The organism is Winogradskyella pacifica, assembly GCF_003386275.1.
In the GTDB taxonomy this organism is placed as follows: domain Bacteria; phylum Bacteroidota; class Bacteroidia; order Flavobacteriales; family Flavobacteriaceae; genus Winogradskyella; species Winogradskyella pacifica.
Genome location: NZ_QREI01000001.1, coordinates 403,700 through 461,370 on the forward strand (window position 1 = coordinate 403,700; position 57,671 = coordinate 461,370).

The 57,671-nt window shown below is 34.7% G+C and carries 38 protein-coding genes (2 of these 38 running past the window's edge); 18 read left to right on the forward strand and 20 right to left on the reverse strand.

The features are described from left to right. The 5 genes from bglX (DFQ09_RS01815) to DFQ09_RS01835 all read right to left on the reverse strand — a co-directional run. Positions 1–2,138, reverse strand: the 5' portion of a protein-coding gene (gene bglX, locus DFQ09_RS01815; RefSeq protein ID WP_115807880.1) for a beta-glucosidase BglX. 148 nt of this gene lie to the left of the window's left edge; the window shows 2,138 of its 2,286 coding nt (coding positions 1–2,138); it begins with the start codon at positions 2,136–2,138; its stop codon lies off the left edge, out of view. Then, entirely contained in the window at positions 2,125–2,574 is a 450-nt protein-coding gene (locus tag DFQ09_RS01820; protein ID WP_115807881.1) for a hypothetical protein, read from the reverse strand. Before DFQ09_RS01820 ends, bglX (DFQ09_RS01815) begins: the two co-directional genes overlap by 14 nt. Position 2,575: 1 nt before the next feature. Next, on the reverse strand, positions 2,576–3,673 hold the full coding sequence (locus DFQ09_RS01825; RefSeq protein ID WP_115807882.1) for an SGNH/GDSL hydrolase family protein: 1,098 nt from the start codon (positions 3,671–3,673) through the stop codon (positions 2,576–2,578). Between the two features lie 108 nt (positions 3,674–3,781). Continuing rightward, a complete protein-coding gene (locus DFQ09_RS01830) occupies positions 3,782–4,663 on the reverse strand; it encodes an AraC family transcriptional regulator (RefSeq protein WP_092466544.1) in 882 nt (293 codons plus the stop codon). A 17-nt stretch (positions 4,664–4,680) separates the two neighbouring features. Continuing rightward, complete coding sequence (locus tag DFQ09_RS01835; RefSeq protein ID WP_220347448.1) at positions 4,681–5,694, reverse strand: glycoside hydrolase family 5 protein; 1,014 nt, start codon at positions 5,692–5,694, stop codon at positions 4,681–4,683. A gap of 484 nt (positions 5,695–6,178) precedes the next feature. Here DFQ09_RS01835 and DFQ09_RS01840 point away from each other — a divergent pair, with 484 nt between their 5' ends. Next, positions 6,179–7,009: a universal stress protein gene (locus tag DFQ09_RS01840; protein ID WP_115807883.1), complete on the forward strand. Its 831-nt coding sequence runs from the start codon at positions 6,179–6,181 to the stop codon at positions 7,007–7,009. A 57-nt stretch (positions 7,010–7,066) separates the two neighbouring features. Continuing rightward, entirely contained in the window at positions 7,067–7,903 is an 837-nt protein-coding gene (locus DFQ09_RS01845; RefSeq protein WP_115807884.1) for a universal stress protein, read from the forward strand. Between the two features lie 105 nt (positions 7,904–8,008). Here DFQ09_RS01845 and DFQ09_RS01850 read toward each other — a convergent pair whose 3' ends face one another. The 13 genes from DFQ09_RS01850 to DFQ09_RS01910 all read right to left on the reverse strand — a co-directional run bounded on the left by DFQ09_RS01850 (position 8,009) and on the right by DFQ09_RS01910 (position 30,767). Continuing rightward, positions 8,009–9,385, reverse strand: coding sequence for a sugar porter family MFS transporter (locus DFQ09_RS01850; RefSeq protein WP_115807885.1), 1,377 nt, complete (start codon positions 9,383–9,385; stop codon positions 8,009–8,011). A 127-nt stretch (positions 9,386–9,512) separates the two neighbouring features. Further along, on the reverse strand, positions 9,513–11,360 hold the full coding sequence (locus DFQ09_RS01855; RefSeq protein WP_115807886.1) for a family 43 glycosylhydrolase: 1,848 nt from the start codon (positions 11,358–11,360) through the stop codon (positions 9,513–9,515). A 2-nt stretch (positions 11,361–11,362) separates the two neighbouring features. After that, positions 11,363–12,247 (reverse strand): alpha/beta hydrolase, encoded by an 885-nt coding sequence (locus DFQ09_RS01860; RefSeq protein WP_115807887.1) that lies wholly within the window; start codon positions 12,245–12,247, stop codon positions 11,363–11,365. Between the two features lie 138 nt (positions 12,248–12,385). Next, positions 12,386–14,602 (reverse strand): glycoside hydrolase family 3 N-terminal domain-containing protein, encoded by a 2,217-nt coding sequence (locus tag DFQ09_RS01865; RefSeq protein WP_115807888.1) that lies wholly within the window; start codon positions 14,600–14,602, stop codon positions 12,386–12,388. 7 nt (positions 14,603–14,609) lie between these two features. Next, on the reverse strand, positions 14,610–16,949 hold the full coding sequence (gene bglX, locus DFQ09_RS01870; protein WP_115807889.1) for a beta-glucosidase BglX: 2,340 nt from the start codon (positions 16,947–16,949) through the stop codon (positions 14,610–14,612). A gap of 4 nt (positions 16,950–16,953) precedes the next feature. Next, positions 16,954–17,754 (reverse strand): carboxylesterase family protein, encoded by an 801-nt coding sequence (locus DFQ09_RS01875; RefSeq protein WP_115807890.1) that lies wholly within the window; start codon positions 17,752–17,754, stop codon positions 16,954–16,956. Positions 17,755–17,773: 19 nt separating this feature from the next. After that, on the reverse strand, positions 17,774–19,132 hold the full coding sequence (locus DFQ09_RS01880) for a glucoamylase family protein (protein WP_115807891.1): 1,359 nt from the start codon (positions 19,130–19,132) through the stop codon (positions 17,774–17,776). Then, positions 19,119–20,516, reverse strand: a complete 1,398-nt coding sequence (locus DFQ09_RS01885; protein WP_115807892.1) for a glucoamylase family protein — start codon at positions 20,514–20,516, stop codon at positions 19,119–19,121. The genes DFQ09_RS01880 and DFQ09_RS01885 overlap by 14 nt, the downstream gene beginning before the upstream one ends. A 111-nt stretch (positions 20,517–20,627) precedes the next feature. Beyond that, complete coding sequence (locus DFQ09_RS01890; RefSeq protein ID WP_115807893.1) at positions 20,628–22,340, reverse strand: LamG-like jellyroll fold domain-containing protein; 1,713 nt, start codon at positions 22,338–22,340, stop codon at positions 20,628–20,630. Between the two features lie 11 nt (positions 22,341–22,351). Continuing rightward, complete coding sequence (locus DFQ09_RS01895; RefSeq protein ID WP_115807894.1) at positions 22,352–23,890, reverse strand: RagB/SusD family nutrient uptake outer membrane protein; 1,539 nt, start codon at positions 23,888–23,890, stop codon at positions 22,352–22,354. 11 nt (positions 23,891–23,901) lie between these two features. Next, positions 23,902–26,934 (reverse strand): SusC/RagA family TonB-linked outer membrane protein, encoded by a 3,033-nt coding sequence (locus DFQ09_RS01900; RefSeq protein ID WP_115807895.1) that lies wholly within the window; start codon positions 26,932–26,934, stop codon positions 23,902–23,904. 252 nt (positions 26,935–27,186) lie between these two features. Next, entirely contained in the window at positions 27,187–29,994 is a 2,808-nt protein-coding gene (locus tag DFQ09_RS01905) for a LuxR C-terminal-related transcriptional regulator (RefSeq protein WP_115807896.1), read from the reverse strand. Between the two features lie 143 nt (positions 29,995–30,137). Then, on the reverse strand, positions 30,138–30,767 hold the full coding sequence (locus DFQ09_RS01910) for a fasciclin domain-containing protein (protein WP_245940292.1): 630 nt from the start codon (positions 30,765–30,767) through the stop codon (positions 30,138–30,140). A 499-nt stretch (positions 30,768–31,266) separates the two neighbouring features. Between DFQ09_RS01910 and ilvD the strand changes: the two genes are divergently transcribed. The 15 genes from ilvD to argH all read left to right on the forward strand — a co-directional run bounded on the left by ilvD (position 31,267) and on the right by argH (position 49,927). After that, positions 31,267–32,946, forward strand: coding sequence for a dihydroxy-acid dehydratase (ilvD, locus tag DFQ09_RS01915; protein WP_115807898.1), 1,680 nt, complete (start codon positions 31,267–31,269; stop codon positions 32,944–32,946). Positions 32,947–33,098: 152 nt separating this feature from the next. After that, complete coding sequence (gene ilvB / locus DFQ09_RS01920) at positions 33,099–34,835, forward strand: biosynthetic-type acetolactate synthase large subunit (protein WP_115807899.1); 1,737 nt, start codon at positions 33,099–33,101, stop codon at positions 34,833–34,835. 112 nt (positions 34,836–34,947) lie between these two features. After that, complete coding sequence (gene ilvN, locus DFQ09_RS01925) at positions 34,948–35,478, forward strand: acetolactate synthase small subunit (protein ID WP_115807900.1); 531 nt, start codon at positions 34,948–34,950, stop codon at positions 35,476–35,478. A gap of 112 nt (positions 35,479–35,590) precedes the next feature. Further along, entirely contained in the window at positions 35,591–37,090 is a 1,500-nt protein-coding gene (ilvC, locus tag DFQ09_RS01930) for a ketol-acid reductoisomerase (protein WP_115807901.1), read from the forward strand. Positions 37,091–37,193: 103 nt separating this feature from the next. Further along, the gene (ilvA, locus tag DFQ09_RS01935; protein WP_115807902.1) at positions 37,194–38,462 is read left to right on the forward strand and encodes a threonine ammonia-lyase IlvA; all 1,269 of its coding nucleotides are present in this window, start codon (positions 37,194–37,196) and stop codon (positions 38,460–38,462) included. Between the two features lie 80 nt (positions 38,463–38,542). After that, on the forward strand, positions 38,543–40,135 hold the full coding sequence (locus DFQ09_RS01940; RefSeq protein WP_115807903.1) for an NADP-dependent glyceraldehyde-3-phosphate dehydrogenase: 1,593 nt from the start codon (positions 38,543–38,545) through the stop codon (positions 40,133–40,135). Positions 40,136–40,567: 432 nt separating this feature from the next. Beyond that, positions 40,568–41,197 carry a GNAT family N-acetyltransferase gene (locus DFQ09_RS01945; RefSeq protein ID WP_092466520.1) on the forward strand — a complete coding sequence of 210 codons (630 nt, stop codon included), beginning with the start codon at positions 40,568–40,570 and terminating at the stop codon, positions 41,195–41,197. Continuing rightward, entirely contained in the window at positions 41,190–42,377 is a 1,188-nt protein-coding gene (locus DFQ09_RS01950) for an argininosuccinate synthase (protein ID WP_115807904.1), read from the forward strand. Before DFQ09_RS01945 ends, DFQ09_RS01950 begins: the two co-directional genes overlap by 8 nt. Further along, the gene (gene argC / locus DFQ09_RS01955) at positions 42,374–43,351 is read left to right on the forward strand and encodes an N-acetyl-gamma-glutamyl-phosphate reductase (RefSeq protein WP_115807905.1); all 978 of its coding nucleotides are present in this window, start codon (positions 42,374–42,376) and stop codon (positions 43,349–43,351) included. Before DFQ09_RS01950 ends, argC begins: the two co-directional genes overlap by 4 nt. A 211-nt stretch (positions 43,352–43,562) precedes the next feature. Further along, positions 43,563–44,363, forward strand: coding sequence for a pyrroline-5-carboxylate reductase (gene proC, locus DFQ09_RS01960; RefSeq protein WP_115807906.1), 801 nt, complete (start codon positions 43,563–43,565; stop codon positions 44,361–44,363). Positions 44,364–44,477: 114 nt separating this feature from the next. After that, the gene (locus DFQ09_RS01965) at positions 44,478–45,620 is read left to right on the forward strand and encodes an aspartate aminotransferase family protein (protein WP_115807907.1); all 1,143 of its coding nucleotides are present in this window, start codon (positions 44,478–44,480) and stop codon (positions 45,618–45,620) included. Positions 45,621–45,680: 60 nt separating this feature from the next. Continuing rightward, positions 45,681–46,616, forward strand: a complete 936-nt coding sequence (locus tag DFQ09_RS01970; RefSeq protein WP_115807908.1) for a Rossmann-fold NAD(P)-binding domain-containing protein — start codon at positions 45,681–45,683, stop codon at positions 46,614–46,616. 70 nt (positions 46,617–46,686) lie between these two features. Further along, on the forward strand, positions 46,687–47,463 hold the full coding sequence (gene argB, locus DFQ09_RS01975) for an acetylglutamate kinase (protein WP_115807909.1): 777 nt from the start codon (positions 46,687–46,689) through the stop codon (positions 47,461–47,463). Beyond that, positions 47,460–48,521 (forward strand): M20 family metallo-hydrolase, encoded by a 1,062-nt coding sequence (locus tag DFQ09_RS01980; RefSeq protein ID WP_115807910.1) that lies wholly within the window; start codon positions 47,460–47,462, stop codon positions 48,519–48,521. The genes argB and DFQ09_RS01980 overlap by 4 nt, the downstream gene beginning before the upstream one ends. A gap of 131 nt (positions 48,522–48,652) precedes the next feature. Next, positions 48,653–49,927: an argininosuccinate lyase gene (gene argH / locus DFQ09_RS01985; RefSeq protein WP_115807911.1), complete on the forward strand. Its 1,275-nt coding sequence runs from the start codon at positions 48,653–48,655 to the stop codon at positions 49,925–49,927. 205 nt (positions 49,928–50,132) lie between these two features. On the opposite strand, the gene DFQ09_RS01990 is transcribed toward argH, so the two are convergent. Then, positions 50,133–51,596, reverse strand: coding sequence for a glutamate synthase subunit beta (locus DFQ09_RS01990; RefSeq protein ID WP_115807912.1), 1,464 nt, complete (start codon positions 51,594–51,596; stop codon positions 50,133–50,135). Between the two features lie 91 nt (positions 51,597–51,687). Next, positions 51,688–56,202 carry a glutamate synthase large subunit gene (gene gltB, locus DFQ09_RS01995; protein WP_115807913.1) on the reverse strand — a complete coding sequence of 1,505 codons (4,515 nt, stop codon included), beginning with the start codon at positions 56,200–56,202 and terminating at the stop codon, positions 51,688–51,690. 440 nt (positions 56,203–56,642) lie between these two features. Between gltB and DFQ09_RS02000 the strand changes: the two genes are divergently transcribed. Next, a protein-coding gene (locus DFQ09_RS02000) for an outer membrane beta-barrel protein (RefSeq protein WP_115807914.1) crosses the window boundary here: on the forward strand, positions 56,643–57,671 show its 5' portion. Its footprint extends 9 nt past the window's final position; 1,029 of the gene's 1,038 nt are visible here — the first part of the coding sequence; its start codon is at positions 56,643–56,645; its stop codon lies off the right edge, out of view.

The following is a 57,671-nucleotide window of genomic DNA, read 5'->3' on the forward strand; positions in this document are numbered from 1 at the left end:
TCACCAGCTTTAATTTCCACTAATTCAAATCCTTTGAGCTCTTTAACAGGACGTGTTACACTGCCTACTAAATCTCTAATATATAATTGAACCACTTCTTTTCCATCTAACTCCCCAGCATTAGTCACATTAACACTCACCTTTACGTCATCTTCTAAAGTGAACGTATTACCGTTTAGTTCTAAATCCGAATAGCTGAAACTCGTATAACTTAAACCATGTCCAAAAGGATATAGTGGAGTTTTTTCAACATCAGAATAGTGTGACCAAAATACGTTATCATCCTTATCTACTGGACGGCCTGTGTTTTTATGGTTGTAATAAATTGGCACCTGACCAACATTGCGAGGAAAGGTCATTGGTAATTTTCCGCTAGGATTATAGTCACCATATAAAACTTGTGCGACAGCGTTTCCGGTTTGTGTTCCTAACTGCCATGCTTCAACAATTGTTGGAATATGCTCGTCTGCCCAAGAAATTGCTAAAGGACGTCCATTATTTAAAACCAAAACTATATTCTGATTAACCTCATAAACAGCTTCCAATAATTGTTGCTGAACTCCAGGTAATTGTAAATCCGTACGACTTCGTCCTTCACCACTTTGAAATCCATATTCACCTAAAACCATAACCACAACATCCACGGTTTTTGCGACCGCTATAGCTTCAGCAAAACCACTCGTATCTGTTGTATTGAATTGAATTTCTTTAAGGAATGTCGTTTTTTCAGTAGCCACCTCAGCACCTCTCACATAGGTTAATGTGTTACCGGTATACTTTTCCATTCCTTCTAATACAGACACTCCGGTTTCATCGTCTGAAGCGATTCTCCAACTTCCCAAAGGACTCGATTTATCATTAGCTAAATCGCCCATTAAAGCGATTTTTTGATCTTCTTTTTTTAAGGGTAACAGTTGATTTTCATTCTTTAATAAAACAATCGACTTTTTCGCCATATCCAAAACAGCTTCATGATGTGCCGGATTTCCTATAGTTTCTTTCTCTCTTGTTTCATCGCAATATCTGTAAGGATCTTCAAATAAACCTAATTCAAATTTCACACGTAAAATACGTCTTACAGCATCGTCTACTATAGATTCTTTAACGACACCATCTTTAACAAGCTGTGCTAATTCCTGTACATAAACATTACCTTCCATATCCATATCAGAACCAGCAATTGCTGCAATTTTAGCCGCTTCTCGCTTGTCTTTAGCATGTCCCCAACTTATCATTTCAAAAATTGAAGCCCAATCTGAAATAACATAACCATCAAAACCCCATTTACCTTTTAAAATATCGCGTTGCAAATACGAACTTCCAGTTACTGGCACTCCATTTATTTCGTTAAATGAATTCATCAAAGTACGTACACCAGCATCTACAGCAGCTTTAAAAGGTGGAAAAACCATATTGTGCAACGTTGATGTTCCTATATCTACCGTATTATATTCTTTACCCGCTTCTGCAAATCCGTAAGCTGCAAAATGCTTAGCACAAGCGGCAATAGTATTCGTTGCAGACAAATCATCTCCCTGAAACCCATGCACTCTAGCCACAGCAATTTTACTTCCTAAAAACGGATCTTCACCTGCTCCTTCCATAACGCGTCCCCAACGTGCATCTCTTCCGACATCTACCATTGGTCCAAATGTCCAGTTAATGCCAGATGCTGCCGCTTCTGCAGCCGCTACACTTGCCGATTTTTTAATCGCTTCCATATCCCAACTCGCCGCTTCTGCTAAAGGAATTGGACTTAAGGTTTTATAGCCATGAATAACATCAAAACCAATAATTAAAGGAATTCCTAATCGGGTTTCCTCTACTGCTATTTTTTGAACAGCTCTCACCTCTTTCACGCCTCTTACAGACAACATAGATCCGACCCAACCTTTTCGTAAATGTTCATATTTTTGTTCGGCGCTACCTCCTTCTGGAGCAGGACCTGTAACATCCCAAAAACCATTATATTGATTCATCTGACCTACCTTTTCTTCGATAGTCATGATTTTTAATAGTGAATCTATTTTGTTTTCTATAGTTGTATTTTTTGTCATCTTCATATTATTTTGGGCCTTACAATTTGCGAATACAAATAGCGTTAAAGCAAAAATTATCGTGTGTTTAGTCGTGTTCATGGTTTAAAATTTGTTTTTCAGTAGCAAAACTAGATGCTGGCAATCCTGCCTCATTAAATACATTAGACTGCAAGGCGTTTCCCCATGCAAACCTCACTTTTTGAGGCTGTTTCACTTGGTTAGAATATACTATTATCGTACTCCCTTTTAATTTGGTTTTTGCAGGATAAAACACATTATCTTCTCCTGCTATCTCGAACAAAGAGGCTGTTCCTTTTATAAAAAGACCATCTGCATTTTTAAAATGAATAACTGCATTTTCTTTATTATAAACAACGTGTTCTAACTCCGGATGTTCAACAAGACTATCTATGGCTTGATACTGTTTCTTCAAAGCTATATTTGCTAATCTTTGTCCTACTGATTTTTTATTTTTTGGTTGAATATCATTTGTAGGAGATATATCCTCATATCTATTTACTGAAGCTGAATACATACTATTCCTTAACTAATACTGATTTAAAAAATGGTTCTAACACATTAGCTATAGTTTTATGCTCTTCTATACTTGGATGCGCATTACAACCGTTTGGATATATCTCTTCAAACTGAAATAATGCTATATCCTTATCGCTTTTTATTTTAAAATGCTCCTGCACGTCCTTTAAGCATGACACTAATAATAGCTGTTTCTCACCGTTGAGCATAGGACTACTTAATAAAGCAACTTGTGTTTTGGGATAGCGCTTATAAATGCTTTCTATAAATTTGATATAGTTATTCGTGAATTTTTCATTATTGAATGGCAGCCGATCTTTAACACCATCGCCATCAGACATATCATTTGTACCTAAACAAATGCTTACTACATCTGGCTTAAATTCTAAATTGAAAGGCTTTGAATTGTCTTTATTTAAATACAAATTATCATAAACCTCAGGCATTATAGCTTCATCAATATTTTCATCATTCCAATTGCGGTACATCCCTATTCCAGAAACAGAACTCACCATAAAATCCGCATTTAGTTGTTTTGCTACTTGTGGCCCATAAGCCAAATAGGCATTGTGTTGATCTTGATATTCACCTTCGTTGCATGGCATATCAGAATCATCAGAAAGTGCTCCGCAGGTTATGGAGTCGCCTATAAATTCAATCTTAAACTGTTTTTCTTCAATTGGTAATAACGCTACTGCATCTACACCATGAAATATAATCTTATCATTAAAAGCTTCTGTAGCTTTATAAATTCCGATTGTATTTTGCTCAAGGTTAGGTAATTTTAAAGCTATTTTTTGAATAGAATCACCTTCAATTTTATAACGTTTTTTATACGTATCATTTACAGAAACAACATAATAATTACGGTTTGAAGATTCTGTTTGAAGATATATATTTACGGAATCTCCTTTTACATTAAATTCAACAGAAGCTGCTGAACCTATTAAGGCTATTGATTGATCTGCCAACACTTCACTTCGACCTGAATGTTTAATCAATTCATTTGAAAACTGATATTTAAGCATTTGTGTTTTTGCTTCTTTACAAGAAAAAAGCACAATTAAAACAACAGAATACAAACCGAATTTAAGCACTAGAATACATTTATTAATACATGTAAAAATAAAGTAAACATACTTTTTTTTCTAAGCGTAAATTTTCAAATCCTAATACTATTTACTATTAAGACGCAGGAAATAATACTAAGAGATTTTGCTAAACCGCTGAACCGATTTAAATTCTGATTTAAACTTACTCGGCGTTACATTTTTAGATTTTTTAAAAAATCTATTAAAATTAGCGATACTATTAAATCCACATTTATACGCGATTTCTCCAACAGACATATCGGTTTCAATCAGTAGTTTTATGGCATGACTAATTCTTTTGTCGTTCATATATTCAATAAACGTTTTTCCAGTGCGTTTTTTAATAAATCTATTAAACGAACTCTGACTCATATTCACCAAAGTAGATATTTCTTTCAGTGAAATTTTACGCGAATAATTTTGTCTTATAAATTCCTGAACTTTTTTAATCCGATCGCTATTGTCATACTCACTATCTCGTACCACATTAGATGACAACAACCTTTGGCTTTTAGAATCTGCAAGTTCTTCGAGTAATTTTAAAAGTTTAATAAAATCTGTTACTCCATCTGTAGCTGATAATTCTTTTATTCTTGGCATTAACTTCATCGCTGTGTTTCCATCGAAAAGCACACCATGTTTAGACTTTGTAAACAAGTCTTGTATAGGTTTGAAATTTTTTAAAGAGAGTAATTTACTATTGAACAAATCTTCATGAAATTGAATTGTTATTTCATAAATACTTTTGCTTTTGCAGTTATGCGTTTCCCAGCCATGTTCTAAATTGGGACCCATTAAAACTAATTCTATATCATCAATTTCTTCCATTGAAGTCCCCACTACACGACGTATACCTTTTCCGTTTAGAATAAAATTTAGCTCGTATTCTGGATGAAAGTGAATAGGAAAATCAAACTTTTGCTTCACCCTATCGATGATTAAAAAAACATCATCTGATTTTAATTGGGTTATTTCTCGATTAATATTTTCGCTCATTTTACGTGTAGTTTTAATTAATCATAAGTATAACTTTGTAATTTCTTCTTGAAATATTTACCATGCCTAGACGGCTTATAAGTATTCCAATCTTCGAATAATCTTGGAGCCCATTCGGCATCAAATACCCAAATAACATATGAAATGTCTTTTTCATCACAATACGCTGTAATGGCATCACCATAAGATTCATCACTAATTACTGGTGAATGCGCACCTGGATCTTCTGGTCCACAAAAACCAATTTCAGTAAGAATTAAAGGGTATTTTTCTTTAACAAATCCCCAATCTTTGGTCCATTGATCTTCCCAAGGCTTCTCTCTTTTTTGTGGATACGGATGACTGACATACCCAATGCCTTCAACATCTAAAGGATCCTCTAAAACAGGTGTTAAATCATAAGCCCAATTAAAACCAGCAACCAAAGGAATTCCTTCACCTCCATTAGCTCTAATAATACCAATAACTTCTTTATTTATCGTTTTCCATTCCTTCCAAGTAACGGCCCCTAACGTCCCATTGTAAGTGGTAGGCTCATTAAAAATTTCGTAAAAAGCAACAGTTGTATTATCACCATATTTAGAGGCTATTGTTCTCCAAAAATCATAGGTTTGCTTTAAAGTTGTATCATATCTGTCTGATTGATACATTTCGGTTTTCAAATTACCTATACTATGCCAGTCGATAATAATATACAAACCCAATTCTGTTGCCCATTGTATACCATCATCTAAAAGCTTTAAATAAGATTCCTTTCCCCTTTCGGTCCAATCGGTTGGATGCACAGGTAGCCTCACAATATTAGCTCCCCAATTTTTTATTTCTTCGAAATAGGCTTTGTCCCAATGTCCTTGAGGTTCTAATTTATTGGGATCACTGGCGTTTAGCCCTCTAAACACAAAAGTTGTTCCTTCTTCATTTACAAAACTATTTCCTTCAACAATAAGCCTATCTAAACTACTCACCTGAAAACCATATAATAAGGTTGACATTAATAGAAATACTGTGATACTGAATTTTGTTTTTATCAAACGCATCATTTTAGTGATTTATAGCTTTCCTAAATTTATCAGATAAAAATCTAAATATAAAACATTAAGTGTTAAATGATAATATAGTAAACATAAATGGTAATATAGTATAGGTTATTGAGTTTTGATTGACGAAAAAATTACTTTATTAATCATCTCATTTTGATAACACTACTTTACATCAACAATTATTAAAGTAGAATTGGCATCCAATATCCTACAAAATTTAATAGCAAACGGAATTAGCCCAGCTTCATTAATGAGAACAATCTATATATCAATAATTTTGATAATCTTGCTATAAACCATAATTACTAGCGCCAACTTATCAACTGACATTTATCATAGTTTAAAATATATTTAAGATATAATTTTACACCACAGATTAAAACATAAAACCATACTAATCAAACCCTTAAACTTTTTTTTTATACAACACAGAACAATAAACATAGTATCCTAACCTTAATATAAAAACGTAATCATGCCAAAACATATTCTTTTACCTACCGATTTTTCAGATAACGCCTTAAGTGCTGCTATATACACTTTAAAACTATACAAAGAAGAACAATGTACGTTTCACTTTTTACATTCTTCAAAATTACATACGTCTTCTATGTCTAGTATGTCTAATAAATTAGCACGCGTTTTAGCAGAAAAAGCACGAAAGGAATTAGATGAGTTAAAAGCTAAAGTAGAAAGAGACTATGCTAATGAGAAGCACACTTTTGAAGTTATACTAAGCACTAATGACTTACATAGTTTAATTGAAGTAGTCGTAGAAAAGGAAAACATAGATCTTATTGTTATAGGGACTAAAGGGGAAACTAAAGCCAAAGAAATACTTTTTGGAAGTAACACTGTAAATATTATTAAACAGGTAAAAAACTGTCCTATTTTGGTTATTCCAAATAAATATGATTTTGTAAAACCTGAGCAAATAGCCTTTCCAACAGATTTTAACCGCATCTACGGAGATGAATTATTACCACTCAAACAATTAGCTGATCTCAATAGTTCTAAAATTAGAATTGTTCATATCAATAATGAAGATGACATCTCAGAAAGCCAAAAACAAAATTTAGCTTTATTAGAAATGAGCTTAGAGCATTATGATTATGGTTTTAATTGGATGCCTAATTATGATAGAAAAGCCAAAGCGATTCAAGATTTCATAGAAGACTTCAAAATCAACATTTTAGTAATGGTAAATTATAAACATAGCTTTATCGAAAATATAATAAAAGAACCTATAATAACCAATATAAGCTTTCACCCTACTGTTCCTTTTTTAGTCATACCTCAAAACTGATATTAATCCTTTTCATTAAAGAAATCATACTTTAATGTTAACTATATAAAATAGATTATGAGACATCACATATTACTTCCAACCGATTTTTCAGATAACTCATGGAGTGCCATACTTTATGCCTTAAAATTATACGCTAACCAGCCTTGTACCTTTTATTTATTACATACCTGGTCTTTTAAAAACCCAACATCTAGAACATATATCACTTCAAGTTTTATAGACCTAAACAAGGAAAAAACGAAACAAGATTTAATAAACTTAAAAGCTAAAGCAAAGACAGAAAGCACAAATTCTGATCATAAGTTTAAAACTGTACATAGTACAGAACCTTTATTGGATACGATTAAAAACACCATTAAAGAATTTAAAATAACCTTAGTCATTATGGGGACCAAAGGTGCCACTGGTGCTAAAGAGTTTCTTTTTGGTAGCAACACGGTAAATATAATTAACAAAATAAGACTTTGTCCTGTTCTAATTGTACCAGATGCTTATGATTTTGTTGTACCAAAGCAAATTGCTTTTCCTACGGACTTTAATAGATTTTATGGAGATGAGTTGAAGCCATTATTAGAATTAACTAAATTATATAATTCCAAAATACAAGTTGTCCATGTCAATGTAAAAGACAGCCTAACTGAAAAGCAAAGTTATAATTTAGCAATGTTAAAAGCATATATTGAAGATCATCCAAGTTCTATTAATTGGAAGCCTAATTTTGGAAGTAAAGAGCAAGCGATTATCGATTTTATTGACGAATTTGATATTAATATTCTTACAATGATAAATTACAAGCATAGTTTTATTGAAAGTTTTCTAAATGAACCTGTAATTCAGAAAATTGGATTTCATACTATAATTCCATTTTTGGTGATCCCTGAATTTGAATAAACCCTATTCCTTATAATAGTTAGGTCTTTAGTTTTTTGGCTTTAACATAAAAAACCCGATTCATATGAATCGGGTTTCTTTATATTTTAAAATTATATAATTTACTTACTTCCAAAAGCCCTCAATCTCTTCTAAAGATTTTCCTTTGGTTTCTGGTATAAACTTATAGGTTACAAAGACTATGATTAATATAAATGCTATAAATATATAATAAGGTAAAGAGCCATTCCAAGGCGCACTATTGTTTACGTCACTTCCCATTACAACAGGGAACGATTGTGACACTACATAATTAGCAGCCCATTGTGCCGCAACAGCAACAGACATAGCAACACTTCTTATTTTATTTGGAAACATTTCTGACAATAAAACCCATACTACTGGTCCCATTGATAATGCAAACGATGCAATAAAAATTAACACTCCAATTAGAGATAACACTCCTACATTTTCTTGCTGTAGTGTAACTCCTAAAAGTAAAAATCCAATAATCATTCCGATAGAGCCAATATAGAGCAATGGTTTTCTTCCAAATTTATCTACAGTAAACATCGCCACGAAAGTGAATACTAAGTTTACAAAGGCCAATAATATTTGTTGAGCAAGAACATCTTCTTTTCCAAAGCCAAGTGCTTTTTCAAAAATATCTGCACCATAATATAATACCGCATTGATCCCTGTAAACTGTTGCAATACCGAAAGCACCGTACCAATCGCAATAATAGCTAATATGCCTTTAGAGAAATAACTCACTTTAATACCATCATTAGTTTCGTCTAAAGACTTCTTAATATTAACCATTTCTTCGGCGGCTAAGTCATCACCATTTATTTTCTGCAAAACAGCTAAAGCTTCTTTTTCTTTTCCTTTTAAAGCCAACCAACGCGGACTTTTAGGCACTATAAACAATAGTATTAAAAACAAAAGACTCGGAATTAACTCTGACCAAAACATACGACGCCAACCGAATTCTATATTCTCTGCTACGGTTAAATCGTTACCAATAAAATACGTCGCTAAGAATACCACAAAAAAGCCAATTACAATCGCTAATTGATAATAGGTAACCATACGACCTCTAATATTTGAAGGAGCAATTTCTGCGATATACATAGGTGCATTCATTGATGCCACACCAATACCTAAACCACCGATAATTCTAAAAACCACTAACATACTAACGGTTTGAGGAAATAGTTCTGGTAAACCCGATCCATAAGCTGAAACGGTAAAGAATATTGCCGAAATTATTAAAGATTTTTTCCTTCCGATTTTAATACTCAAAGGCCCTGCAATAATAGCTCCTACGAAACACCCCAAAAGTGCACTACCAACAACCCAGCCTTTTAATGCGTCGCTTAAGTCAAAATACTCAGTAAGATAAAATTGCGCTCCATTAATAACACCTGTATCATAACCAAAGAGCAAACCCCCTAAGGCGGAAACCGCTGCGATTAATAATAAAAAAACACTTTTTTTCATTTTATAAATTTATTTAATATTAGTTAGAGTTTTAGTTTATCTAAGTTTTTATAGCTGCAATGTAATTAAAATTTGCAAATGGCTTGAGAGATACTACATGTATCAATTAACAGTTCATATTAAAAAATTATTCTACAAATATGACTTTACTCTTTTCAGAAATTCCGTTTTCGCTAAACGCTTCTATCGTAAAATAATACGGTGTATCACGATCTAAAGAACGCATAAAATGTTCGTTAGTATCATAGACTTGCCAAGACTGATAGAGTTTATCTTCTGCAATTCCCCAACGAATATTATACCCTTGAGCTCCTTCTATAGGATTCCAAGAAAATGATACATCTCTGCGATCTTCTTCTCTTTTTACCTCGAATCCGGAAACATTAGCTGGCTTAGCATCTAGCCCTAAACCAAACACCCTAAACTCTGACATTGCAAAGTTTGCACCAGGTACTTTTATATTGTTATAACGGACGTACTTTGCCTTTACAGCTTCATCTAATACGATATAAGCATTGGGTGTATCCTTTTCACTATTACTTCGATCTACTACAGTTTGCCATTTAGTACCATCTTCTGAAACCTCAATAGTAAATTGATGTTTTAATCCTTCGACACGTGTATAAATCCCAGAATCATGATCATGAAAATTTAATTGAAAAGCATTGATATTGCCAGGCTTCTGCATTTCAATTGTTATCCATTGTTTATCGTCATTAGCTTCTGCAACCCAAAATGTTTTAGGGTTTTCATCGGTTAATATTTTAGACGTTATTTCACCATCCGTATTTTTCTCGAGTGGTAATTCGGTAACTTTTACGTCGTCATCATTCGACGTAAATTTCATAATCTGCATTAACGACGATGACACCGTAACATCGCCTTTATAAGACAACAACATCCAACCATTGTGGTGTCCTGCTTTTGTAGGATGACTAGAACCAAAACGCGGATAATCCCCATAAGCAGTATTGGTATACATTAAACCATCGGCATCAAAGTAAGTCGGAAACATACACAAACGGCGCTCCCATTGCGCATTAGACGCCAATGCCATTGTTCCAAAATGCCAATATTGCCCATTGGTTTGTTTAACCGTTATGCCATGACCAGCACCATTGGTAAATCCACCAGGCTTAAAACTCATAGGGTTATTTTTCATATATGTAAAAGGCCCAAGTGGTGTATCACCAACATAAACTCCATCGGCATACACATTAAATTGTGTACCAGGTGCTGCGTATTGTAAATAGTATTTTCCGTTGTGTTTGGTCATGGAAGCTCCTTCCATATAGCCTTCTTTTAAAGTCGGGTGAAAGTTATTTTCTCCAAAACGTTCCCATCCATGTTCTTCCTCAACAAGATTGAATAACTCTTTCTGAACTCCTGTTTCTAAAAAACGATCGTCTTTATCTAACATTTTTACACGAAGTGGATTAACATTAGAAGACCCCCAATATAGGTAGGTCTTACCATCATCATCAATGAACAATTCCGAATCTTGAATATTAGTAGATATAGACGCTGTTGGTTCCCATTTGCCACTTTTTGGATCGTCGGTATAAAGAATACTTCCGTAACCAGCAGGGTTACCAGCAAAGTACACTAACGAATCTTTGTAGTTAAAAGCTGTTGGAGCATTACTCCCTTCAAAAAACCATTGTTGTGGCTTTATAAAATTCCAATTAATCAAATCTGTAGAATGCCAATACCCAAAAGACCGTGTTACAAACATGTAGTATTCTCCTTTAAATTCTATAACAGCAGGATCGGCTCCTGAACGGTACGATTTATTTTGACTAGAATTATAAACCATATAGGTATAATCTATATCTAATGGGTTGATATAGGTGTCAAGTCCTTTTATTAATTCTGATTTCTCCTTGGTATTAGAAAGTTCTTCTGAACGCTGACTCTTGTCGTTATTACACGAAAAAAGAAATGCTATAGTGAATAGAAAAAGTATGTTTTTCATGATTATTTAGTTCTTATAATTTTTGTTTGAATAACTTCTTTATTTAGCATCGTTTGCTTAAAAAAGCTGAATACCTTCTCTAAATCTTCAAAAGGAATTCGGGCAATCTCATGACCACCACCTTTAACGATATTAAAGGAATATGCGGTATCAAATTCTTCGAGTTGATTCGCTATAACTTCAGAACCATCTAACATTATATAACCGGCTTTCTTTGGATCGCAATAATGATGTGATGCATTAGCAAACGGAACTAATCGATCTTCTGTTCCGTGATATAATACTGTTGGAACGGCATTTTCTTTTGTAATATATCTCGCATCAACCACAGCACCTGCACAAGAAAACACTCCTGCAAATGACACACTATTATAAGCGTTTTTGTCCGTTACAAAATAATCCTTCATATACACGGCATTTAGTATGCCCTCTGCCCCTGCACTACTGCCGCCTGCTATAATTTTAGTAGGATCAATTTGAAGCATCTGAGCGCGTTCAACCAAAAATTTTGCGGCATCTAAATAATCGATTGCAGCTTGTTTAAAGGTTTCCATTTTCTCATCTTTAGTGCAATCGCATCCAAAGCCAGTAGTTTTATTTTGTCTAAGCAAACGGTAATCGATAGAAACACCTATATAATTTTGTTTTTCAGCTGCATATTTTACCAAATTAGTGTCATCTGGATACGCACGATGACTACCTGAAAACCCACCACCATGCATCCAAAGTAGTACAGGAAGTGAATCTGTTTTTTTAATGTTTTTCGGTGTAAACACATCCATACTTAAGGTATCATTTCCTTTAATAGAATAGATATAAGTCTCCTTTGTTTGAGCGGAAAGACTAAACGTAATTAGTGTTACGAGTGTGATTAATATAATTTTCATTTAGTTTATTTTCTCAATTAAAATTCCACGTATTACAGTTTCACCTTCAGTTGAATTTAGAGTAATTGTTAATCTATTAAAATAAAGTCTTCAAATCCTTAAATAGCACCTTAAAAACACTGTAATTATTTATTTAGCTTATTGTAATTGAAAACTGTATTTAAATTTAAAATCAGAACTTGGTGTAATGGCAATCTCAAAATCACCAGTCTCCACTCCATAAATCATTTCACTGTTATAAAACTTTAGGTCTTCTACTGAAATCGTAAATGTGACCGTTTTCTTTTCTCCTTTTTTTAGAAAAATCTTTTGAAAGCCTTTCAACTCTTTTACTGGTCGTGTGACACTTCCTACTTTATCGTGAATGTAAAGCTGTGCGATTTCATGGCCGTCAGAATTCCCTGTGTTTGTAATCGTAATACTCGCTTCAATGGTTTTTGAAAATGTTAAGTTTTCTGAAGACAATTTAAAATCCGAATATTTAAATTCCGTATAACTTAAACCATGACCAAAGACAAACAACGGTGTATTTGGCACATCGATATAATTACTTTTATAATCCTCTTTAGGATTGCTTTCAGGAATCGGACGTCCTGTATTTTTCATGCTGTAATAAATTGGTACCTGTCCCACATTTCTTGGAAATGTAACCGTTAATTTCCCTGAAGGATTAACCGTTCCGAACAATAAATCTGCAGTTGCTGCTCCACCCATGGTTCCTGGAAACCAAATTTCTAAAATAGCATCCACCAAGTGAACCTCATCCGAAAGATTTAGAGGACGACCATTCATTAAAACCAATGTGATTTTTTTATTCGGATTCGCTTCTCTTATTTTTTTAATCAATTCTGGCTGAATCCCTGGGATTTTTAAATCGGTTCTAGATGCTGCTTCGCCACTCATGTGATGATCTTCACCCATGACTAAAACAATTTCGTCGGCTTGTTTAGATATTGAAATCGCTTCTTTAAAACCAGAGTCGTCATCTTTTAAAATGTCACAACCTTTGGCGTATAAAATCTGATTAGAATTTAGATATTCTGAAATACCTTCGAACACACTAACTGCTTTTCCTCCACGGTCACCTTGTGCCGCCCAATTGCCAATGATATCAGATTCATCTTTTACTAAAGGCCCTATAAACGCTATCTTTTTTGTATGTTTTGAAAGTGGTAAAGCATTATTCTTATTTTGCAGTAACACCGATGATGCTGCGGCAATTTCTCTCGCTTTGGTTAAAAATTCTGGCTTGTATGCTGTAGTCGCTTCACGCTCTTCATCAATATAATGATAAGGATCATCAAACAAGCCCAACTTATATTTAGCTAATAAAATTCGTTTACAAGCCTCATTTATATACGCTTCAGGGACTTTGTTTTCCTCTACTAATTTTTGAAGATGTAAACGGTAAACATGTCCCATCATGTCCATTTCTACACCAGCATTCATTCCTATTCTAGCCGCATCAATACTATCTTTAGCAAATCCGTGCTGAATCATTTCATTAATGGATGTGTAATCCGAAACGACGAAACCATCATATTTCCATTCATCACGAAGAATATCTCGTAAGGTGAACTTGTTTCCAGATGTTGGCACACCATTCAATTCATTAAAAGCCGACATAAAGGTTTCTACACCTGCATCCACAGCAGCTTTAAAAGGTGGTAAATACACATTTCTAAGTTCTCCTTCCCCCATATTGGTGGTATGATAATCTCTTCCTGCTTGAGCAGCTCCATAAGCCACATAATGTTTAGCACAAGCTAAAATGGTATTCGGCTGCGATAAATCGTCTCCTTGAAATCCACGAACATAAGCCTGACCGATAACACTATTAAGATAAACGTCTTCGCCCGCACCTTCAGAAATACGTCCCCAACGTGGTTCTCTAGAGACATCAATCATAGGCGCAAACGTCCAATGAATGCCTTCTGCAGAAGCTTCTTCTGCCGCAATTCTAGAACTTTCCTCTACCATTTTTAAATCCCAACTTGCCGATAAGCCTAAATTAATTGGGAAAATAGTGCGATGCCCATGAATGACATCATAGCCAAACAACAACGGAATTCCCAAACGGGTTTCCTCTACTGCGATTTTTTGTAAGTCGCGCGTGCCTTTTGCAGACATAGCATTAAGCATGGCTCCCATATTACCTTCGCGAATATATTTGCCATTATCAGCTCCAACAAATGGCCCTGTTTGATCCCAATGACCACCATACATAACGGTTTGCCCGATCTTTTCTTGAAGTGTCATTAATTGCATTAATGAATCTACTTTAGCTTCATAGTTTTGAGAAAAACTCTGATTGAAAAGGCAAATAAGTGCGATGTATAGGAATCTTAATCTCATGCTCGATTTACTTTGTTAGTTCAAATTCTTTCATCATTTTAGTATTAGAGTCTGTACCCATAAACACATGGAATTTTCCTGGTTCTGCTACAAAATCTAAATCTGAATTATAGAATTTTAAGTCTTCAACGGTTATTTTGAAGCTTACTGTTTTTGTGTCTCCTTTTTTAATTTCAACTTTCTGAAAACCTTTTAATTCTTTTAAAGGTCTCGTTACAGAACCTACAACATCTCTAATGTAAAGTTGCACGACCTCTTTACCATCGTAATCACCAGAATTGGTAACATCTACAGAAACCTCAACTGAACCATCCATTCCGATTGTTGCTGTATTAAGATTTAAGTTTGAATAATCGAATGTCGTATAACTTAAGCCATAACCAAAAGCATATAATGGCTCGTTGCGTTCATCGATGTAATTACTTCTGAATTTTTCAAATTTACCTTCTTCATTCATTAAAGGTCTTCCTGTGTTTTTATGATTGTAAAAAATTGGAATTTGACCAACACTTCTTGGGAAGGTTGCCGTTAATTTACCTGAAGGGTTTACATCGCCAAATAACACGTCTGAAATAGCTAAACCTGCTTCACTTCCAGGGAACCAAACATTAAGGATGGCAGGTACATTTTCATGTTCTTCAACCAATTCTAAAGGTCGTCCTGTAAACAATACTAAAACAACAGGTTTTCCTGTTTTTAGTAAGGCATTTAATAAATCTTTTTGAACTTGAGGAATTCCTATTTCTGTTCTACTACTACTTTCTCCACTAAATTCAGCAGACTCACCAATAGCAGCAACAATAACGTCAGCTTTATTAGCGATACTTAAGGCTTCATCTAATAATTGTTTATCTGTTCTACCATCTCTTGGAATGGTTTTACCGAACATGGTTGCTTTTTGTTCTAGTTCTAAATCGTAATCTAGATTACTTCCTTTAGCATATAAAACATTAGCCTTGTCACCAACAACCGTTTTTAAACCTGCTAAAAACGGATTTGATTTTTCTTGGTTTGTCGCTACACTCCAAGTACCAGCCATATTTACAGCATTATTTCCTAGTGGCCCGATTAAAGCAATAGTACCTTCTTTTTTTAATGGCAATAGATTGTTTTCATTTTTAAGTAATACTGTAGATTCTGCTCCCACTTTTCTAGCAAAAGCTCTGTTTTCGTCTGTAAACACTTCGTTTTTTGCTCTGTCACTATCCAAATATCTGTAAGGATCATCAAATAAACCTAACTGATATTTCGCAGTTAACATACGTTTTACGGCGATATCTATGTCTTCAATCTTTACCATGCCTTTATCTAAAGCTCCTTTTAAAGATTTTACAAATGCAGCAGACGCGACTGGAGAATCACCTGCCATATCCATATCAATTCCTGCATTTAAAGACTGAGCCACCACTTCTTCTTCATTACCTACTCCATGTGCCATCATTTCATAGATTCCGGTATAATCGGTAACTACAAAACCATCAAAACCCCAATCATCTCTTAATAAATCTGTAAGCAACCATTTGTTTCCTGTTGCTGGTATACCATCAATTTCATTAAATGAAGCCATTACAGAACCTACACCTGCATCAATAGCAGCTTTGTAAGGCTCTAAATATTCATTATACATTCTGATCTTACTCATATCAACCGTGTTATAATCACGACCAGCTTCTGAAGCTCCATATAAAGCAAAATGTTTTACACATGCCATCAACGTGTTATTCTCACTTAAGTCATCTTGTTGATACCCTCTCACCATCGCTTCTGCAATACGGCTTCCTAAATATGGGTCTTCACCATTTCCTTCAGAAACGCGTCCCCAACGTGGATCGCGCGAAATATCTACCATCGGAGAGAACGTCCAGTTAATACCATCCGCACTCGCTTCGGTCGCCGCCATACGTGCTGTTTTTTCTATAAGTTCCATATCCCAAGTAGACGATAAACCTAGAGGAATTGGGAAGGTTGTTTCGTAACCATGAATAACATCCATTCCGAAAAGTAATGGAATCTTTAAGCGGCTTTCTTCAACAGCAATCTTTTGAACTGCTCTAATTTTTTCAACCGATTTTATATTGAACATACCCCCTACTAAACCGTCTTGGATTTTTTTGCCCACATCAGAGCTCGTACCAAGACCTGTTGTAATATCACCAGAAACAGGAAGATTAAGTTGTCCTATTTTTTCATCTAAAGTCATAAGACCTAAAATAGAATCGACTTGAGCTTCAAATGGATTGTTATTTGTAGAAGCTGTTTTAGTTGCCGTCGAATTTGAATCGCAACTCGTTAACGTGAATGCTATTATAGAAAATGCTGTTAGTTTAAGGAAAATTTGTTTTGTCATTGTGTTATTTTATTTTTGAAAAAAGCCATGTTAATAATTCAGGTTCTGCAAAAGCTGGATCCCAGCTGTTATGGTTTGCAAAATCGTATAAAGTCAATTTAGGAAAGCCTCCTGCACTTATTATTGCAGAAGCCATGTTTAAAGATAGTTTAGGGTCCACCACATCATCTTTTGCGCCGTGTAATATCCATAAAGGGATTGTTTTAGCATATTCTGTTACTGAAGCTGGATCACCACCTCCACAGATTGGAATAGCTGCAGCAAACATTTCGGATTTACGGTAGATAATTTCGAAAGTTCCCATGCCTCCCATAGATAATCCCATAGCATAAACCTGATCTGTTTTTACATAAGATTTTGCAACCATCGTGTCCATTAAATCCATCACTAACGCCATTGCAGTAGTTGGTGCCTCATTATAGTTATACTTGAATGTGATTGGTTTTGTTGAACGATCTGCTTCTAATTTAGACCAATAATCATTTCGGGGACATTGTGGAAAAATAACAATTGCAGGAAACGAATCTCTTATCGTTTCGTTTAAAAACAAGTTGCTACCATGAGCGAGTTGCTTTTTATTATCATTTCCACGTTCACCTGCTCCATGAAGCATTAGGACTAATGGATACGTTTTAGATTCATCAAAACCCTTAGGTAAAAGCATTCTGTAATTAAGCGTGTCTCCATCTACAATATGATTTTCATATGAAAATAATTCTTTTGAAGATTCATTTTGCTGCGCATTTACAGCACCTGAACTAAAGACCATAACACTAAATATTAAGGTTAATAATTGATATTTCATATTCAGTTATTTTTATTATTTAATAGTTAAAGCCTAAAGCATCCAAGCCGTTGTGAATATCTTCATTTTGCATAAAAAGATTCCACAATAAACCAGATCTATGATTTTCGATCATAATAATTTCTGGCCCTTGGTCTATGGCTAAATAACGTTCGGTTACCCAATCGTTATAATGTGGACTAAAGGCATCATAAAAACCTGCTGTCCCCATTAATATGTCCTTTTTACTATAGAAATAATGCATTGCTGCTAATGATTTCTCAGGAGTATATGGAATAGAACTAATGGCTGCTGTTGGTGAAATAACACCTAAATCATTTTCGGGACTATGTGCTGAATACCCTGTGGAACCATCTGAATTTCGACTATAACTTGCTGTTAAACCCCAACAATCTTCACCATAACCTACGAAATTATTTGGATTGATAACACTGTGTTGATAATTGATATTTGTATGGTTTACATTTAGATCCCAATAATTAGCATACTGATCTGAAAGGTTTGTAGGGTTTAAGCCTAAGAACGAATAGTGTGCCCAAAACAATGGACCAGTACCCGAACCTGCGTGATCTAGTATTAACGGAATACCATATTGGCTTGAAGAAGACACTATGCTTCCATTATTTGCCCAACCTTGATGGTACACTTCTGCCGGAATAGGGAAGTCCGGCGAAGCTGCACCTAAAATAAACGCTATTAGCGTTTCATTATAACCTTTGAGTTCTAAGTTTATTGAAAAGCCATTATTAGGACTCCAATGCCAATACAAGGCATTTTGATTTTGCGTGTACCAATTCCATTCTATGCCTTTCCATAATTCATCTGCCTGAGTTGCTAAAGCCGCTTCATCAGCAGAGCCATTTTTAAAATATTCTTTAACACAAATGAGACCTTGAGCTAACAAAGCAGTTTCAACTAAATCTCCACCATTATCTTCTGTACTAAATGCAATTGCGCTTCCGTTAGTTCCATTGATCCAATGTGACCAAGCTCCATGAAAACGATCTGCACCTTCAAAAAAGTCGACAATTTGATTTAGCCTATTAAAGCCTTCAGCTCTTGAAATATATCCACGTTCTATGCCTACCAAAATGGCCATTAACCCAAATCCGCTGCCACCAGTGGTTACTATATTTTCACTATTTGTAGGATCATTAGGATGGTAGCGTTCTCTTGCCGCACCAGAGTTAGCATCAGCATAATCCCAAAAATATTTGAAGGTTGTTTCTTGTGTTAAATCCATTAATTCTTCATCCGTCAAGGTTTCAACAACCGGATCATCATCATTTGGATTATAAGGCTCTTGGTAACCAGGCCCATCATCCGAACCACAACTAAAACACATTAAGCCGATTAATACTAAACTAAAAATTCTCATCTTTATCAATCTTTTTATAATTAAAACCAAGTTTATCCAAACCTGATTGTACATCTCTATTTTTCATAAATAAGTTCCATAATAAACCTGTTCTATAATTCTCTATCATTACAGGAATAGGGCCTTGGTCGATAGCTAAATATCGTGGTGTAGACCACTTATGCTCAAAACTAAAAGCATCATACGGGCCGTATTTACCAACAAGACTATCATGGTTTTTATAAATATTTTCTAATACATTCATACTCTCTTGTGGAGTATATGGAAATGATGACAATGCTGCTGTTGGCGACACCACTCCAATATCATTTTCTGGACTATGGCCAAAATAGCCTTTAACCGAATAACTCGATGTAAATCCCCAAAGACTATCTCCATAACCTTTAAAATTCTTTGGATTATCTACAGCGTATTTATAATGGATTTTAGCATGATTTTGAGTTAATTTCCAATAATCGGCATACTGATCAGACAAGCCTTTTGGATTTAAACCTAAATAGGAATAATGTGCCCAAAATAATGGTCCGGTTAAATAATCATTGTGTTCATAATAGTTTAAGATCACCTCTTCATCGTAGAAGGTTTTATCCGAAACAATAGCACCATTTTTAGCCCAACCTTTTTCATAAACCGATTTAGTAATAGCATGTGTTGGTGAGGCTGCAGCCAATACATACATTATTAAGCATTCGTTATAACCACCAACTGGGAAATTCATGTCCCAACCATATTTTGGAGACCAATGCCAATACAATACGTCTTCTCCGTTTTTAGTATACCAATCCCATTCTACACTTCTCCACAATTCATCGATCTTAGAAACCAGTTGCTTTTCTTTTTCTGTGTTACCATCAAAATATTCTGCAACGGTTAATAACCCTTGAATTAAAAATGCGGTTTCTACTAAATCTCCTCCATCATCTTTTTTACTAAAAGCAAGTACTTCACCTGTCTCTCCATTTAACCAGTGCGGCCAGGCGCCATGAAAACGGTCTGCTTTCTCTAGAAAATCAACATTTTTGAGAAATCTATCTAAGGCTTCATCTTTATTAATGTACCCTCTTTCTATCCCAACTAAAATCGCCATTACACCAAATCCACTTCCTCCTGTAGTTACTGTGTTTTTCGGAGAACCCGGATAAACATCGTCCATATGCAAACGCTCTCTAGCTAAACCAGAATTTGGTTCTGCACCTTCCCAAAAGTAATTGATGGTTTGTTTTTGGATGGTATCTAGAAGACCATTATTACGTAAATCCACTATTAGGCTAGTCTCATTTTGGTTCACTTCCATGTTACTTACATCGTTCTTTTTATCATTGGATTTACACCCAACAACAAGACACAATAAACAACCAGTGACAAGTGTTTTATATAAGTTCATTATTTAAAAATTAAGTAAGAATATAGCGGCATCTTAGAAAATAAAATGCCGCTAAAAATAAATAAGTGATAATTAAAAAATTATTAGACTAACTCAATTGAATTATCCTTTTTACTGCATACCCTCTATCTCAGCTTGTGTTAAAGCCTTATTAAACAACCTTAATTCATCGATAGCACTCAAATCTGATAAGTGATCCCAGTAACTAAATGTTTCTCCTCCTGCACCAATTGTTATTTCTGAACAACCAGTCCAATCGATACTAGAACTTAAAGCGGAAGACAATTGTTCAACTCCATTAAAATAGATTTTGCTTTCAGTAGCAGAAACTGTTAATGCAACATGTACCCATTCTCCAGCTGTTACATCTATTACACCTCCATCGTTCCAGCTTTCTCCATCACCAACACCAACGTTTACTTTAATACGTTGTTCCGTTGCATTACCTTCTCTAAATAACCTGAAGCCTTGGTTTCTATTTTCTGGTGTGTCATTTCCGACAACTAATATCCCCGAACGATCTGGTGTTCCATCAACTTTGTACCAAAATGCAGCACTAAAAGCATCATCACCAAACAATCCGTCTATAGGGAATGTTAAGTATGAATCTGTAGCACCTTTAAAAGCATTTGACCCCTCATAACCTTCACCTAAAAACTCAGTTGCTCCTACCATTGTAGGCTCATTTAAGCTTACAAATTCAGTATTAAATCCGTTGAAAGGCATATAAAATGTTTCACCATCGTAAGTTGGCTCGTATGGATTAGTTACGTTAATCATATTTTGGATTTCATCTTGAGATAACGTTGTATTGAATAAACGAAGTTCATCCATAATACTATCATCAGATTCATGTCCCCAATAACTAAACGTTTCTCCACCTGCACCGATTGTAATGTCGGTAGTCCCTGTCCAATCTATAGGACCATTTGGTGTTACTGTATTTACAGGCAAACCATCAAGGTAAATTACTGTTTCTGTTGGCGAAATTGTAAAAGCAATGTGAACCCACTCTTGAGCAGTTACATCAATAACTCCACCATCATTCCAATTATCTGCATCACCAGTTCCTATATTTAACTTAATACGTTGTTCTGTAGCAGTACCTTCTCTTAGTAATCTAAAACCTTGGTTTCTATTTTCTGGAATATCATTTCCAACAGTTAAAATACCTGATCTATCTGGATCTCCATTAACTTTATACCAAAACGCACCACTCATATTACTCTCAAACATACCTTCTATTGGAAATGTTAAGTAAGATTCATTACTTGCTATGTAGGCATTAGTGCCTGCAAACGCACTATCAGCAAATTCAGGTGTGCCAACTTCAGTCGCATCTGTTATAGATAACAATTCGGTATAACTGTTATCAAACGGCATGTAAAACACCTCTCCAGAAAACATAGCTTCGTATGGAGGAGCTTTCGAAAAATTTACTGTAGCAGTAGTTGTATTTCCTGCTAAATCCGTACCTGTAACTGTTAAAACATGCTCACCACTAGATAGGCTATCGTAAATGTATTCTTCATTAACAATTCTATAATCTAAAAACGTATCGAAAGATGCTATTTCTACTCCATCCAAATTGACAACAATTGAACTAACCTCAATATCATCTTCAACTTTGAATTTAATATTAATTGGCACAATCAATTCTAAACCAGTAATTACAGCACCTTCTGTAGGATAATTAATTGTTACAACAGGAGCACCTGCGTCTGGCCCTGAATCTACTTCTGTGATTGGATCTATGCCATCATAACAAGACACCATCATCAGCAATGCTGTAATTGCTACTATATATTTATTAATTTTCTTCATTTTCTAATTTTTTAGTTGTTATCAAGTGGTAATAAATCCAATTGCGCTTGCGGATATGGTAAAAGCTCGTCTTCAGCTGTAAATGTGCGTCCTTCGTAGCTTAACTCTTCATATTTATTCAATCGAATCATATCAAAATAGCGTACTCCCCATTCCATAGCAAGCTCTGCAAATTTTTCATCCATAACGTCATCTGTTGTTACACCTGAAAGTGCAGGCAATCCAACTCTTGCTCTTACTACGTTAACGGCTTGATCCGCAGAACCAGCAGATCCGCTTGCACCTTGAGTTAAAGCTTCAGCATACATAAGTAATATTTCTGCATATCTGATAACAATGAGGTTTTTTCCAGAACCATACCTTGTTCTTCCTGGAGTTAAATCAATAGAAGGTAAGTAATGTTTACCACTTGCAAACTTAGCTCTAGAATAGTCATTAAAAATATCACCATCTGGTGTAACGTTAGAAACAAAACTCGGTAAGGTAGCATAAGCAGGATCTGATGTAATTTCAGCTATACCACGAGGTGTAAAATTAACACTTGTAATTAATCTCGTCGTTTCACCTCTGTCTAGCATAAATTTAATAAACTTTAAACTTGGCTCGTAAAAACCCCAGCCTTCAGATGCACCCGCTACAACTGGAGTCCAATTAGAAGGACCAAATGGGCCATATTCATGAGAATTTTCTGCACCAGATTCGGTACCGTAATCTGAAAATTGCAACTCAAATAAATTTTCATTACTGCGCTCTCCTTCTTTCTTAAACAGATCATAAAAATCTGGATAAAGATTAAATTTACTAGAATTAATTATTTCACCCGTAACATCCGCTACTGCTTGATAATTCTCTAATTCTAAATTCGCTAAGGCTTTTATAGCCAAAGCGGTATATTTTGTAACACCTCCAGAAACATCTTGTCTTTCATTAGGTCTAGCATCTGGCAAAAACGGAATAGCTTCATCCATTAAATCTGAGATGTATTGCATAACTTCAGCTTTTGTTTTAACACCTTTATCTAGCTCAGCTGTAATATCTGAAGTTCCTATTATAAAAATATCTCCCCAAAGTCTTGACATCTGAAAATGTGTAAAACCACTTAACACTTTACATTCTGCCATGTATTGATCTGCTTTGTCTAAATCTTCATCTTCTATTGCAAAATCTTTATATGATTGAATGGTTTCGCGAGAACTTACAATTTTTACGATATCACCATAAAAATTCTCCCAGATTTGGTTGTACATCCAAAACCCATTATCGTAGATAAAAAGATCTGTATCTGCAAACTGAGGTTGATCTCCTAAGCCACCTGCATTAACATCATCTCCCCTAACACCAATAAGTAAAGGATCTTCCCAACCTCTAGAATATACTGCTGAATACGAACCGATAAGCGGTAAAATCATATCATCAGAATTGGTAAAATCGAGATCATCTGCAGCGAGTTGACCATCATTCTCTTCTAATTTATCTGTACAAGAGAAAACCACCGCACAAATTGCCAACATCAGTGTTAGCTGTTTTATTATTTGACTTATATTTTTCATAATAGCTTTTTTTAAATTTTAATATTTACACCAAATGTATACACTGCAGGCACTGCATAAGTTTCGCGATCAATACCATCACTAACTTCTGGGTTAAACCCATTATAACTAAATACAGTTATAGGGCGCTCTGCTGTACATGTAAATCTTATCTCTGGCATATTCTCACCAAGAGATTTAGCAGGTATAGTGTATGCCAACTGAATATTTTGAACTCTAAAATACGCTCCATCTTCAACAAAAAAGCTACTCATTTTTTGGTTCCATGCTTTTCTTCTTCCTTCTGATGAAGGGTATGAATTCGTAGTTCCTTCACCATGCCATCTATTTATAGCAAAGTCAGCATCTATATTTGTGTCATTAGTAAAAATAACTTCACCTCTTTTACGGTTCAATATTTTATTTCCTGTTTGTCCTGAGACGGCTACTGATAAATCGAAATTCTTATATGAGACATTTAGATTTCCACCATAAGTAAATGTCGGCAAATACGACCCTAAAACCACTCTATCTTTATCATCAATAATACCATCATTATTTTGATCTTTATAAATAAAATCACCTGGTATAAGTTGGTTACTGTTTGCTGAAGCTTCATTCTGAGCTGTTGGATCTGCTGCTACTTGATCAGCATTTTGATAAACACCTGCTACCTCCCAACCATAGAAAGCATTTACTGACTCTCCAACAATAAGTCTCTGACGAAACTCAGCTTCACCTGTATCAAAATAACCTTGTTCACTATCAATTCTAGTTATTTCATTTTTAAGCGTTGCTATATTTCCACCAACGGAGAAACTCCAGTCATCATTAATACGTTGGTTCCAGTTGGCTGCAATTTCTAAACCTTGATTTCGCATTTCGCCAATATTAGTATCCACAACTTCAGCGGTAATTGGTATATCCTTTGGAAGCACTAAATCTTTAGTATCACGGATGTAATAATCGATCTCTAAACTTAATTTATCGTTAAAAAAACGCGAACTAATACCGAAATTTGTTTCTTCTAAAATCTCACGTTTTAAATTTTGAAAAGTATTTGTAGTCAATATACCATTCATTTGAGTATCACCTATATCTGCTGTTGTTGTAGATACGGTTCTTGTCCCTGCACTTCCGCCTAAGAATCCATTAGCCAATTGTCCCCAACCTGCACGTAACTTGAAAAAATTAATTGTATTATTATCTTTCATGAAGTTCTCTTCTGAAACTACCCATCCTAAACCTACAGCTGGTGTAGTGACCCAAATTTCTCTAGGAAATCTTCCATCACCTTCACGTCTTATAGTTGCATTAAGCAAATACCTATCCTTAAAACTATACTCTAACCGACTAAAAAAGGCTATTGAATACTCGCGATCACCGGACTCTTTAACTTGCTCATTAAATGTCGTTGGATTTGCAAAATCTAAGTACCATGAGCTTTCTAAATCAATCCCCTGAATCTCATTCCCTGTAGCTTCAAAAGAATTATCTTGATAATCTCTATATGAAGAACCAGCAAGAAGCGTTAAACTATGATCTCCAAAAGTATCATTGTAAGTTAATGTATTATCCCATATTTGCTTAGAATAGTTTAATTCTGCTCGTCTAATAGAAGATTGTGCCCTTTGTGATTGTGACGATATAAAATAAGGTAATCTTACATTTCTCTCTGAAATGGTAGAATAGTCATGGCTATAAGATGTTTTAAACTTTAATTTCTCTGGAACCAACTCATATTCTAAAAACATACTTGTTAAGACTTTTCTAATCTTAAGCTGATTGTTATTATACTCCATAGTAGGAAACGGGTTTTGTGTTCCACGGTAACCTAATAGACTTGCATCTGAATACGGCGTAGAAGTTGCTTGTGTATTTGCGTAATCATAAATCGGTAAAATTGGCACTGCAGAATACGCTTGAAACCATGCTCCATTTTCAGGATTATATTGCGTTGCATTACTAAAAATAGCATTAGTTCCAATTTTTAAACGGTCAGATAACTCTATCGTAAGGTTAGATTGAATGTTGAAACGCTCATATTCGTTTTCCATATCTAAAATACCTTCTTGAGAAAAATAGTTAGCATTAACACTATAAGATGTTTTTTCGGAACCACCAGTAACACCAATACCATGACTTGAAATTGGCGCAACGCGCAAAATCTCTTTATACCAATCAGTATTAACATCTGGAATATTAGGATTCACTCTGCTACGTCCAAAACGTTGTATTGCGTTATTAACAAAATCAATATCTGGTTGAGAATTTGACTCATAAGCCATAGTTACAAATTGCTCTGCGTTTGCCATTTTAACAACATTCTGAGCATTTTGGTAACCAGAGTATCCATTATAAGTAAAAACTGGCTTTTGCTCCGTTCTTCCGTTCTTTGTTTCTATGATGATTACACCATTAACACCGGCTTGACCAAAAATAGAAATTGAAGAGGCATCTTTTAAAACCGAAATTGTTTCAATTTGATTACTATCTAAGAAATCAATAGTATCATAAAACATTCCATCAACGACATATAAAGGAGTTGCTCCCCCTTTGTAAGAGTTCACACCTCTAATTCTAACCGTTGGTGAACCACCAGGCGAACCACTACTTACAACCTGCACACCTGCCACTTTTCCTTGTATGGACTGCATAATATTACCACTAGGTGTTTTAGCAATATCTTCCGATTTTACAGTAGAAATAGCACCTGTTAAATCCGCTTTTTTCTGAGTACCATAACCGACAACAACAACCTCGTTTAGAGATGCCACATCATCTTGTAGCGTAATATTTATTTGTGTTTGACCACCTACAGTAATGAGCTGTGGAACAAAACCGATATAACTGAATTCAATTTGTTCTCCAGCATCCGCCTTAATTATGTATCTACCATCAAAATCAGTTGTAGTTCCTCTGCTCGTTCCTTTAATTATGACACTAGCACCTGGTAAAGGCATCCCGTCACTTTCACTTGTTACAATTCCATTAATTTCAATCTGCTGAGCAAAAGAACAGACTGAAATAAACAACATCAACAATAGACTAATTTTTGTTTTCATATAGATTGATTAATATTTAATAAATTAGAGTTAGTTTATTTAAAAGTCTAAATTATAATGAAAAGTTAAACTCTGATAACATCTATTTACATTTTAAATACACCACATATTATGAAGAAGCGTGTTAACTGTAAATAAAACCCCATTTGACGTACTCTAAAGCTATAAAAAAAACGTTGTAGTAGAAAGAGAATTAGTAATGTGACGTAGTAATGACGTATTGAAGAACTGTGATAAAGTAAGAAAACACACCTAATTTTTAATATTTAACAAATAATCCACCAAAGAAATATCATTTTCTAAGTTTAATTTCTTTTTTAATCGATATCGATGAGTTTCAACACCTCTAACTGAGATATTCATAAGTGGTGCAATTTCTTTTGAAGATAAATTCATTTTGATGTATGCACAAATTTTTAAATCCTTCGGCGTAAGTTTAGAATGTTTTGCCTTTAAAGCTTCAAAAAATTCATCGTGTACTTGACTAAAATTATTCTCAAAGACTTCCCATTCGTCTTTTAGAACAATTGAATTATCTAACTTCTTTACCAGTTTTTTATATGAGTAATAATTATTGAAGCCATCCTTATTAATCATTAAATCCTTCTTAATGTCTTGTAAGGTTTCATTCTTCTTAACCAAGGCCATAGCATTATTAGCTAGCTGCTTGCTTTTAAGCTTTATTTCGTTCTGTAATGATTCATTTTTAAGCTGAACGATGCGCTTTTCATTTTCTAAAGTTTTTTCTCGCAATAACTTTTGCTGCTCTTTTTGATATTTAATCTTAATGATCCGCTGTTCCTTCGCTATTTTTTTATGGTGAAGTGTGTAAAACACAAATATGATTAAGCCTGCTAAAAGCAAATACAGTAAATATCCTAACGTATCTCTATACCAAGGAGGATACACATCTACTCGCAAAGATTTAATCGATGACACATTACCCGCGTTATCACTAGTTCTAAAAGCAATAGTATAATCACCATCTATAAGGTTTGAAAACTCTACTTTATTACCATCAATTGTATACCATATATCATTCCCTTCATCAACATTTGCTTCTGAAATACGATACTCAAAAAAATGATTTAGAGATTTTGAAGACGATAATTCTACAGCAACACTTTCTTTAAATTTAAAACCTACCAATTCATCTTCAATAGCAGAAACACTAAGAGGAACTCCACTTATTGAAATAATCTCTATGTTTGGCTTATATAAATTAACGCCTGCAATAGACGTATTATTTATCATCATAAAACCATTATCGAGATTTAAAGCATAAATAGAGTCTTTAATCTTAGAGACGTTTTCGTAACCTACAATATACCTGTTCTTTAAAAAAATATCGTTTAAATAAAAATCGTCCCGAGTAGTATCAAATGATTTAAATTCTATAAAACCACCTTTATTTTTTAAGGCAAAAACATCCGTATTGTCTTCTGAAATAATGTAACTATTCTTACCTAACAAATCATTGAGTAACTCATAAGGGACTATAGAATCTAAAATCGGTTCGTATTTTTGCCAGCCTTCATTAGACTTAAAACTAATATTGTTCCTAATATTATAAACGCGCACATTATAGTTAGAACTTAAGCCTTTGTCATGGTATTCCTTGACTTCAGTGATCTCATCATAATTATCATCAAAACTGATTTTAGACACACCTTTGGTTGCATGAGCCACCCAGGCAGTATTTGGATTTTCAAACACTAAAAAACGTGAAGGAACTGAGGTTTTACCAAGGTGTTTCACCTGCCATTCGCCAGATACCTTTTCAAACCGCACTAAACCAGAATATGTACCTTGTATATACGTATGCTCTCGTTCTGGTACTTTTTTAATGGTCCAACCACCCGTATAAGTAGAGATAGGAATCATTTTATCCTCGTCCACAATAAATGTACCTTCATTATGACCGCAAAACAGTTCATCTTCAATAATCTCCAAATCCCACACCTGACCTTGTGAACCTTCAATAAATTTTAATTTATCGTCTTTATCCAACCTAAAAAGTCCTGTATTGGTACCAATATAAATGACACCTTTATATTTAACTACATCATAAACGGCGCCTAACTTACCAGAAACATCATTAAAAAAATAGTTACTGTTATTAAGTTCAATATTAGCGATACCATTATCTAAACCCAGCCAAAGATTATCTGTTTTATCTATAGATTGACCTAAAACCGTATTATTAAGTAAGCCATTCTCTTTACTTATATGAAACTTAGGGTTCCCATTATTATCCGTTAAGAAGACCCCGTCTTTTATGGTTCCAAAAACCATATCTCCATTCCCTAAAATTGAAAATGCATTTAATTGATGCAGACGTATCTGTTCATCAATTTCAAAATTCGTTGGAATTAGCCGACCATTATCCAAGAAAAAACTTCCTTTTAGTGACGTCATTAATAAAAGTTTATCCTTGTAAGTATTGACAGAAACAATTTTAGTATCTAATAATAACTCATTAGAATAAAAAGGTTCTAGTGCCTTTTCTTTCAATTTAAATATACCTTGATTTAAGGTGCTTATATATAAGTTGTCTTCAACGACGCTACAAGAAATTATAACCGAACCAGGACTTAATTGAATGACGTTCTCAAAATCATAGATATAAATATTCAGAAATGACCTAAAGATGATTTTACCGTTAAAGCTTACAACTTCCCATATTTCTTCGTTCGGAGAGATTAAGTCAAGTACAGTATCACTTAAAGAATAATATTTAAGATATCCGAATTCATCTTTTTTCCAATACCCGAATTCTTCATAAGATCCTGTATAGACAATATCATCAACTGCCAAAACAGATCTCACGATAGTCTTATTCGGTAATTGATGGAATTTCCAAACCAAACCGTCATATTCTAACAATCCACTATTGTTAGCAACATAGACTTTACCATTATCAGCTCTAGAAATACCCCAGTTTTGATTACCTGCTTTATACTCAGCCAACGTAAAATTATGGATGTTTGGAGAGAATTGACTATAACACTCTGAAGAAAAAACGATTAAGAAAAGTAAAAAAAATAATATTTTTTTCATGTAACAACAATATACAAATTTTATGAAAACGCTTTAAAAATAAGAATTTCATTCAACGTGACTGCACTTAGATACATAATTCGTGATATAAAAAAAAGACCCAACCGAAGTTGAGTCTTTAAACTATTAGTCATTAAATGTTATTATTTCTTAGCCATCAATACATCATTAATAATGTATACTATTCCATTTGATGCATCAACATTTCCTTGAACGACTTGAGATTTTTTACCTCTAGAATCTTGTATCATAAATTGATCACCATCCATCATAGCTGTTAATTCCTCACCACCTACAGTTTTAAAAGTGTATTTACCTTTTCCTCCTTTAATAGCTTCCATGAGTTTATCCGAAGTTATTTTCCCGGATACTACATGGTATTTTAAAACATTTTGAAGACCTTCTTTATTCTCAGGCTTCAGCAAGTTATCTACCGTACCTTCTGGCAATTTAGAAAAGGCCTGATTAGATGGCGCAAAAACAGTATAATTTCCAGGTTCTGATAACATTGTTGCTAAATCTGCGGCTTTTAATGCAGCTACTAAAGTAGACAAATCATCATTAGACATTGCTTTACCTGCAATACTGGTTTCCATGGCCATTACCCTCTTTTCTTCCTCCATCTTTTTCATCTCCATGTCTTTCTTCTGCGTAGCCTCCATTTCAACCTTTTCAGCCTCCATTTTCATCTTTTCTGCCTCTTTTTTTCCATCGTTACATGCTGTTAAGACTAAAAATAACATACATGTTACGGTTCCTAATATTCTATTCATTTTTAATTTCATAATTAAATTTTATTTATTGGTTATACTATATATACGGTATTACAGGCTTATGGATTTTTCCAAGCTCGAGTTTAGTATAACTTTAACAAAAAAGTAAATCCCTATAACACACACTTTTAGGTGTATTTCGCGTTTTTAAATTTGGATTCTAAAATAAAATGTACAATATTTGATTCAGTATATGAAAAACCAAATTATCAATATCATTTCTATTATTAGCATCGTGATTATTTCGCGAAGCCAAGGAATGTTATGATAAATTAAAATATAGATTTATTTAAAGCCTTCCTTTTCCGGAAGGCTTTTTTTATATAAAAAATTCACTTACTTGGACATCATAATAAACAAGACTTAAAGCATTGATTAACAGAGAACTAAATTGATGTTTGTAGTATTGAATTTAGATTAAGAAATAGAATATTAATAACTAAACATAGTATATCAAGTAATTTAGATTTAGCAAATCGATGTTGCACACCTATTTATTATGAGCGAATTAAACAAATACAGTAAAACAGTTACACAAGATCCAACGCAACCAGCGGCTCAAGCCATGCTGCATGCTATTGGATTAACTAAAGAAGATTTCTTTAAACCAATCGTTGGTATTGCAAGTACAGGTTACGAAGGTAATCCTTGTAATATGCATCTTAATGACTTAGCCAAACTGGTTAAAGAAGGTACAAAAAACGAAGATGTGATTGGGTTAATTTTTAACACCATTGGTGTGAGCGACGGTATATCTATGGGAACACCAGGAATGCGTTACTCATTGCCATCTCGAGATATTATTGCGGATTCAATGGAAACCGTAGTCCAAGCCATGAGTTATGATGGGCTAATCACAGTCGTAGGATGTGATAAAAATATGCCTGGAGCATTAATGGCCATGATTCGTTTAGATAGACCAAGTATCCTAGTTTATGGAGGTACAATCGATTCTGGCTGCCACGAAGGAAAAAAATTAGATGTTGTTTCTGCTTTTGAAGCGTGGGGAAGTAAAGTTGCTGGAACTATGGACGAAACTGAATATCAAAGTATCGTTGAAAAAGCATGTCCTGGAGCTGGAGCCTGCGGAGGTATGTACACGGCAAATACTATGGCTTCTGCTATTGAAGCTTTAGGAATGACTTTACCTTTTAATTCTTCAAATCCCGCGTTAAGCGATGCTAAGAAAAAAGAATCCGTAAGAGCCGGTGAAGCTTTACGTTTATTATTAGAAAAAGATATAAAGCCTTCAGATATTATTACTAGAAAATCTTTAGAAAACGCAGTAAGACTAGTGACTATTTTAGGAGGTTCTACAAATGCCGTATTACACTTTTTAGCCATTGCCAGAGCCGCACAAATAGATTTTACCCTAAAAGATTTTCAAGCTATCAGTGATAACACGCCATTTTTAGCAGATTTAAAACCTAGCGGAAAATATTTAATGGAAGATGTTCATGCCGTAGGAGGAATTCCTGCAGTATTAAAATATCTTTTAAAGAAAGGTATGATTCACGGAGATTGTTTAACTGTCACAGGAAAAACAATTGCAGAAAACTTATTAGATGTACCAGATCTTAAAGAAGGACAAGACGTTATAAAACCAATTGAAGAACCTATTAAGATTTCAGGACACTTAAGAATGCTCTACGGAAATTTAGCTACCGAAGGCAGTGTGGCTAAAATAACAGGAAAAGAAGGCTTATGCTTTAGAGGAAAAGCCAAGGTTTTTGAAGGAGAATATGCCGCAAACGATGGTATTAGAGATGGTAAAGTTGAAAAAGGAGATGTGGTCGTCATTAGATATGAAGGCCCAAAAGGTGGACCAGGAATGCCAGAAATGTTAAAACCAACGGCTGCAATTATGGGAGCAGGTTTAGGTAAAGATGTGGCTTTAATTACAGATGGTCGTTTCTCTGGAGGAACACATGGTTTTGTTGTTGGTCATATTACACCCGAAGCACAAGAAGGAGGCACAATCGCCGTCGTAAAAGATGGAGATATTATTACGATAGATGCAGAAACCAATTCAATATCATTAGAAGTCTCTGAAGCAGAACTTCAGAAAAGACGTCAAAATTGGAAAGCGCCAGAATTAAAATTTGAACGTGGAGTCCTTTATAAATACGCTAAAACAGTATCGTCAGCATCTAAAGGATGTGTCACTGACGAATTCTAAAATAGCATTAAAAAAAAGAATTTTCTAGTCGATAAAGCAGAAAGCCTTTCGATTATAAGAGAATTAAAACATAAGAATTGAATAACCAATCTAACGTCCTAAGAGATGACAGATTTTAAAATGAGATTCCCAATTTAACGGGAAGTAAAAACATGAAAGAAACTCAAACTATGCAAAATCAAGTTAAAACTGCAGAAACTACAGAACGTATTTCAGGTAGTGAAGCAGTTATAAAATGTTTATTAGCCGAAGGTGTTGATATCCTTTACGGTTATCCTGGTGGAGCCATTATGCCAGTTTATGATGAATTATATAAGTATCAAGATAAAATTCATCATGTGCTAACACGTCATGAGCAAGGCGCCACACATTCTGCACAAGGTTATGCTCGTATTTCAGGTAAAGTTGGTGTCTGCATGGCAACATCTGGACCTGGAGCCACCAATTTAATCACCGGTATTGCTGATGCTCAAATCGACTCTACTCCAATGGTTTGTATCACTGGTCAGGTAGGTTCGCATTTATTAGGAAGCGATGCGTTTCAAGAAACTGATATTGTCGGAATCTCCACACCTGTAACCAAATGGAATTGTCAGGTTACTAAAGCATCTCAAATCCCTGAGGCTTTCGCAAAAGCATTTTACATTGCAAGAAGCGGAAGACCGGGACCGGTTTTAATAGACATTACAAAAGATGCTCAGTTTGAAGAATTCGACTTTAAATACGAAAAATGTAAAGGCATTAGAAGTTACAAACCAGTACCTGATACAGATGTAAATTCCCTAAAAGCTGCAGCAGAACTTATCAATAACGCCAAGAAACCATTAGTAGTTTGGGGACAAGGGGTCATTTTAGGAAAGGCAGAAGAAGAATTTAAAGCTGTTATTGAAAAGGCCGGAATTCCTTCAGCTTGGACCATTTTAGGAGCTTCAGCAATTCCAACGTCTCACCCATTAAATGTTGGGATGGTTGGTATGCACGGTAATTATGCTCCAAATGTTTTAACTAACGATTGTGATGTATTAATTGCTATCGGAATGCGTTTCGATGATCGTGTCACAGGCAATTTAGAGACTTATGCAAAACAGGCAAAAATCATTCATTTTGATATTGATCCTGCGGAAATAGATAAAAACGTAAAAACAGATGTTGCCGTTTTAGGGGATTCAAAAGCCAGTTTAAAAAGCTTGTTACCCTTATTGAATGAAAATTCTCATAATGATTGGCATCAAAAATTTAAAGATTTATATAAAATAGAATACGAAAAAGTCATTAAAGACGATTTACACCCTACAAAAGAAGGCTTAACTATGGCCGAAGTGTTGAAAGAAATCAACATTCAAACCAAAGGAGATGCTGCCATTGTAAGTGATGTTGGTCAGCACCAAATGACTGCTTGTCGTTATGCCGAATTCAACAAAACCAAAAGTAATATTACGTCTGGCGGATTGGGAACTATGGGATTTGCTTTACCAGCAGCTATTGGTGCAAAAATGGCAGCACCAGATAGAGAAGTCGTTATGATCGCTGGTGATGGAGGTTACCAAATGACCATTCAAGAATTAGGAACTATTTTTCAACAAAAAGTACCTGTAAAAATTGTGGTATTAAATAACGAATTCCTTGGTATGGTACGTCAATGGCAACAGTTATTTTTCGATAAACGCTATGCTTCTACCGAAATGGTTAACCCAGATTTTGTAGCCATTGCAAAAGGCTACTCTATTGAAGCACAAAAAGTAACAGAACGTAAAGACTTAAAAGCTGCTGTAAAAGAAATGATTGACTGTGAAGGTCCTTATTTCTTAGAAGTTAGGGTGGAAAAGGAAGGTAATGTATTCCCAATGATTCCAACCGGAGCAAGTGTTTCAGATATAAGATTAGAGTAAAACGAAGAAAATAGAATACAGAGAAAAGAACAAAGTCGAATGAGAGAAAAAAGTGAAATAGAACTAAATATGAGTCTGTTTTCTATTTTCTTTTATCTATAATCTCAAAAAAATGAGTACAGAAAACAAACAATATACCGTTTCAATTTATACGGAAAACAACATTGGATTGTTGAATAGAATTTCTGCAATATTCCAAAGAAGACACATGAATATTGAAAGTTTAAACACATCCCCATCAGAAATCGAAGGTGTTTCAAGATTCACAATTGTCGTCAATATTACCGAATCTCAAATGAAAAAGATTCAAGGTCAGATTGAAAAGCAAGTCGAAGTGATAAAAGCTTATTATCATACGGAAGAAGAAATCATTTATCAGCAATCGTGCATGTTTAAGATGAGATCTAACTTATTGTTTGATGAACGTCAAATTCAAAATATAATTAAGGAAAGTAACGCTAGGATTGTCACTGTAAATCGTGATTTCTTCGTTATAGAAAAATCAGGCAGAAAAGAAGAAATAGATTTATTACACAGAGAATTAACCGTTTTCGGAATCATGCAATTTACACGTTCAGGACGCATTGCTGTAACTAAAGACGAAATGAAAATATCAACAATGCTTAAAGCGTTGCAACATTAAATTAAAAAAGAAATAAGAGAATAGAATAAAGAAAATAGAAGATTTAATGACATACAATTACAGTGTCTTTACTCTTTTATCCTTCTTCTATTTTCTCAAAAACAAAAAAACAATGTCAAATTATTTCAACACATTACCATTAAGAGAACAATTAGATCAGTTAGGAAAATGTCGTTTTATGGACGCTTCAGAATTTGAAGATGGCGTAAACGCATTAAAAGGAAAGAAAATAGTAATTGTTGGTTGTGGTGCTCAAGGCCTAAATCAAGGATTAAATATGCGCGATTCCGGATTAGACATTTCTTATACGTTGCGTCAACAAGCTATTGATGAAAAACGTGATTCTTACAAAAACGCAACCTCTAACGGATTTACTGTTGGTACGTATGAAGAATTAATACCAACGGCAGATTTAGTGTTAAACTTAACACCAGACAAGCAACATACCAATGTTGTAAAAGCGATAATGCCTTTAATGAAAAAAGGAGCAACATTAAGCTATTCTCATGGTTTCAATATTGTTGAAGAAGGCACAAAAATCCGTGAGGATTTAACCGTAATTATGGTAGCACCAAAATGTCCTGGAACTGAAGTAAGAGAAGAATACAAAAGAGGTTTTGGAGTTCCGACATTAACTGCTGTACATCCTGAAAATGATCCTGAAGGAAAAGGTTGGGCTCAAGCTAAAGCTTATGCTGCCGCAACTGGTGGTCATCGCGCAGGTGTATTAGAATCGTCTTTTATTGCAGAAGTGAAAAGTGATTTAATGGGAGAACAAACTATTCTTTGTGGTTTATTACAAACCGGAGCCATTTTATCTTTTGATAAAATGGTTGAAGAAGGTATAGAACCTGGTTACGCTGCTAAATTAATTCAGTTTGGTTGGGAAACGATTACCGAAGCATTGAAGCATGGTGGAATTACCAACATGATGGATCGTTTATCTAATCCTGCTAAACTAAAAGCATTCGAATTATCTGAAGAATTAAAAGGCATTATGCGTCCGCTTTTTGAAAAGCATATGGATGATATTATTTCTGGTCACTTCTCTCAAACCATGATGGAAGATTGGGCAAATGACGATATCAACCTCTTAACTTGGAGAGCTGCAACTGAAGAAACTGCCTTTGAAAAAACAGAATTAACTTCAGATCACATTACAGAACAAGAATATTTTGATCATGGTGTATTACTAATTGCTTTTGTAAAATCTGGTGTTGAACTCGCTTTCGAAACGATGGTAAGTGCAGGTATTATCGAAGATTCTGCTTATTACGAATCTTTACATGAATTACCACTTATCGCAAACACTATCGCAAGAAAAAAATTATTTGAGATGAACCGCGTCATCTCTGATACGGCAGAATATGGTTGTTATTTATTTGATCACGCTTGCAAACCGTTATTAACGGATTTCATGAAAACGGTAGATACGTCAATCATTGGAAAATCATTCTCTCAGACAACAGGAGTTGATAATATTGAATTAATTGCAATTAATGATGCGATTAGAAATCATCCTATCGAAGCTGTTGGTCAACGTTTACGTGCGGCAATGACAGCAATGAAAGTAATTAAAACTGATGACGTAAAAGCATCTGTTTTAGCGTAAGAAAAAAATTATCCTATCAGGTTTTATGATGGCTAAGTGTAGTCGAAGTCAAAACCTGATAGGTCTAATAAATAAGAGATTCCCTTTTTCAAGGGAAGTGAGCATGGAAGAAACAAAAACCACATACAGACCAACATTAAAAGCTATTGAAGCTGCAGCAGAAAAATTAATAGGGATTGCATCAGTAACACCTTTAATTAAAAACGCCAGATATTCTAAAGATTTTGATGCCAACATTTATTTCAAAAGAGAAGATCTACAAGTTGTACGTTCTTACAAAATTCGTGGTGCTTATAATAAAATATCCTCTTTGAGTCCTTCTCAAATTGAAAATGAAATTGTGTGCGCCAGTGCAGGAAATCATGCGCAAGGTGTGGCGATTTCGTGTAAGCTTTTAAAAATAAAAGGTACTATTTTTATGCCTTCCCCTACTCCCAATCAAAAGATTGAGCAGGTAAAAATGTTCGGAGAAGATTTTGTTGACGTTGTTTTAGTTGGAGATACGTTTGACGATGCTTACCATGCAGCCATGCAACAAAGTGAGGAACTCAACAAAACGTTTGTCCACCCGTTTAATGATGAAAAAGTTATTGAAGGACAGGCAACCGTTGGTTTAGAAATTATTGATCAATCAGAAACGCATCCCATTCATTATGTATTTGTACCTGTTGGTGGTGGTGGATTAGCAGCAGGATTGTCCTCTGTTTTTAAAATCTTATCACCTCAAACAAAAATCATTAGTGTAGAACCAAAAGGTGCTCCGGCTATGTTAACCTCTATTAGGGCTAATAAAAATACGGAGTTAGACACCATCGATAGTTTTGTAGATGGAGCTGCGGTTAAACGTGTTGGTGATTTAAGTTTTGCTATTTGCAAAGAGACACTACATCGTGTAGTTACGGTGGACGAAGGCAAAATTTGTCAGACGATTTTAGACCTATATAATAAGGATGCTATTGTTGTTGAACCAGCAGGAGCTTTAAGTCTTTGTGCCTTAGACCAATTTTCTGAAGAAATTAAAGGTAAAAATGTAGTTTGTGTTATTAGTGGTAGCAATAATGATATCACACGAATGGCAGAAATTAAAGAACGTGCACTTCTCTACGCCAATCTTAAGCATTACTTTATTATTAAGTTTCCGCAACGCGCAGGTGCTTTACGTGATTTTGTAGTTGATATTTTAGGACCTACAGATGATATTACGCATTTTGAATACACTAAAAAAGTCAATCGCGAAAATGATGTCGCAGTCGTTGGTTTACAATTAAAATCACCTGATGATTTAGAGCCATTAATTACTAAAATGAAACTTCATAATTTCTATGGAGATTACCTAAATGACAAACCCGATTTATTCCAGTTTTTAGTATAGCTTAACATATACTTAACCCTCATAAAGGATACAATTAAGTATCTTTATTACTTACCATTAATAGTTCAAAACAAGTTATTATGACTTCAACATTTGTGAATATTCCAGAACAGTTTCAAATTAAAAATTTAGTCGACCAGAACACCTATTTAGTAGACGGAGCACTGATACCTTGGCGCGGAGAAACTTCTAAAGTCTATTCTACAATTTCTTCCACTGAAGATTATAAACCTACACTACTTGGAACTATTCCGACCTTAGGAAAAAAAGAAGCTATAAAAGCATTAGATGCTGCTGTTTCTGCATACAATAAAGGACAAGGGTTGTGGCCAACAATGAAAGTTGTAGATCGTATTGCTTGCATGGAAAAGTTTGTAGAGCAAATGAAAACCAAACGCGAGGAGGTTGTAAAATTATTAATGTGGGAAATTGGTAAAAACTTACCAGATTCTGAAAAGGAATTTGATAGAACGGTTGAATACATTTACGATACCATTGAAGACTACAAACAAATGGATCGCGACAGCGCTAAATTTGTAAAAAGTTCTGGCGTTAACGCACACATTAGAAGAGGACCTTTAGGTGTTGTTTTATGTCTAGGTCCTTATAACTACCCTTTAAATGAAACTTTTGCCTTATTGATTCCGGCATTAATCATGGGAAATACAGCGATTTTTAAACCCGCAAAACATGGTGTGTTACTAATTACACCTTTATTGGAAGCTTTTAGAGATAGTTTTCCAAAAGGAGTGGTTAATATCATTTATGGTCGTGGAAGAACAGTTGCTGCACCAATTATGCAATCTGGTAAAGTTGATGTTTTGGCTTTAATCGGAAATAGTAAATCAGCAAATGCGTTACAAAATCAACATCCAAAAAGTAACAGACTGCGTTTAGTTTTAGGTCTTGAAGCTAAAAATCCGGCAATTGTGTTACCCGATGCCGATTTAGATTTAGCCATAGATGAATGTATTGCAGGAACCACTTCTTTTAATGGACAACGCTGTACGGCTTTAAAAGTCTTATATGTACATGAAGACATTGTTGAAGAGTTCAATAAACGGTTTTCAGCTAAAGTCGATGCTTTAAAATTTGGGAACCCATGGGAAGATGGAGCTAAATTAACTCCATTACCAGAACCAGACAAACCAGATTACATTCAAGATCTAATTGACGACGCTACTGAAAAAGGTGCCAAAGTTATTAACGAAAAAGGAGGAGAAACCACCGAAAACTACATTTTCCCAGCCGTTTTATATCCTGTAACAAAAGATATGCGCGTCTTTCAAGAAGAACAATTTGGACCTGTAATTCCTATCGTTCCGTTTTCAGATATTGAAGAGCCCTTAGATGATATGGCAGAATCTAATTACGGGCAACAAGTCAGTTTATTTGGAAACGATGTAAAAACATTAGCTCCTTTAATTGATACTCTTGTGAATTTAGTTTGTCGTGTGAATTTAAATAGTTCTTGTCAACGTGGACCAGATGTGTACCCGTTTACAGGTCGTAAAGATTCGGCAGTTGCCACACTGAGTGTACATGATGCTTTGCGTTCATTTTCAATTAGAACATTTGTAGCCTCTAAAGACAACGATTATAACAATGCTATTTTAAAAGATTTATTAGATTCTAGAGCTTCAAACTTTGTGAGTACAGATTATATACTTTAGTGAAAGGTGGTTTGAAGCCACTCAATTTGAATTATTTAAAGTATTTTTCAAAAGAATTATGAATTTGATAAAAATTTCATAAAAGCCCACATATTGAGTCAATATTTAAATATTAATTCTAAATTTACATTATGTTAAGTCAAAGAAATAAAATTGAAAGACCCACACGCTTGTTATTAAACAAGCGACGTCGCTAATGGAATCTACTTTAAACCATTTAGTTAATCAATTTTAATTTTTTTTCACATTGAACAATTCATCACATTTATTTCTTTTTTCAACTATAGCAGCCCCAACTACTAAGCTAGTTTCTGTACGCCATATTTTAAGTCGTCGCCCGTAAGGGTACAATTTATATTAGGAACTTAGGTGTGTCCAGTTCTTCATTCAAAAGAAAATCAAACATTTTATAATCTATAAAAAACAATCACAATGAAAATTGTTATTGCTGATAAATCACATAGCATTTACGCAGAACTTATTTGCGAAACCATTGCCGAAGCTGCTAAAGTTAGAGGTACAGGTATTGCAAAACGGCAACCAGAATACATCATCACCAAAATGGAAAATGGTAATGCTGTTATTGCTTTAGAAGGAGATCAATTTGCGGGGTTCTGTTATATCGAAGCATGGAGTCATGGTAAATTTGTGGCAAATTCTGGCTTAATTGTACATCCCGATTTTAGAAATCTAGGCCTTGCCAAACAAATTAAGAAAGTCATTTTTGAACATTCAAGAACCAAGTTTCCAGATTCTAAAGTTTTTAGTATTACCACAGGTTTAGCGGTTATGAAAATGAATAGCGAATTAGGTTATAAACCCGTTACATTTTCAGAATTAACAGACGACCAATCTTTCTGGAAAGGCTGCCAAACATGTAAAAATTTCGATGTTTTAACACGTACAGAGCAAAAAATGTGCTTGTGTACTGGTATGCTGTATGATCCTGCCAAAGCCGAAACATCAAAACCCAAAGAACGTCCTTATGACAAAAAAGTATGGACACGATTAAAATTGATAAAACAGAATATGTTTTTAAAAAAAGACAAAAAAGATGAGTAAAAAATTAGTTATAGCATATAGCGGAGGATTAGATACCTCTTACTGCGCAGTAAGTTTAAGTAAAGCAGGATATGATGTTCATGCGGTTAGTGTGAATACCGGTGGATTTACTCAAGAAGAAATTAAAACTATTGAAAGCAATGCTTATAAAATGGGCGTTTCTACATATAAAAATATTGATGCCGTTGCGTCTTATTATGATAAAGTAATAAAGTATTTAATCTTTGGAAATGTTTTAAAGAATAACACTTACCCTTTATCTGTGAGTGCAGAACGTATTATTCAGGCCATTGAAATTGTACAATATGCCAAAAGCATAGATGCGAAATACATTGCCCACGGTAGTACTGGAGCAGGAAACGACCAAGTACGTTTTGATATGATTTTTCAAACTATAGCACCAGAAATTGAAATTATTACACCTATACGAGATGGAAGTTTAAGTAGACAACAAGAGATTGATTACCTTATTGAAAACGGAATCGACATGTCTTGGAACAAAGCCAAATATTCAGTAAACAAAGGACTTTGGGGCACTAGTGTTGGTGGAGAAGAAACTTTAACGTCAGAAAAACCATTACCAGATTCAGCTTATCCTTCACAATTAAAACATTCAGATCCTGAAAAAGTAGTACTAACATTTTCTAAAGGTGAATTAGTTGCTTTAAATGGTGTAGAAAATAATCCCGAAGTTAATATTGAAGTTTTAAATAATTTAGCATCTGCATACGCGATCGGCAGAGATATACATGTTGGAGATACTATTGTTGGTATTAAAGGTCGTGTTGGTTTTGAAGCTGCAGCGGCTTTAATTATCATCAAAGCGCATCATTTACTTGAAAAGCACACGTTGACGAAATGGCAACTGCAACATAAAGATTATATGTCTAATTTCTATGGCATGCACCTACACGAAGGGCAATATTTAGATCCCGTAATGCGAGATATGGAAGCCTTTTTACAGAGTAGTCAAGATAAAGTTTCAGGCGACGTTATCGTAACACTTAAGCCTTATCATTTTTCATTAGATGGCATCAAATCTAAACACGATTTAATGAATGCTAAATTCGGAAGTTATGGCGAAGAAAATAAAGGTTGGACCGCAGATGAAGCCAAAGGATTTATTAAAATATTTGGCAATCAAAATAAGATATATCAGCAAGTAAATTCAGAATCATGATCAAAGCAGGTATCATTGGAGGCGCTGGTTACACAGCAGGAGAATTAATTAGATTATTGATTCATCACTCTAAAGTAGAAATCGATTTTATTTACAGTACCTCTAACGCTGGAAACAACGTTAGTAAGGTGCATCAAGATTTATTGGGTTCAACAGATTTAGTCTTTTCAGATGCCATAAATGCAGAAGTTGATGTCCTGTTTTTATGTTTAGGTCATGGCAATTCAAAAGCGTTTTTAGAAAATAATAGCTTTTCCGACGCGACTAAAATCATTGATTTAAGTAATGATTTCAGACTAGACACAGATTCAATTTTAGATGGCAAAACCTTTGTTTATGGTTTACCTGAATTAAATAAAGAAGCCATAAAAAAAGCGAATTATATTGCTAATCCTGGATGTTTCGCAACCGCGATTCAAATGGCATTGTTACCACTAGCTAACACCGAAGTATTGCAAGATGACGTGCATATTAATGCCGTAACAGGCGCCACAGGTGCAGGAACCTCATTATCGACAACCACACATTTTACATGGAGAGATAATAACTTTTCACATTATAAAGCTTTTACGCATCAGCATTTAGGAGAAATTAATCAAACTGTAAATCAGTTGCAATCAAATTTTAAGTCTGATATCAACTTTATGCCTAATCGCGGGAATTTTTCGAGAGGCATTTTTGCTACACTTTATACAAAATACGAAGGCAGTTTAGAAGAGGCAAAACAATTATATACAGAATTTTATAAGGACGCTGCATTTACGTTTGTTTCAGATGACGACATTCATTTAAAACAAGTGGTCAACACCAATAAATGCATCCTTCATTTACATAAACACAACGATAAATTATTAGTCACGAGTATCATCGATAACTTATTAAAAGGAGCATCAGGACAAGCCATTCAAAACATGAATTTAATGTTTGGATATGAGGAAACTGAAGGCTTAAAATTAAAGGCTAATTATTTTTAACACATACTCAAACCTGTCAGGTTTCAAAAACCTAGCAGGTCTAAAATCAAATTTAAAATCGATAAAAGTTGTCACATTGAGCGCAGTCGAAAGGTCTAGATTAAAATATAGTTTAACTTAAAGAGATAACCGCTTTCGCGGTTAATAAATATGAACCGAGCATTTTTTAATGCGAACACATTTTACCATTAAAAAAGAATAGAAAAGCAAAATGAAAATAGCAATCATAGGAACAGGCAATTTAGGAAAGTCCATCGCAAAAGGACTCATCACCAACAACGCCATTACCACACTATACTTAACCAAACGAAACTTGAGCGGTATTCAAGATTTAGATGGTTATAAAAATGTCACATTAACAACCGATAATATTGAAGCTGTTAAACAATCTGATATTTTAATATTCGCCGTTCAGCCAGCGCATTTTGAGACGATTCTAAATGATATTAAACCACATTTAACCGAAAAACATGTATTAATTTCCACAATCACAGGATTTTTAATTCCAAAAATTGAAGCTATTGTAGGCACAGATCAATTTATCATCAGAGCTATGCCAAATACAGCCATTGCTGTTGGTAAATCCATGACTTGCATGTGTAGTAATGAAAACGGCAAAAAACGCATACCAATTGCTGAAGCTATTTTTAATAGATTAGGTCACACCTTAGCAATTCCAGAGTCTCAAATGCAAGCTGCAACAGTGGTTTGTGCAAGTGGAATTGCATTTTGGATGCGATTGATTCGCGCAACAACACAGGCTGCCATTCAATTAGGTTTTGACGCTAAAGAAGCACAAGAATTAGCCATGTATACGTCTGAAGGAGCTGCCAATTTATTAATAACAAATGGTAATCATCCTGAAGAAGAAATCGACCTCGTTACCACACCAAAAGGCTGTACTATTGAAGGTTTAAACGAAATGGAACACAAAGGCTTGAGCTCGTCTTTAATTCAAGGGATGGTAGCTTCATTCAATAAAATTAGTAACATTAAAAAAGAGCAGATATAGTACATTCTGTTGAATCATAAATCTTGCAAGGTCTTTTTTTTAACCTTGTATGTATAAAAATAACAAACTATACCTACAAGGTTTTTGAAACCTTGCAGGATAAAAAAAAATAACATGAGTTTATTTAATGTATACCCATTATTCGACATCACTCCTGTAAGCGCCAAAGACGTTTACGTATATGATGATAAAAATGTAGAATATCTCGATCTTTATGGTGGCCATGCTGTGATTTCTATTGGACATTCGCATCCAAAATATGTATCAGCAATTACACATCAAGTTGAAAAATTAGGATTTTATAGCAATGCGATTCAAAATCCATTACAAGTTGAATTAGCCGATAAATTAGAAACGCTTTCTGGTTGTAAAGATTACCAATTATTTTTATGTAATTCTGGAGCAGAAGCCAATGAAAATGCTTTAAAACTAGCATCTTTTCACAATGGCAAAAAGAAAATTTTAGCTTTTAAAAACTCGTTTCACGGCAGAACTTCTGCTGCAGTTGCGGCAACCGACAACCCAAAAATTGTAGCACCTATAAATACACAACAACAGGTTGACTTTGTAGAATTAGGAGATTTAGATGCTGTAGAAATCATTTTAAAACAAAACGACACTTGTGCTGTCATCGTAGAATTTATCCAAGGTGTTGGCGGTTTAGACCAAAGCACAACAGAATTCTATCAAGGTCTTGAAACACTTTGTAAGCACTACAACACCGCATTAATTGCCGACGAAGTACAATCAGGATTCGGTAGAACTGGTGACTTTTTCGCATTTCAAAAACACAATATTACGCCAGATATTATCTCAATTGCTAAAGGCATGGGCAATGGTTTTCCGGTAGGTGGTATTTTAATTCATCCTTCAATTGAAGCCTCTTTTGGTTTATTAGGTACCACATTTGGTGGCAACCATTTGGCATGCGCTGCAACGCTTTCTGTTTTAGATGTTTTAGAAGACGAAAAGCTGATGCAAAATGCTAAAGACATTGCTGATTATTTTCAAGAAAAAGCAAAAGGATTACCAAACTTAAAATCAATTAAAGGTCGTGGTTTAATGATCGGATTAGAATTCGATTTTCCGATTGCAGAATTGAGAAAAAAGCTAATTTTCGATCATCATATTTTTACTGGAAGTGCGACAAATCCTAACCTAATTAGAATTCTTCCACCTTTAACGATTCAGAAAAAACATATTGATGTCTTTTTTGAGGCCTTGGAAAAAGAATTAAAAGAAAGAAATAAGGATTAATTTGAAGACCTTAGAATTAAAGTTTAATTAATGAGATTCCCACTTTCGCGGGAAATGAATATGAAAAATTACACCCAAATAAAAGATTTACCCAACTTGTCACAAACCATAAAGGAAGCCATCTTATTAAAGATGAATCCTTTTGAATTTCAAGATTTAGGAAAACATAAAACCTTAGTCATGCTCTTTTTTAATTCGAGTTTAAGAACACGATTAAGCACTGAAAAAGCGGCAAAAAACTTAGGCATGGACGTTATGATTTTAAACGTTAATGACGCTTGGAATATTGAATTCGAAGATGGTTCCATTATGAACGGTAATTCATCTGAACACATTAAAGAAGCCGCACAAGTTATTTCGCAATATGCCGATATTATTGCTGTGAGAGCATTTCCAACGTTACAAGACAAAACTAAAGACGAATCAGAATATATCCTCAATAATTTTAAAAAATACGCGACTGTTCCGATTGTAAATATGGAAAGCGCTACAGCACATCCTTTACAAGCTTTGGCAGATGCCATTACAATTTCTGAATTGACCGAAAAAGCGAAGCCCAAAGTCGTGTTATCTTGGGCGCCACATCCCAAAGCATTACCACAAGCGGTTGCGAATTCGTTTGTAGAAATGATGCAAGATTTAGAAGTTGATTTCACAATAACACATCCTGAAGGTTATGAATTAAGTGAAGCCATCACAAAAGATACGCCTATAAATCACAACCAAGTAGAGGCTTTAAAAGATGCAGATTTTGTCTATGTAAAAAACTGGAGTAACTATAAAGACTACGGTAAAGTCCTGAACCAAGATGAAAATTGGATGATGACGAAAGCAAAATTAGGTGATGCCAAATTTATGCATTGTTTACCTGTAAGACGAAATGTTGTGGTGGAAGACGCCGTTTTAGATAGCGACCAATCGGTGGTGATTAAGCAAGCGAATAATAGAACATATGCAGCACAAATTGTGTTGAAGCAGATTTTGGAAGCATTGTAATTCTAGACCTGTCAGGTTTTAAAAACCTGACAGGTCTAAAACAAAAAATACTCGCTTTCGCGAGCACAAGATGAAAATACTAAAAGTCATAAAAATAGGAGGAAATATTATCGATAATGAAGACGCACTAGCAGCGTTCATTACAGATTTTGCAACTCTAAAAGGCCCTAAAATTTTAGTCCATGGAGGAGGAAAATTGGCTACTAAATTAGCCAATCAAATGAATATTCCTGTGCAAATGAATGAAGGCAGGCGTATTACAAATGCGGATACTTTAGATATTATCACCATGGTTTACGCTGGAAAAATCAATAAGAATATCGTTGCGCAGTTGCAAGCCAACACCTGTAATGCTATTGGGTTTTCTGGTGCAGACGGTAACACGATTGTTTCAGAGAAACGCCTAACAAAACCCATTGATTATGGGTTTGCTGGCGATGTAAAACAAGTGAACACTGAAACCTTAGAAATACTTTTAAAAAACAATATTACACCTGTTTTTTGCGCTATTACACACGACAAAAACGGTCAATTATTAAACACAAATGCAGATACCATTGCTTCAGAGTTAGCCATTGGCTTTGCTTCAATTTACAACACAGAGCTTTATTATTGTTTCGAAAAAAATGGTGTTTTAGAAGATGTAGACAATGACGATTCTGTAATTGAAAACATCAATACGGAAAGCTACAAAACATTAAAAGAAAACAAAATCATATTTGAAGGCATGTTACCTAAATTAGATAATTGCTTTCATGCTATAAATAAAAATGTTCAAAAAGTTTGCATTGGAAAATCAGACATGCTTTTCAATACCAACAATAGACACACAACTATAACCCAATGATTGAAAAACTAACCACACAAGCCATTGCTTTATTAAAGCAACTTATAGAAACAGAATCATTTTCGTCAGAAGAAGACAACACAGCGTTGCTTATAGAAGATTGGTTTAAGTCACACAAGATTCCTTTTAAAAGAGATCATCATAACATTTGGTCTACCAATAAACACTTTGATGACAGCAAACCAACGCTCTTATTAAACTCGCATCACGATACCGTAAAACCTAATAACGGTTATACCAAAGACCCGCTTAAAGCCATTATTGAAGACGGAAAATTATATGGCTTAGGAAGTAATGATGCTGGTGGTTGCTTAGTGTCTTTAATTGCAACATTCACTTATTTCTACGACAAAAAAGATCTTAACTATAATTTAGTAATTGTCGCTTCAGCTGAAGAAGAAAGCAGTGGTCCAAACGGACTTAATAGCATGCTAAGTATCATTCCAAAAATTGATGTCGCTATTGTTGGCGAACCTACTTTAATGAATTTAGCTATTGCTGAAAAAGGTTTGGTCGTTTTTGATGCCAAAGTAAAAGGTACAGCTGGCCATGCCGCACATCCGAATAAGGATAATTCAATTTACAATACTATTGAGGTTTTAAAATGGTTTAAAGATTATCAGTTTGCACGAAACTCACCCGTTTTAGGTGATGTAAAAATGACCGTTACTCAAATTAATGCTGGGAAACAACACAACGCGGTTCCTGCTGAAGTTGATTTAGTCATCGATGTCCGTGTGAATGACAAATACACAAATCAACAAATTGAAGAAATTTTAATCAGAAAATCACCATGCACAAGTATTAAAGCGCGGAGTTTACGATTGAATTCGTCTTCAATTCCTATTAATCACGAATTGGTTGAAGCAGGAATTGAATTAGGTAGAGAAACTTATGGTTCACCGACCTTATCCGATCAAGCAGTTTTAACTTGTCCTTCACTGAAATTAGGACCAGGCGATAGTACACGTTCGCACACAGCAGATGAATTTATTTATTTGGCTGAAATTGAAGAAGGTGTTGATTTATATATTAAATTATTAGAGAAAGTATTGTAATAAAAAGATAATAGAATCAAGAGACAAGAATCAAGACCAATAGCTCATTCATATGAATAAGAAGTCTATGTTCTAGAAGCGCAGCGGTCTTGCATCTTGACTCTAAATTTTAATAAGTAAAATTTATAAGTATGAAACTTTGGGACAAAGGATTTTCAATAGATAAAAAAATAGAATTATTTACCGTCGGAAACGATAGAGAAATCGATATGCATATTGCAAAATATGATGTAGAAGCGTCGCGAGCGCATGCTGTGATGTTAGAATCTATCGGAATAATAACTTCGGAAGAGTTAGAACAATTGAAATCAGGATTAAAAATTTTAGCGGAATCTATTGAAGAAGGCACCTTTATTATTGAAGACTCGTTTGAAGATGTCCATTCTAAAATTGAACATGAACTCACAAAAACCTTAGGCGACGTCGGAAAGAAAATCCACACGGCACGTTCTAGAAACGACCAAGTTTTAGTAGCACTTCAATTATACTATAAAGAGAATCTTGAAATTATAAATTCTAAAACAAAAACATTTTTTGATACGCTTTTAGGTTTAGCAGAAACTCATAAAACGCAATTACTACCAGGTTATACACATTTGCAAGTCGCCATGCCATCATCTTTTGGTTTATGGTTTTCTGCCTATGCGGAATTGTTAATTGATGATGTTTACGTCTTAAATGCGGTGTCTAAAATCGCAGACCAAAACCCATTAGGTTCAGCTGCTGGTTACGGAAGTTCATTTCCAATAGACAGAGACATTACCACTAAAGAATTAGGCTTTTCAACCTTAAAATATAACGTGGTTGCTGCGCAATTAAGTCGAGGAAAAAGTGAACGTGCTATCGCTAGTGCTTTAGGCGGATTATGTAATACCATGGCACGTTTTGCTATGGATATTTGCTTGTATATGAGTCAGAATTTTGGCTTTGTGACGTTTCCAGATGAATTAACTACAGGAAGTAGCATCATGCCACACAAAAAGAATCCTGATGTGTTTGAATTGATTCGAGGTAAGTGTAATAAAATTCAGGCTTTACATTCTGAAATGTTATTAATCACTAATAATTTACCAAGTGGTTACCACAGAGATTTTCAATTGTTAAAAGAAAATATCATCAATGCTTTTGAAGATGTTAAAGATATTTTAGACATCTTTAATTATTCCATTCAACAAATCATAGTGAAGGATATTGACCTCACTGATGAGAAATACCAATACTTATTTACAGTAGATAGTATTAATAATTTAGTAGTTGAAGGCATGAGCTTTAGAGAAGCGTATCAGAAAATCGGAAGTCAAGTACAAGCAGGAACATACAAACCAGATTTAGGAAAAGAACACTCTCACATAGGAAGTATTCATAATTTGTGTTTGGATGATATTCGGGCTAAGTTTCCTAAGTAAATAACACCCCCTAAAGTCCCCTCAAGAGGACACTAGTACTAAAGTTTATTTTGAGGATTGTCCCCTTGAGGGGACTTTAGGGGTGTTTATAATAAATATTTTGAATCTTTATCACGAAAAAAAGCATCTGTTTTACAGATGCTTTTTAGTTTCTACTCTAGTAAAAGACTACCCTAGAATTTATAGCAGCAGAAGTATTATTAAATCACAATCCTATTAAATCTCCTTCTTCATTTTTAGTGGCCAAATCCGATTTACCCATTAAGTAAATATCAACTTGACGAGCCGCTTCTCTACCTTCAGAGATAGCCCAAACAATTAATGACTGTCCTCTGCGCATATCACCTGCCGTAAAGACATTAGGAATATTGGTTTGATATTGCCCATAGCTCGCTTTATAATTAGAACGTACATCTCTGTCTAATCCCAATTTATCTGCGATTGTAGATTCAGGTCCTGTAAAACCTAAAGCTAATAATGCTAAATCACATTTCCAAGTTTTTTCAGTACCAGCAACCTCAACTAACTTAGGACGCTCACCTGGCACCATTTCCCACTCCACATTTACCGTTTTTAAAGCTGTTAATTTACCTTTAGCATTCGTAACAAATTCTTTAGTGTTAATTAACCAATTACGTTCCACACCTTCTTTATGAGACGATGACGTTTTTAATTGCAACGGCCAATATGGCCAAGGTGTTGCAGGCGAACGATGCCCTGGTGGTTTTGGCATAATTTCAAAATTAACAACCGATTTTGCACCTTGACGGTTTGATGTTCCAATACAATCAGAACCTGTATCTCCACCCCCAATAACAATGACATTTTTGCCCGTCGCTAATATTTGGTCTTCAATTTTCTGACCAAAAACGACTTTAGTTTGTTGCGTTAAAAAATCCATCGCTTGCACCACTCCGTCTGCTTCAATTCCAGGTGTTGGTAAACTTCGTCTTTCTGTTGCACCACCACAAAGTACAACAGCGTCAAACTTTTTTAAATCTTCTACATCGTAGTTAACTCCAACGTTCACGTTAGTTTTAAAGACAATACCTTCCGCTTCTAAGATGGCTAAACGACGATCTATGATGCCTTTTTCCATTTTAAAATTTGGAATACCGTAACGTAGCAACCCACCAACAGCATCATCGCGTTCAAACACGGTTACGAGGTGTCCTGCTCTATTTAATTGCTGCGCAGCTGCTAAACCTGCAGGACCAGAACCGACAATGGCAATTGTTTTTCCTGTTCTCGTTTTAGGTGGTTGCGGTTTAATCCAACCTTCTTTAAAAGCACGTTCTACAATATTTTTTTCAATATTTTCTATAGAAACCGGATCTTCAATAATACCTAAGACACAAGCTTGCTCACAAGGTGCAGGACATAAACGCCCTGTAAACTCTGGGAAGTTATTCGTTGAATGTAATATCCAAGATGCTTTTTGCCATTCGCCTTGGTGTACCATATGATTAAAATCTGGAATTAAATTACCTAGCGGACAACCACTATGGCAAAACGGAATTCCACAATCCATACAACGCGACCCTTGTTCGGCCATGTCTTTATCCTTTAAAGGCACCGTAAATTCATTATAATGCTTCACACGATCCTTTACTGGCTTGTAGGACTCATCTTTTCTTTCGAACTCTTTAAAACCTGTTACTTTTCCCATTTTATTCCGGCGAAAGCAGGAATCTCACCCTGACTTTCTAATTTTAATTCAACTGTAAATTTATTTTTTCTAAGACAATCTGATTATTGAATTATACTGTTTCTAATTCTTCAACCATTTGTTCCTCTGTCTCTAAACGTTTTAAAGCACGTTTGTATTCCGTTGGCATTACCCGAACAAAATTCTTCAAGCTTGTTTCCCAATCTGCTAATAATTCAGCACCTCTTTTACTATCTGTAAATTTCACATGCCTTTCAATTATTGCTTTTAAATCATTAGCGTCTTTCTTCAAGATCTTTTCAAATTCTATCGTTTCGGTATTACATAAGCCGTTTATAAATTTGTTTTCAGGATCATAAACATAAGCAATACCTCCACTCATTCCGGCAGCAAAATTTCGTCCTGTTTTACCAAGAACAATGACTTTTCCACCCGTCATGTATTCACAACAATGATCACCAACACCTTCTACAACCGCTGTTGCACCAGAATTTCTTACGGCAAAACGTTCACCTGCAATTCCGTTGATATACGCTTGCCCTTCCACAGCTCCGAATAAACAAACATTTCCAATAATGATATTATCTTCTGCTTTGAAATCTGCTTTGGTAGGCTTCTTAACAATTAGCTTAGCTCCAGAAAGACCCTTACCTAAATAATCATTGGTATTTCCTTCTAATTTGAATGTTAATCCGTGTGCTCCAAACGCTCCAAAACTTTGTCCGGCTGAGCCTTCAAAATTGATATTTAAGGTGTCTTCTGGCAAACCTAAATGACCATATATTTTTGAAATTTCATTACTCACAATAGCTCCAACCGTACGATTTGTATTTTTAATTGGATATGATAATGTCATTTGTTCCTTACGATACAATGCACGATGTGAATCTTTAAGAATCGTAAAATCTAAAACGTTATCTAGATTGTGATCTTGCTTTTCAGTATTCTTCACTGTCATTTTACTGTAAGCTTCTGGTCGGTATAAAATTGAAGATAAATCTAAACCTTTAGCTTTATAATGCGTAATCGCTTTATTGGCGTTTATTTTATGTGTCTGACCAATCATTTCGGCCATAGACCTAAACCCTAATTCGGCCATAATAGCTCTCAATTCTTCAGCGATATAATAGAAGAAATTAATGACATGTTCTGGCGTGCCTTTAAAGTTTTTACGCAAGGTTTTGTCTTGAGTTGCGATTCCAACTGGACAGGTATTTAAATGACATTTTCGCATCATAATACACCCCGAAGCCACTAAAGGCGCCGTTGCAAACCCGAATTCTTCCGCACCTAATAATGCCGCAATAGCAACATCTCTACCCGTTTTTAACTGTCCGTCGCACTCTACAACAATTCGACTTCTTAAATTATTAAGCACTAAGGTTTGCTGTGCTTCGGCTAAACCAAGTTCCCAAGGTAAGCCTGCATGTTTTAATGATGTTAAAGGCGATGCACCTGTTCCACCATCGTAACCAGCAATTAACACAACATCCGCTTTTGCTTTGGCGACTCCTGCAGCAATGGTACCCACTCCAACTTCTGAAACAAGTTTGACGTTAATTCTAGCGTCGCGATTGGCATTTTTTAAATCGTATATTAATTGTGCTAAATCTTCAATCGAATAAATATCGTGATGTGGTGGTGGCGAAATTAAACCTACAAATGGTGTTGAGTTACGCGCTGCAGCAATCCATGGTAATACTTTTTCACCAGGCAACTGACCACCTTCTCCAGGTTTTGCACCCTGAGCCATTTTTATTTGAATCTCTTTCGCATTTGTTAAATAGTGAGAAGTAACACCGAAACGACCAGAAGCAACTTGCTTAATAGCTGAGTTCCTACTATCTCCATTTACATCGGGCTGGAAACGTTTGCGATCTTCTCCGCCTTCACCTGAATTAGATTTTCCTCCAATTCTATTCATCGCAATGGCTAAATTTTCATGAGCTTCACGCGAAATAGACCCATAAGACATGGCTCCTGTTTTAAATCGTTTTACGATATCTGTCCAAGGTTCTACTTCTTCAATAGGAATTGGGTCAATATTATTAAATTCGAATAAGCCACGAATAGTCATTAAATTTTCGGACTGTTCATTAATTGTTTTTGCATAAACATCATAACTAGCCTGATCACTTAAACGAACTGCTTGTTGTAATTTTGCTACCGTTGTAGGGTTAAATAAATGCTTCTCACCATTACGTCTCCAACGGTAATCTCCACCAATATTTAAGCCTAAACGTTTATCGACTTCTGTATTTGGATACGCATATTTGTAGCGCTTATCAATTTCTTTTTCGATTTCATACAAGCCTATACCTTCAATTCGCGAAGCTGTATATGGAAAATATTTTTCAACAAATTGAGAGTTAAAACCAACGATTTCGAATATCTGAGAACCTCTATAAGAATGTAATGTAGAGATTCCTATTTTGTTCATCACTTTTAAAATACCTTTTCCAATAGCTTTGTTGAAGTTATCTACTGCTTTTTGCTCATCCATCCCCGTAATGAAGCCTTCTTTTACTTGCGCTCTGATGATTTCATTTACCATATAAGGATTTACAGCACTTGCACCATACCCAAATAAAGTGGCAAAATGATGTGGCTCACGTGGTTCTGCAGATTCGATAATAATATCAAAATAAGAACGCTTACGTAAACGATTCATTTGATGGTTTACATAAGAACACGCTAATAACGACGGAATTGGCGCCATAGCTTTACTTACTCCTCTATCAGATAGAATGATAATATTTGTTTTTCTTAATAATGCTTTTTCAATTTGAACAATAATAGTATCTAAAGCATCCTCCAATCCATTAAGACCTTTATCTTTTTGGTACAACATCTCTATGGTTTCAGCTTTAAAGCCTTCCACATTAATATGTCGGATTTTATCTAAATCATCATTTGAGATTACAGGATTCTGAATTTTTAATTTTCTACATTGGCGCTCGGTAATGCTAAAAATATTTCTATCCTTACCTAAAGACAAGCTAATATCGGTTACAATTTCTTCTCTAATTCCATCTAAAGGTGGATTGGTAACCTGAGCAAATAATTGCTTAAAATAGTTGGAAATGATCTGTGGCTTGTTTGATAAAACGGCCAAAGGCGTGTCAGTTCCCATAGAACCTAAAGCTTCCTTAGAATTTATAGCCATTGGTGTAATAACTTCTTGAATATCCTCGAACGTATAATTAAATAAACGCTGTCTTGTTTTGATATCTAAAGTTTCAATTGGACATGTTTCTCCTGTATAAGGAATATCTTTTAAATGTAATCTCGTTTTATCTAACCATTCTTGATATGGTCTTTCTCTAACAATTTTACTTTTTATTTCTTCGTCATTAATAATTCGACCTTGGTTCATATCTACCAAAAACATTTTTCCTGGCTCTAAACGGCCATGACTTTCTACATCTTCTGGCGCAATATCTACGACTCCAATTTCTGAAGACATGATTAATTTCCCACTTTTTGTAACTGTATATCTAGATGGTCTTAAACCATTTCTATCTAATAACGCACCGATATAATTTCCATCTGTAAATGGCACAGAAGCAGGTCCATCCCAAGGCTCCATAATACAAGCATTATAATCGTAAAATGCTTTTCGTTCTGGAGACATTGTAGCGTGTTTCTCCCATGCTTCAGGAATCATCATCATCATGACTTCTGGCAATGAACGCCCTGTATGCGTTAACAATTCCACCACCATATCCATAGACGCAGAATCTGATTTTCCTGGTAAAATAATTGGAAATAATTTATCTATTTGTGGACCAAAGACTTCACTTTTCATGATTTCCTCTCGCACACGCATTCTACTCACATTTCCACGAAGAGTATTGATTTCTCCGTTTTGACACATAAATCGGAATGGTTGTGCCAATTCCCAAGTCGGCATCGTATTCGTAGAAAAACGCTGATGCACTAACGCTAAACGCGTTACTAAATCTGACTCTTGTAAATCTTTATAATATGGCCCAATATCTTCGGGCATAATAATACCTTTATATATCAATGTATTCATTGACAAACTAGACACGTAAAAATAAGCGCTTTGAGACATCTTTGATTTACGGACTGTATGCTCCGTTATCTTACGTGCTGCATATAGTTTTGCTTTAAAATTAGCTTCAGAAACCTCATTAGATTTCCCAACAAAAAGCTGTTCTATATTTGGTTCTGATGCTAAAGCTATTTCACCTAATTGTGTAGAATCTACAGGTACTTCTCTCCAACCTATAACAGTAAGTCCTTGCGCGATGATTTCTTTTTCGAACGTATCCTTACAAAATTTATATTGATTTCTGTTTTTTGGCAAGAAAACCATTCCTACGGCATACTTCCCTTTTACTGGCACTTTAAAACCACAAACTCTCTTGAAATAAGCATGAGGAATATCTATTAAAAGACCTGCTCCATCACCCGTTTTTCCATCAGCACTTACACCACCACGATGCTCTAGTTTTACTAGGATTTCTAATGCGTCATGTATAATTTGATTTGTCTTTTCCCCTTTTAGATTACAGATGAATCCTGCCCCACAATTTTCGTGTTCAAATTCCGGTAAATAGAGCCCTTGTTTCTTAAACATATTTCAATAAAATTTCAAGGTTTTTACACCTTATTACTCCTCTAATATATATTCAAAAAATTGATATAAAAAATAGTTGAAACACTTTTCTCATATCGATAGTTAAGCGCATTTAGAATGAAAATATTGCAATAATAACGGTATATAATGATGAATAGACAATTATAAATATTCAACAAAAATCACACTTTATTGCGAAAACACCCAAAACAAAGATACAGAAGTAAATATAATTTAAACATTACAGGTTTTTACTAAATTTTTCAAAATTCCAATTATCGATATAATAAAAAAATAGCTCTATTTAATTTTAACCCAAAATTTTACATGGTGTAAAATCAAATATTCATAAAAATTACACTTTAAACCCTATTTTTAATAGGGTATAAATAAAGATTATATAGATTTGACTCGAACTAACTATTATTAAAACTATTATTATGAAAAAATTACTTACGCTTTCAATGTTCTTTATTGCATTTGGTTTATATGCTCAAGAAGAGGAAACTGAGGAAAAAAAATCCTTTACTATTAGCGGTAGCGTTGACGCTTATTACCAAACCTACATATCCGCTCCTGATGATGCTGGCGCAACATTTGGTACTGCTTTCGCAGATAAATCGGGTTTTGCTTTTGGTATGGGTAATATAATTGCCAGCTATGAAAGTGGTAAAGTAGGTGCCGTACTTGATTTAGTTACAGGACCAAGAGGTGGCGCTGCTACATTTAGCAATGATATTGTTGATGGTATTGTAAACCAAGCATATGTTTACTGGAATGTTTCAGAAAAGACAACTTTAACAATGGGGCGTTTTAATACATTTTTAGGATACGAAGTAATTGCTCCAGCGGCAAACTTTAACTATAGCACATCTTACTTATTTTCTAGTGGTCCTTTTTCTCATATGGGATTAAAAGCAGATTTTGCTTTATCTGATGATTTTAGCTTAATGTTAGCCGTAATGAATCCTTGGGACACTAATGATACTTCTACAACTGGTGAATATTCATTTGGAGCGCAATTAGGCTATTCTGGTCAATTCTTAAATTTTTATTATGACAGCGGAAACAATGGCGGATTAGGTTTTGAAGTTGATTACACAGGTGGCTTTGATGTTTCTGATGCTTTTTTCTTAGGAATCAACGCAGCCTACAATGATAATGATGGAAGTGGCTTTTATGGTGCTGCTTTATATCCACAATACGCCACATCTGATGATTTTAGCATTGGCTTAAGAGGTGAGTATTTTGCTTTACATGGTGAGGCTGACAACTTTGACTACCCTAGTGTAATTGGAGTGACATTAACAGGTAGCTACACTGTAGACAGCAACTTAATCATTAAGCCAGAATTTAGATTAGATTCTCTAACCGATTCAGACGGAGGTATACTTGGTGACAGTTTTGTTATTGACAATGACGGCCTAGCAGCTAGTAGCTTAAGCGCATTTACTTTAGCTGCAATCTAC

What these genes read in the sequence shown, in the direction of transcription:
- DFQ09_RS01820 (WP_115807881.1), bottom strand. Translation starts at nt 2,574, where the DNA reads ATGTATTCAGCTTCAGTAAATAGATATGAGGATATATCTCCTACAAAT.
- DFQ09_RS01830 (WP_092466544.1), bottom strand. Translation starts at nt 4,663, where the DNA reads ATGAGCGAAAATATTAATCGAGAAATAACCCAATTAAAATCAGATGAT.
- DFQ09_RS01840 (WP_115807883.1), top strand. Translation starts at nt 6,179, where the DNA reads ATGCCAAAACATATTCTTTTACCTACCGATTTTTCAGATAACGCCTTA.
- DFQ09_RS01845 (WP_115807884.1), top strand. Translation starts at nt 7,067, where the DNA reads ATGAGACATCACATATTACTTCCAACCGATTTTTCAGATAACTCATGG.
- DFQ09_RS01850 (WP_115807885.1), bottom strand. Translation starts at nt 9,385, where the DNA reads ATGAAAAAAAGTGTTTTTTTATTATTAATCGCAGCGGTTTCCGCCTTA.
- DFQ09_RS01855 (WP_115807886.1), bottom strand. Translation starts at nt 11,360, where the DNA reads ATGAAAAACATACTTTTTCTATTCACTATAGCATTTCTTTTTTCGTGT.
- DFQ09_RS01860 (WP_115807887.1), bottom strand. Translation starts at nt 12,247, where the DNA reads ATGAAAATTATATTAATCACACTCGTAACACTAATTACGTTTAGTCTT.
- DFQ09_RS01865 (WP_115807888.1), bottom strand. Translation starts at nt 14,602, where the DNA reads ATGAGATTAAGATTCCTATACATCGCACTTATTTGCCTTTTCAATCAG.
- bglX (WP_115807889.1), bottom strand. Translation starts at nt 16,949, where the DNA reads ATGACAAAACAAATTTTCCTTAAACTAACAGCATTTTCTATAATAGCA.
- DFQ09_RS01875 (WP_115807890.1), bottom strand. Translation starts at nt 17,754, where the DNA reads ATGAAATATCAATTATTAACCTTAATATTTAGTGTTATGGTCTTTAGT.
- DFQ09_RS01880 (WP_115807891.1), bottom strand. Translation starts at nt 19,132, where the DNA reads ATGAGAATTTTTAGTTTAGTATTAATCGGCTTAATGTGTTTTAGTTGT.
- DFQ09_RS01885 (WP_115807892.1), bottom strand. Translation starts at nt 20,516, where the DNA reads ATGAACTTATATAAAACACTTGTCACTGGTTGTTTATTGTGTCTTGTT.
- DFQ09_RS01890 (WP_115807893.1), bottom strand. Translation starts at nt 22,340, where the DNA reads ATGAAGAAAATTAATAAATATATAGTAGCAATTACAGCATTGCTGATG.
- DFQ09_RS01895 (WP_115807894.1), bottom strand. Translation starts at nt 23,890, where the DNA reads ATGAAAAATATAAGTCAAATAATAAAACAGCTAACACTGATGTTGGCA.
- DFQ09_RS01900 (WP_115807895.1), bottom strand. Translation starts at nt 26,934, where the DNA reads ATGAAAACAAAAATTAGTCTATTGTTGATGTTGTTTATTTCAGTCTGT.
- DFQ09_RS01905 (WP_115807896.1), bottom strand. Translation starts at nt 29,994, where the DNA reads ATGAAAAAAATATTATTTTTTTTACTTTTCTTAATCGTTTTTTCTTCA.
- DFQ09_RS01910 (WP_245940292.1), bottom strand. Translation starts at nt 30,767, where the DNA reads ATGAATAGAATATTAGGAACCGTAACATGTATGTTATTTTTAGTCTTA.
- ilvD (WP_115807898.1), top strand. Translation starts at nt 31,267, where the DNA reads ATGAGCGAATTAAACAAATACAGTAAAACAGTTACACAAGATCCAACG.
- ilvB (WP_115807899.1), top strand. Translation starts at nt 33,099, where the DNA reads ATGAAAGAAACTCAAACTATGCAAAATCAAGTTAAAACTGCAGAAACT.
- ilvN (WP_115807900.1), top strand. Translation starts at nt 34,948, where the DNA reads ATGAGTACAGAAAACAAACAATATACCGTTTCAATTTATACGGAAAAC.
- ilvC (WP_115807901.1), top strand. Translation starts at nt 35,591, where the DNA reads ATGTCAAATTATTTCAACACATTACCATTAAGAGAACAATTAGATCAG.
- ilvA (WP_115807902.1), top strand. Translation starts at nt 37,194, where the DNA reads ATGGAAGAAACAAAAACCACATACAGACCAACATTAAAAGCTATTGAA.
- DFQ09_RS01940 (WP_115807903.1), top strand. Translation starts at nt 38,543, where the DNA reads ATGACTTCAACATTTGTGAATATTCCAGAACAGTTTCAAATTAAAAAT.
- DFQ09_RS01945 (WP_092466520.1), top strand. Translation starts at nt 40,568, where the DNA reads ATGAAAATTGTTATTGCTGATAAATCACATAGCATTTACGCAGAACTT.
- DFQ09_RS01950 (WP_115807904.1), top strand. Translation starts at nt 41,190, where the DNA reads ATGAGTAAAAAATTAGTTATAGCATATAGCGGAGGATTAGATACCTCT.
- argC (WP_115807905.1), top strand. Translation starts at nt 42,374, where the DNA reads ATGATCAAAGCAGGTATCATTGGAGGCGCTGGTTACACAGCAGGAGAA.
- proC (WP_115807906.1), top strand. Translation starts at nt 43,563, where the DNA reads ATGAAAATAGCAATCATAGGAACAGGCAATTTAGGAAAGTCCATCGCA.
- DFQ09_RS01965 (WP_115807907.1), top strand. Translation starts at nt 44,478, where the DNA reads ATGAGTTTATTTAATGTATACCCATTATTCGACATCACTCCTGTAAGC.
- DFQ09_RS01970 (WP_115807908.1), top strand. Translation starts at nt 45,681, where the DNA reads ATGAAAAATTACACCCAAATAAAAGATTTACCCAACTTGTCACAAACC.
- argB (WP_115807909.1), top strand. Translation starts at nt 46,687, where the DNA reads ATGAAAATACTAAAAGTCATAAAAATAGGAGGAAATATTATCGATAAT.
- DFQ09_RS01980 (WP_115807910.1), top strand. Translation starts at nt 47,460, where the DNA reads ATGATTGAAAAACTAACCACACAAGCCATTGCTTTATTAAAGCAACTT.
- argH (WP_115807911.1), top strand. Translation starts at nt 48,653, where the DNA reads ATGAAACTTTGGGACAAAGGATTTTCAATAGATAAAAAAATAGAATTA.
- DFQ09_RS01990 (WP_115807912.1), bottom strand. Translation starts at nt 51,596, where the DNA reads ATGGGAAAAGTAACAGGTTTTAAAGAGTTCGAAAGAAAAGATGAGTCC.
- gltB (WP_115807913.1), bottom strand. Translation starts at nt 56,202, where the DNA reads ATGTTTAAGAAACAAGGGCTCTATTTACCGGAATTTGAACACGAAAAT.